The 55,676-nt window shown below is 70.1% G+C and carries 53 protein-coding genes and 4 pseudogenes; 22 read left to right on the top strand and 35 right to left on the bottom strand.

The annotated features are described in order from the left end of the window. Positions 1-66: 66 nt before the first annotated feature. The 3 genes and pseudogenes from StrepF001_RS38930 to StrepF001_RS38915 all read right to left on the bottom strand — a co-directional run. Positions 67-469 (bottom strand): annotated as a pseudogene (locus tag StrepF001_RS38930) (hopanoid C-3 methylase HpnR); the annotation flags it as partial. Between the two features lie 152 nt (positions 470-621). Beyond that, positions 622-987 (bottom strand): histone-like nucleoid-structuring protein Lsr2, encoded by a 366-nt coding sequence (locus StrepF001_RS38920; RefSeq protein WP_240797869.1) that lies wholly within the window; start codon positions 985-987, stop codon positions 622-624. A gap of 669 nt (positions 988-1,656) precedes the next feature. After that, positions 1,657-2,898 carry a cation:proton antiporter gene (locus tag StrepF001_RS38915; protein WP_129802873.1) on the bottom strand — a complete coding sequence of 414 codons (1,242 nt, stop codon included), beginning with the start codon at positions 2,896-2,898 and terminating at the stop codon, positions 1,657-1,659. Positions 2,899-3,209: 311 nt separating this feature from the next. On the opposite strand from StrepF001_RS38915, the gene StrepF001_RS38910 reads away from it, so the two are divergent. Further along, a complete protein-coding gene (locus StrepF001_RS38910) occupies positions 3,210-3,638 on the top strand; it encodes an STAS domain-containing protein (protein ID WP_129802872.1) in 429 nt (142 codons plus the stop codon). 33 nt (positions 3,639-3,671) lie between these two features. Here StrepF001_RS38910 and StrepF001_RS38905 read toward each other — a convergent pair whose 3' ends face one another. The 4 genes from StrepF001_RS38905 to StrepF001_RS38890 form a co-directional block, all read right to left on the bottom strand. Next, the gene (locus tag StrepF001_RS38905; protein ID WP_240797868.1) at positions 3,672-3,932 is read right to left on the bottom strand and encodes a hypothetical protein; all 261 of its coding nucleotides are present in this window, start codon (positions 3,930-3,932) and stop codon (positions 3,672-3,674) included. A 19-nt stretch (positions 3,933-3,951) separates the two neighbouring features. Then, the gene (nhaA, locus tag StrepF001_RS38900; RefSeq protein ID WP_129802888.1) at positions 3,952-5,250 is read right to left on the bottom strand and encodes a Na+/H+ antiporter NhaA; all 1,299 of its coding nucleotides are present in this window, start codon (positions 5,248-5,250) and stop codon (positions 3,952-3,954) included. 256 nt (positions 5,251-5,506) lie between these two features. Next, positions 5,507-7,024, bottom strand: coding sequence for an alanine/glycine:cation symporter family protein (locus tag StrepF001_RS38895; protein WP_129802870.1), 1,518 nt, complete (start codon positions 7,022-7,024; stop codon positions 5,507-5,509). 474 nt (positions 7,025-7,498) lie between these two features. Beyond that, positions 7,499-8,557, bottom strand: a complete 1,059-nt coding sequence (locus StrepF001_RS38890) for a helix-turn-helix domain-containing protein (protein ID WP_129802869.1) — start codon at positions 8,555-8,557, stop codon at positions 7,499-7,501. A gap of 236 nt (positions 8,558-8,793) precedes the next feature. On the opposite strand from StrepF001_RS38890, the gene StrepF001_RS38880 reads away from it, so the two are divergent. Then, positions 8,794-9,318 (top strand): hypothetical protein, encoded by a 525-nt coding sequence (locus StrepF001_RS38880; protein ID WP_165396503.1) that lies wholly within the window; start codon positions 8,794-8,796, stop codon positions 9,316-9,318. 214 nt (positions 9,319-9,532) lie between these two features. Here StrepF001_RS38880 and StrepF001_RS38875 read toward each other — a convergent pair whose 3' ends face one another. From StrepF001_RS38875 to StrepF001_RS38845, 7 genes are all read right to left on the bottom strand, one after another. Next, entirely contained in the window at positions 9,533-9,874 is a 342-nt protein-coding gene (locus StrepF001_RS38875; protein ID WP_240797867.1) for an STAS domain-containing protein, read from the bottom strand. A 171-nt stretch (positions 9,875-10,045) separates the two neighbouring features. Further along, positions 10,046-11,176, bottom strand: coding sequence for a site-2 protease family protein (locus tag StrepF001_RS38870; protein ID WP_129802866.1), 1,131 nt, complete (start codon positions 11,174-11,176; stop codon positions 10,046-10,048). 109 nt (positions 11,177-11,285) lie between these two features. Beyond that, positions 11,286-12,674, bottom strand: a complete 1,389-nt coding sequence (nhaA, locus tag StrepF001_RS38865) for a Na+/H+ antiporter NhaA (protein ID WP_129802865.1) — start codon at positions 12,672-12,674, stop codon at positions 11,286-11,288. A gap of 32 nt (positions 12,675-12,706) precedes the next feature. Further along, positions 12,707-13,168: a CBS domain-containing protein gene (locus StrepF001_RS38860; RefSeq protein WP_129802864.1), complete on the bottom strand. Its 462-nt coding sequence runs from the start codon at positions 13,166-13,168 to the stop codon at positions 12,707-12,709. Next, entirely contained in the window at positions 13,155-13,571 is a 417-nt protein-coding gene (locus tag StrepF001_RS38855) for a DUF3040 domain-containing protein (RefSeq protein ID WP_129802863.1), read from the bottom strand. Before StrepF001_RS38855 ends, StrepF001_RS38860 begins: the two co-directional genes overlap by 14 nt. A gap of 60 nt (positions 13,572-13,631) precedes the next feature. Next, positions 13,632-14,447 carry a slipin family protein gene (locus StrepF001_RS38850; protein WP_240797866.1) on the bottom strand — a complete coding sequence of 272 codons (816 nt, stop codon included), beginning with the start codon at positions 14,445-14,447 and terminating at the stop codon, positions 13,632-13,634. Next, a complete protein-coding gene (locus StrepF001_RS38845; RefSeq protein ID WP_240797865.1) occupies positions 14,444-15,796 on the bottom strand; it encodes a nodulation protein NfeD in 1,353 nt (450 codons plus the stop codon). Before StrepF001_RS38845 ends, StrepF001_RS38850 begins: the two co-directional genes overlap by 4 nt. Before the next feature lie 181 nt (positions 15,797-15,977). On the opposite strand from StrepF001_RS38845, the gene StrepF001_RS38840 reads away from it, so the two are divergent. Continuing rightward, a complete protein-coding gene (locus StrepF001_RS38840) occupies positions 15,978-17,090 on the top strand; it encodes a helix-turn-helix domain-containing protein (protein WP_129802862.1) in 1,113 nt (370 codons plus the stop codon). Between the two features lie 72 nt (positions 17,091-17,162). On the opposite strand, the gene StrepF001_RS45945 is transcribed toward StrepF001_RS38840, so the two are convergent. After that, positions 17,163-17,303, bottom strand: coding sequence for a hypothetical protein (locus StrepF001_RS45945; RefSeq protein WP_165396502.1), 141 nt, complete (start codon positions 17,301-17,303; stop codon positions 17,163-17,165). A 334-nt stretch (positions 17,304-17,637) separates the two neighbouring features. Between StrepF001_RS45945 and StrepF001_RS38835 the strand changes: the two genes are divergently transcribed. Further along, positions 17,638-18,561, top strand: a complete 924-nt coding sequence (locus tag StrepF001_RS38835; protein WP_240797864.1) for a universal stress protein — start codon at positions 17,638-17,640, stop codon at positions 18,559-18,561. An 822-nt stretch (positions 18,562-19,383) separates the two neighbouring features. On the opposite strand, the gene StrepF001_RS38830 is transcribed toward StrepF001_RS38835, so the two are convergent. From StrepF001_RS38830 to StrepF001_RS38815, 4 genes are all read right to left on the bottom strand, one after another. After that, on the bottom strand, positions 19,384-19,590 hold the full coding sequence (locus StrepF001_RS38830) for a DUF2180 family protein (protein WP_129802861.1): 207 nt from the start codon (positions 19,588-19,590) through the stop codon (positions 19,384-19,386). 458 nt (positions 19,591-20,048) lie between these two features. Further along, positions 20,049-20,759, bottom strand: a complete 711-nt coding sequence (locus tag StrepF001_RS38825; RefSeq protein ID WP_129802860.1) for a hypothetical protein — start codon at positions 20,757-20,759, stop codon at positions 20,049-20,051. Positions 20,760-20,872: 113 nt separating this feature from the next. Next, positions 20,873-21,409 carry a MarR family transcriptional regulator gene (locus tag StrepF001_RS38820; RefSeq protein ID WP_240797863.1) on the bottom strand — a complete coding sequence of 179 codons (537 nt, stop codon included), beginning with the start codon at positions 21,407-21,409 and terminating at the stop codon, positions 20,873-20,875. A 34-nt stretch (positions 21,410-21,443) separates the two neighbouring features. Next, positions 21,444-22,544, bottom strand: a complete 1,101-nt coding sequence (locus StrepF001_RS38815; protein WP_129802859.1) for a PP2C family protein-serine/threonine phosphatase — start codon at positions 22,542-22,544, stop codon at positions 21,444-21,446. A gap of 167 nt (positions 22,545-22,711) precedes the next feature. Between StrepF001_RS38815 and StrepF001_RS38810 the strand changes: the two genes are divergently transcribed. The 5 genes and pseudogenes from StrepF001_RS38810 (at position 22,712) to StrepF001_RS38790 (ending at position 26,041) form a co-directional block, all read left to right on the top strand. Continuing rightward, positions 22,712-23,212, top strand: coding sequence for a nitroreductase family deazaflavin-dependent oxidoreductase (locus tag StrepF001_RS38810; RefSeq protein WP_129802858.1), 501 nt, complete (start codon positions 22,712-22,714; stop codon positions 23,210-23,212). A 24-nt stretch (positions 23,213-23,236) separates the two neighbouring features. Continuing rightward, positions 23,237-23,395, top strand: a pseudogene (locus StrepF001_RS50235) (Chromate resistance protein ChrB); the annotation flags it as partial. A gap of 873 nt (positions 23,396-24,268) precedes the next feature. Beyond that, positions 24,269-24,757, top strand: coding sequence for a GNAT family N-acetyltransferase (locus StrepF001_RS38800; protein WP_165396506.1), 489 nt, complete (start codon positions 24,269-24,271; stop codon positions 24,755-24,757). Between the two features lie 285 nt (positions 24,758-25,042). Continuing rightward, a complete protein-coding gene (locus tag StrepF001_RS38795) occupies positions 25,043-25,648 on the top strand; it encodes a dihydrofolate reductase family protein (RefSeq protein ID WP_165396501.1) in 606 nt (201 codons plus the stop codon). Positions 25,649-25,759: 111 nt separating this feature from the next. Beyond that, on the top strand, positions 25,760-26,041 hold the full coding sequence (locus StrepF001_RS38790; protein WP_165396500.1) for a hypothetical protein: 282 nt from the start codon (positions 25,760-25,762) through the stop codon (positions 26,039-26,041). Positions 26,042-26,200: 159 nt separating this feature from the next. On the opposite strand, the gene StrepF001_RS38785 is transcribed toward StrepF001_RS38790, so the two are convergent. After that, positions 26,201-26,419 carry a hypothetical protein gene (locus tag StrepF001_RS38785; protein WP_206307076.1) on the bottom strand — a complete coding sequence of 73 codons (219 nt, stop codon included), beginning with the start codon at positions 26,417-26,419 and terminating at the stop codon, positions 26,201-26,203. 511 nt (positions 26,420-26,930) lie between these two features. On the opposite strand from StrepF001_RS38785, the gene StrepF001_RS38780 reads away from it, so the two are divergent. After that, complete coding sequence (locus StrepF001_RS38780; RefSeq protein WP_129802855.1) at positions 26,931-27,377, top strand: cupin domain-containing protein; 447 nt, start codon at positions 26,931-26,933, stop codon at positions 27,375-27,377. A gap of 153 nt (positions 27,378-27,530) precedes the next feature. Here StrepF001_RS38780 and StrepF001_RS38775 read toward each other — a convergent pair whose 3' ends face one another. Together StrepF001_RS38775 and StrepF001_RS46620 are read right to left on the bottom strand one after the other, a co-directional pair. Continuing rightward, complete coding sequence (locus tag StrepF001_RS38775; RefSeq protein WP_129802854.1) at positions 27,531-28,055, bottom strand: DUF4396 domain-containing protein; 525 nt, start codon at positions 28,053-28,055, stop codon at positions 27,531-27,533. Between the two features lie 211 nt (positions 28,056-28,266). Further along, positions 28,267-28,455, bottom strand: coding sequence for a hypothetical protein (locus tag StrepF001_RS46620; RefSeq protein WP_206307075.1), 189 nt, complete (start codon positions 28,453-28,455; stop codon positions 28,267-28,269). Positions 28,456-28,509: 54 nt separating this feature from the next. Here StrepF001_RS46620 and StrepF001_RS38765 point away from each other — a divergent pair, with 54 nt between their 5' ends. Continuing rightward, on the top strand, positions 28,510-29,067 hold the full coding sequence (locus tag StrepF001_RS38765; RefSeq protein WP_240797862.1) for a TetR/AcrR family transcriptional regulator C-terminal domain-containing protein: 558 nt from the start codon (positions 28,510-28,512) through the stop codon (positions 29,065-29,067). Positions 29,068-29,095: 28 nt separating this feature from the next. Here the strand turns inward: StrepF001_RS38765 and StrepF001_RS38760 are convergent. Together StrepF001_RS38760 and StrepF001_RS38755 are read right to left on the bottom strand one after the other, a co-directional pair. Continuing rightward, positions 29,096-29,668: pseudogene (locus StrepF001_RS38760) on the bottom strand (multicopper oxidase domain-containing protein); the annotation flags it as partial. A 185-nt stretch (positions 29,669-29,853) separates the two neighbouring features. Continuing rightward, positions 29,854-30,285 (bottom strand): DUF6153 family protein, encoded by a 432-nt coding sequence (locus StrepF001_RS38755; RefSeq protein ID WP_240797876.1) that lies wholly within the window; start codon positions 30,283-30,285, stop codon positions 29,854-29,856. A gap of 203 nt (positions 30,286-30,488) precedes the next feature. On the opposite strand from StrepF001_RS38755, the gene StrepF001_RS38750 reads away from it, so the two are divergent. Together StrepF001_RS38750 and StrepF001_RS38745 are read left to right on the top strand one after the other, a co-directional pair. Next, entirely contained in the window at positions 30,489-30,914 is a 426-nt protein-coding gene (locus StrepF001_RS38750) for a DUF6153 family protein (RefSeq protein ID WP_129802852.1), read from the top strand. A 314-nt stretch (positions 30,915-31,228) separates the two neighbouring features. After that, positions 31,229-31,909 (top strand): hypothetical protein, encoded by a 681-nt coding sequence (locus tag StrepF001_RS38745; RefSeq protein WP_129802851.1) that lies wholly within the window; start codon positions 31,229-31,231, stop codon positions 31,907-31,909. A gap of 30 nt (positions 31,910-31,939) precedes the next feature. Here the strand turns inward: StrepF001_RS38745 and StrepF001_RS38740 are convergent, their stop codons facing one another. After that, complete coding sequence (locus StrepF001_RS38740) at positions 31,940-32,617, bottom strand: TetR/AcrR family transcriptional regulator (protein WP_129802850.1); 678 nt, start codon at positions 32,615-32,617, stop codon at positions 31,940-31,942. Between the two features lie 120 nt (positions 32,618-32,737). Here StrepF001_RS38740 and StrepF001_RS38735 point away from each other — a divergent pair, with 120 nt between their 5' ends. Both StrepF001_RS38735 and StrepF001_RS38730 read left to right on the top strand, forming a co-directional pair. Then, entirely contained in the window at positions 32,738-33,361 is a 624-nt protein-coding gene (locus StrepF001_RS38735) for a class I SAM-dependent methyltransferase (protein ID WP_129802849.1), read from the top strand. Between the two features lie 84 nt (positions 33,362-33,445). Next, positions 33,446-34,084: a DUF2218 domain-containing protein gene (locus StrepF001_RS38730; protein ID WP_129802848.1), complete on the top strand. Its 639-nt coding sequence runs from the start codon at positions 33,446-33,448 to the stop codon at positions 34,082-34,084. A gap of 39 nt (positions 34,085-34,123) precedes the next feature. Here StrepF001_RS38730 and StrepF001_RS38725 read toward each other — a convergent pair whose 3' ends face one another. From StrepF001_RS38725 to StrepF001_RS38705, 5 genes are all read right to left on the bottom strand, one after another. Continuing rightward, the gene (locus StrepF001_RS38725; protein ID WP_129802847.1) at positions 34,124-35,002 is read right to left on the bottom strand and encodes a F510_1955 family glycosylhydrolase; all 879 of its coding nucleotides are present in this window, start codon (positions 35,000-35,002) and stop codon (positions 34,124-34,126) included. Between the two features lie 154 nt (positions 35,003-35,156). Then, positions 35,157-35,807, bottom strand: a complete 651-nt coding sequence (locus StrepF001_RS38720) for a DUF305 domain-containing protein (RefSeq protein ID WP_129802846.1) — start codon at positions 35,805-35,807, stop codon at positions 35,157-35,159. Between the two features lie 93 nt (positions 35,808-35,900). After that, a complete protein-coding gene (locus tag StrepF001_RS38715; protein ID WP_129802845.1) occupies positions 35,901-36,362 on the bottom strand; it encodes a DUF6153 family protein in 462 nt (153 codons plus the stop codon). Positions 36,363-36,874: 512 nt separating this feature from the next. Beyond that, positions 36,875-39,259, bottom strand: a complete 2,385-nt coding sequence (locus tag StrepF001_RS38710) for a heavy metal translocating P-type ATPase (protein WP_129802844.1) — start codon at positions 39,257-39,259, stop codon at positions 36,875-36,877. A 109-nt stretch (positions 39,260-39,368) separates the two neighbouring features. Next, positions 39,369-39,668: a heavy-metal-associated domain-containing protein gene (locus StrepF001_RS38705; protein ID WP_129802843.1), complete on the bottom strand. Its 300-nt coding sequence runs from the start codon at positions 39,666-39,668 to the stop codon at positions 39,369-39,371. 456 nt (positions 39,669-40,124) lie between these two features. Here StrepF001_RS38705 and StrepF001_RS38700 point away from each other — a divergent pair. Then, positions 40,125-40,687: pseudogene (locus StrepF001_RS38700) on the top strand (cadmium resistance transporter). A 168-nt stretch (positions 40,688-40,855) separates the two neighbouring features. Here StrepF001_RS38700 and StrepF001_RS38695 read toward each other — a convergent pair. Further along, positions 40,856-41,116 (bottom strand): hypothetical protein, encoded by a 261-nt coding sequence (locus StrepF001_RS38695; RefSeq protein ID WP_206307074.1) that lies wholly within the window; start codon positions 41,114-41,116, stop codon positions 40,856-40,858. A gap of 969 nt (positions 41,117-42,085) precedes the next feature. On the opposite strand from StrepF001_RS38695, the gene pcaC reads away from it, so the two are divergent. Genes pcaC through StrepF001_RS38680 form a run of 3 tightly spaced genes read left to right on the top strand, consistent with a single transcriptional unit; the run spans position 42,086 to position 44,903 of the window. Then, a complete protein-coding gene (gene pcaC / locus StrepF001_RS38690) occupies positions 42,086-43,381 on the top strand; it encodes a 4-carboxymuconolactone decarboxylase (RefSeq protein WP_129802842.1) in 1,296 nt (431 codons plus the stop codon). 56 nt (positions 43,382-43,437) lie between these two features. Then, positions 43,438-44,073 carry an MBL fold metallo-hydrolase gene (locus StrepF001_RS38685; RefSeq protein ID WP_129802841.1) on the top strand — a complete coding sequence of 212 codons (636 nt, stop codon included), beginning with the start codon at positions 43,438-43,440 and terminating at the stop codon, positions 44,071-44,073. Positions 44,074-44,123: 50 nt separating this feature from the next. Further along, a complete protein-coding gene (locus StrepF001_RS38680; RefSeq protein WP_129802840.1) occupies positions 44,124-44,903 on the top strand; it encodes an exodeoxyribonuclease III in 780 nt (259 codons plus the stop codon). A 6-nt stretch (positions 44,904-44,909) separates the two neighbouring features. Here the strand turns inward: StrepF001_RS38680 and StrepF001_RS38675 are convergent, their stop codons facing one another. Then, positions 44,910-46,619: an SGNH/GDSL hydrolase family protein gene (locus StrepF001_RS38675; protein WP_240797860.1), complete on the bottom strand. Its 1,710-nt coding sequence runs from the start codon at positions 46,617-46,619 to the stop codon at positions 44,910-44,912. Between the two features lie 302 nt (positions 46,620-46,921). Between StrepF001_RS38675 and StrepF001_RS38670 the strand changes: the two genes are divergently transcribed. Then, positions 46,922-47,329: a DUF6278 family protein gene (locus StrepF001_RS38670; protein WP_129802838.1), complete on the top strand. Its 408-nt coding sequence runs from the start codon at positions 46,922-46,924 to the stop codon at positions 47,327-47,329. A 220-nt stretch (positions 47,330-47,549) separates the two neighbouring features. Here the strand turns inward: StrepF001_RS38670 and StrepF001_RS38665 are convergent, their stop codons facing one another. Beyond that, complete coding sequence (locus tag StrepF001_RS38665) at positions 47,550-49,118, bottom strand: alpha/beta fold hydrolase (protein ID WP_129802837.1); 1,569 nt, start codon at positions 49,116-49,118, stop codon at positions 47,550-47,552. A 301-nt stretch (positions 49,119-49,419) separates the two neighbouring features. Here StrepF001_RS38665 and StrepF001_RS38660 point away from each other — a divergent pair, with 301 nt between their 5' ends. Then, positions 49,420-50,295 (top strand): alpha/beta fold hydrolase, encoded by an 876-nt coding sequence (locus StrepF001_RS38660; protein WP_206307077.1) that lies wholly within the window; start codon positions 49,420-49,422, stop codon positions 50,293-50,295. On the opposite strand, the gene StrepF001_RS38655 is transcribed toward StrepF001_RS38660, so the two are convergent. Then, positions 50,278-51,045 (bottom strand): hypothetical protein, encoded by a 768-nt coding sequence (locus tag StrepF001_RS38655; RefSeq protein ID WP_129802836.1) that lies wholly within the window; start codon positions 51,043-51,045, stop codon positions 50,278-50,280. The two genes, StrepF001_RS38660 and StrepF001_RS38655, sit on opposite strands and share 18 nt — an antisense overlap. Positions 51,046-51,171: 126 nt before the next feature. Here StrepF001_RS38655 and ggt point away from each other — a divergent pair, with 126 nt between their 5' ends. Then, a complete protein-coding gene (ggt, locus tag StrepF001_RS38650; protein ID WP_129802835.1) occupies positions 51,172-52,971 on the top strand; it encodes a gamma-glutamyltransferase in 1,800 nt (599 codons plus the stop codon). A gap of 3 nt (positions 52,972-52,974) precedes the next feature. On the opposite strand, the gene StrepF001_RS38645 is transcribed toward ggt, so the two are convergent. Then, complete coding sequence (locus tag StrepF001_RS38645) at positions 52,975-55,533, bottom strand: ATP-dependent Clp protease ATP-binding subunit (RefSeq protein WP_129802834.1); 2,559 nt, start codon at positions 55,531-55,533, stop codon at positions 52,975-52,977. Positions 55,534-55,676 lie beyond the last annotated feature (143 nt).

Raw genomic sequence — 55,676 nt, 5'->3', positions numbered from 1 at the left:
GCGCCCGGCCCAGTAGTCGTGCGGTGGCCGTGGATGCCCGAGCGCGGCAGCGGCCTACACTGCTTGTCAGGCGTTGCGTCGCCCTGCCGAGCGAGCGTGGACGTACAGCGTGCGGCGGTCGCCGATGTTCAGGTGCTGGGCAGCGGGAGTACGTAGCGCACCGGGCGACGGTGGTCGGCCAACTGCCGTGCGGGGTTGTAGACACGGTTGAACTTCCACTGCATGCGGGCGAGTTGATCTGTCCGCGGGCGAGGTTGCGGCCCGGTACGCGCAGGGCGCCCATCGCGGTCCGCAGGCCCAGGTGCTTGTGGTTGATGACCGCCTGGGTCTTCACCAGTTCGCGGTAGAAGTCGTCCAGGGGCAGGGTGGTGGGCACCACGGCGTGCTGGATGTCGAAGAGCCGGTAGTCGCGGGTGATGAGCCTGCGGGATTCGGTGTGCCAGATCTCGGTTCCGGGGCAAGGCGTCAACCGCATGAAGCGAACCGGGCGGTGGCCTGCCGCTTCGACAAGCTCGCCGTCCGCTTCGAGGCAACCGTCCTCATCGCCGCGATCAACGAATGGCTGTGACCTGCCCTAAGGGTCAGCTGAGTGTCGTTGACCGGTACGGCCAGATCCGGCGATCACAGTGATGCTTCGTACGCCTCGCGAACGGGGGCAGGGATACGCCCTCTGTCATTGACGAGATAGCCGTTCGCGCGGGCCCAGAGACGTATCGCCTCGTCCTCCGGACTGTGATCGCGCATATGGCCCCCGGCGGTTTTGCTCGCGTTCCCCCCTTCCAGTTGGTCCGCTACATCCTGGAAGAAGGCGAACAACGAGGTGTGTTCGCCTTCTTTCGGGGAGGATCCCTCGGCCCAAGATCCGATGCTTCCGGTGCGCGTGTTCAGGAACTTCCCGTGAAAGCCGTCGCTTTCCGAGGAGATGGGCACCCACTCCCGGCGCCAGGACGGGTAGTCAGGGTCTTCGGACGGTTCCATCTCCTCCATGGCCATCTTGTGGAAGTAGACACGTTCGATGTCCGTGAGACCGAGAAGGAGTCCGCCGTTGGGGATGACTCCCTGGCACCCAGCGTCACCAGACACGATCGGGCATCAGGTTGTCTGCCGGTATCGATGTCGTTCGCCAAAAGCCATTTCCGCATCTCCCTCGGCAGTTTGAGGCCAAGGCGCATTTCGGCTTCACTGATGGCCATTGGGTTCCCCGGGCCGCCGAGGGCAGCGAAGACGCCAGGGGCGTGCTGCTCAAGCCACGCGGTCACCCGGCCCCACGCCTGTCGTACGTCTCCTGCCTCGTACATTGGAATTCCACTCACGCGCGATCTCCAGCTCGGTCGGGCGCAGACGAACACGGAGTACTCCCCCGGTGCTGGGCCCCCGGGGACCGCAACCCGGGCTTCCAGGTTGTGAAGTCGTCTATCGGAGGAATGGGTGGCCGCTGATCATCCATGGGCAGACCGTACGCGGGGCCACGGACACCGAATGATGTAGGGGCCCGTTCTGCTGCGGGCCGGCTACGGCGCTCAGCCACATCCACCCAGCACACCAACGACTTCTAAAACACGCCCCAGCAGGGCGGACATCTGTTCCCGTCCGACGATCCGGGCTGCGTCGAGTGCGTCGCCGCCCGTCGATGCGGTGGGGTAGGGCCTGGCCAGGTCATGGGCGCGCGTCGGCGTGGTTCTCCGGGGTGTGGATGCCCGTGTCCTTGTGTGGCTCCGGGATCCCGGCCAGTCCGTCGACGTCGAAGGCGCGGGCGATGGGCACGTCCGTCGAGCTGTGCGCGATGATCGAGAACGCGATGCACACGGCGATCAGCGTGAACGCCTCCTCGGCCTGCGGGATGCCGGACTGCAGAACCAGCAGACCGTAGACGACCGATGCGAAGCCCTTGGGGCCGAACCAGGCGGCCACCAGCTTCTCCTTGCGGGAGAGGCTCGTGCCGAACAGCGACAGCAACAGCGAGGCAGGGCGGATCAGCACGATCGCGAGGATCACCGCCATGTAGCCGCCGAAGGAGAGGTCGCCGAACAACTGCGGGGTCAGCAGCGCGCCGAACACCAGCAGCGCCGCGAACTTCGCCAGTTCCGCCAGTGCTTCGCCGAGCGGCTCGAAGGACTTCTTGGCCTCCTGCGACACGTGCGCGAGGGCCGCGCCCGCCGAGAACGCCGCCAGATATGGGTTGGCGTGGGTCAAGTGGCAGACGGCATACAGGATGATGCCCGTGGCCAGCGGCAGCAGCGGCTGCAGCTTCGGCTCGGGGCCCAGCAGGCGGAAGCGTACGAGGCCGTTGACGAGCAGGGGCAGTGCGATACCGAAGACCAGACCGAGCAGCAACTCGACGGCGATCTTCATCGGTGAAGCCTCCGCGCTGTCCGTGGTCGGGCCGGCGGCGGCAATCAGTACGAGGACCACGGGGAGGGCGAGGCCGTCGTTGATGCCGCTCTCCACATTCAGCAACTGCCGTAGCTTGGCCGGGACTTCACGGCGGCTCACGATCGCCGAGGCGAACACCGGGTCGGTCGGCGCGAGCACCGCGCCGACCAGGAACGACGTCGTCCAGTCCAGACCTACCAGGAAGTGCGTGATCAGAGCCATGAAGACGAACGCGAGCGGCATGCCCAGGCCGAGGGCGCGAGCCGGGTTCTTCCAGTTGGCCCGCAGCTTGGGCAGCGAGACGTGCATGCCGTCGGTGAACAGCACCGCGAACAGGGCGAGGTCGGCCGTCGCGGCCACCATCTCGCTGTCCGGCGTGATGTGAATCAGTCCGAGGAACCCGTCGCTGACCAGTGCGCCGCCTACCAAGAAGAGGAAGGAGGTGGACAGCACGGTCCGCGCCGCCAGGCCCGACAGCAGCACCGCCACCAGAAGCGCGACGCCGAACACCACCACGAGCACCATGGAGTACGCCCCGATCGGAAGAGAGATCTGTCCCCTTGCTTGCCGACCAGGCTTCCCGGCACACCAGGCGGAACTTTACACATCCTTGATGCGTCTTTGACAGATCACCAACAGGCACCGCAGAGGTCTGCAGCCTGCCGCATTCCGGCAACGTCATGGGCGCGGCATGCCGTTTCGCTGCCCAGGACAGAGATCGCGAATCGGACACGGATCGTTCGAGGCGGCGGCGGAGCGGGTAGGGCGCTAGGCTGATCGTCAGGTGCGCCGGGAAGTCTGGTCGGCAGTCAGTCGCCGTCCGCCCTGGAGCCCCGATGCCAGAGCCGTCTCACGCCGGGAAGCCCTACGGCCGCGGTTTGCCGTGGAAGCCGGGAGGCCGACTTTTCCATTGGTTCCTGCGCCGGCGAAGCAGCTCCACCTCCGCCCCCGATCATGTCGTGGTACGACTCTCTGGGGAGGTCACAGCCGAGAACGCCGTGCGCATCGGAAGGCGTCTGCAAAAAGTGCTCCGCAGGCATCCAGCGGTCCTGGAGATCGACCTTGAGGGCGTGACGTACGTCAGCAGTGACGGTGGCGCAGCGTTCTTCATGGCGTTGCGTACGGCGCGGGCCTGCGGTGCGCGGGTGATGGTGACCCATGTGCGCCGTCAGCCTCATGGCGCTCTCGACCAGCTGGGGCTGGGAAAGATCCTCGACGTGCAGAAAGAGAATGGGCCGCTCGGGTCACGCGGCGGCGATCAGTAGCCGGTTCGGCACTTCGCCGTGAAGGCCGGTCAGTCAGCTCCTGGAGCGTCGTCCCATCACTTGGGCAACCAGGAGACCGGCCAGCAGCGCCCATGCCACTGCGCCCATTCCTCCATACGGCCAGCCGAGGGCGCTCACAGCGAGGGCTGTCACCGAACCGCCGGCCAACGCCACGCCGTCCCTGACAAAAGCCCATTCCCGGCGTGCCGTGCCGGGGTCTCGGAACTCCAGCACCGCGGTCTTGATGACCAAGGCCGCAATCACGATGGCGACTGTCATCACCGAGGGGTCCACACGCCCGCCTCCTTCCATCTCAGCGTTCAGTGGCGGCGCTTCGCTGGTAGATGTCGGGGATGCCGTCGTGGTCCTCGTCGCGGGTCTCCTCCTCGTACAGGCGGCGGTAGATTCCGTTACGGCGCTTGATGAGCATCGCGGCCAGCCCTGCCGCGGCCAGCGAGCCGATGAGGACAGCGGCCTTGACCGGTTCGGCAGCGGCCGGATCGGGGAAGGCGAGTTCACCGATCAGCAGTGCGACGGTGAAGCCGATGCCGGCCAGCGCGGAAAGCGCGAAGACGTCGGCCCAGGCCAGTTCGGGATTGAGTTGAGCACGGGTGAAGCGTGCGGCCAGGTACGTTCCCACGAAGATGCCGACAGTCTTGCCTGCGATGAGTCCCAGGACCACACCGAGCGGTTCCGGCCGGGTGAACACCTCGCCCAGGGAGGCCGCCGAGACGCCGACACCGGCCGCGAAGAGCGCGAAGAGGGGTACGGCGACACCTGCCGAGACGGGGTGCAGGAGGTGGGAGGTGCGTTCGCCGGGGGAGAGGTCCTCGCCCTTGTCGCGGGTGGTGCGCAGGATGAGACCCATCGCCACGCCGGCGACGGTGGCGTGGACGCCGCCGTTGTACATCAGCGCCCAGATCGAAATCCCGAGCGGGGCATACCACCACCAGCCGCGGACACGGAGGCGCTGGAGCAGGTAGAAGACGACGAGGCCCGCGAACGCTCCGCCCAGGGCTGCGAAGTTCAGGCCGCTGGTGAAGAAGATGGCGATGACCAGGATGCCGCCGAGGTCGTCGACGACGGCGAGGGTGAGCAGGAAGGCGCGGAGCGCGGCGGGCAGGTGGGTGCTCAGTACCGCGAGCACGGCCAGGGCGAAGGCGATGTCGGTGGCCATCGGCACGGCCCAGCCGTTCAGACTCCCGCCTCCTACCGAGGCGGTGATGGCGTAGAAGGCGGCGGGGACGATCATGCCCGAGATGGCGGCGATGACCGGCAGGGCGGCGGTGGCGGGGGTGCGCAGTTCGCCGACGACCAGTTCACGCTTGAGCTCGATGCCGGCGATCAGGAAGAACAGGGTGAGCAGGCCGTCGGCGGTCCAGTGCCCGATGGAGAGGTCCAGGCCGAGTGCCGGTATGCCGAAGTGGAAGTCGCGTATGCGCTCGTACGTGTCGGCCCAGGGGCTGTTCGCCCACACCAGCGCGACCACGGCTGCCGCCAGCAGAACCAGCCCGCCGACCGTTTCCGTTCTCAACGCTTGGGCGACGGCTGTGCGTTCGGGCAGCGGCAGGAGACCGAGGAAGGGGGAACGCTCGCGCGGCGCGGCAGCCATCAGGAAGACCTCCGGGATCGGCATGAGGGCATACGAGCCCCTGACGCCGACCAGACTTCCCGGCACACCGCGCGGCCCTCACAGCCCTTTCAAGGGCTGGTCATGACGCGTTCTTAACACCCTAACTGGCGCCTTCGTATGCCGCCAGATGCCCTTTCACCTGCTGAAATGCGCGAGACGGCATGACGAGCGGGCCCGTCCACACCAAGGCGCGAGGTGTGCACGAGCCCGCTCAGGAGCCGGGCCGCGGGGGCGGTCAGACGGTGGTCTTCACCGACTCCTGGTCTTCGTCCTCGTCGCCCTGACCGGCCTTGCGGGCACGGACGAACTCGAGGAAGGAGTTCAGCTCGCGCTTGACGACCGGGGCGAGGAGGTAGAGGCCGATGATGTTGATGACGGCGAGCATGAAGAGCACGGCGTCGGCCAGGTCGATCAGTGTCTGCAGCGTCAGCAGGGAGCCGGCGACGGCGAAGACGGTGTAGACGACCTTGTACGTCAGCTCGCTGGTCCTGCTGCGGCCGAAGAGGTACGTCCACGCCTTGAGGCCGTAGTAACCCCAGGTCAGCACCGTGGAGATGGCGAACAGCAGCACCGCGACGGTGAGGATGTACGGGAACCAGGGCAGGACCGTCTCGAAGGCGTCCGAGGTGATCGTGACACCGCCGATGTCCTTGCCCAAGCTGGCCGGGTTGGCGACGACGATGGTCAGCGCGGTCATCGTGCAGATGACGACCGTGTCGATGAACGGCTCCAGCAGCGCGACCAGGCCCTCGCTGGCGGGGTGCTTGGTCTTGACGGCGGAGTGGGCGATCGGGGCGGAGCCGAGACCGGCCTCGTTGGAGAACGCGGCCCGCTTGAAGCCGATGATCAGCGCGCCGAGGACACCGCCCGCGACACCCTCGGGGTTGAAGGCGCCCTCGACGATCGCGGCCACGGCGTCCGGGACGGCGGTGACGTTGACCAGGATGACGGTGAGGCAGGCGACGATGTAGATCCCGGCCATGGCCGGGACCAGCCGGCTGGTGACGTTGGCGATGGAGCGGATGCCGCCCAGCAGCACGATGCCGACGAGGGCGGCGATGAGGATGCCGAAGAACAGGGCGCCGGCGGAGGAGCCCAGCGCGCCGTCCTCGCCGCCGGTGACGGAGACGAGCTGCGCGTAGGACTGGTTGACCTGGAACAGGTTGCCGCCGAAGAGACCGAAGAAGAGGATCATGAAGGAGGCGAGCACCGCGAGGACCTTGCCGAGGGTCTTGCCGTTCTTGCCGAAGCGCTCGGTCAGCCCCTTGGGCAGGTAGTGCATCGGACCGCCGGAGACGGTGCCGTCGGCGTGCACCTCGCGGTACTTCACACCAAGAGTGACCTCGACGAACTTGGTGGCCATGCCGAGCAGGCCGCACAGGATCATCCAGAAGGTGGCCCCGGGGCCACCGATGGAGACGGCGACGGCGACACCGGCGATGTTGCCGAGGCCGACCGTGCCGGAGACGGCGGCGGTCAGGGCCTGGAAGTGGTTGACCTCGCCGGCCGACCCCTTCTCGTCGTACTTCCCGCGCACCACGTCGAGGGCCAGCCGGAATTTGCGGAGCTGTACGAACCCGAACCAGCCGGTGAAGACGAGACCCGCGACCACGAGCCAGGCCACGATGAGGGGAAGGTCCGTACCTCCGACACGGACGGAGTAGAAGACGACTTCCCCGAGCCAGGTGGCTATGGGCTCGAAGAATCCGCTGACTGCTTCGTCGACGGACGTGGTGATGGAGTCGAGTGACACTGTGGCTACCTCAATGGCGCAGGATCGGCGCATGGCTGCGCCGGCAACATGTGCGGTCTTTGAGCGAACGCCGTTGTCCGATCGGCGACCCGGGGTGACGTGTCCGCGGACTCGGAGCGTGATCACCCTGGTTGTGCAGCCGGCTTGTGCGCCGACGCTCCACGTGGCAGCAGGGGGTGGCGCCACCTGCGGAGTTGCGCTGTTCTACCACGACCTTTACGAGTTCTTTAGTGACGTAACTCACGCGACCGTCAGTAATCACCGAAAGTGCCAGCGAGCGAGACTAGACCGTTATGTGGAGATGCATGTCCGTTCATCGGACACGTATCTCTGCGTGGTGAGACGGCCAAGAACGGTTGATTGCGATCCCTGCCCAGGATGAGGCTCTCCACGCGCGTGTCATCGCACGGCGGCGCTGCACCGCCACGAACATGTGCCCTGATGCCGTGCGCATCTCCGGCGTGGCCCCCGCCGTCAGAGCGCCTGCTCGGGCCAGTCCAGCAGACGGGCGCCGATGACCGCGGTCTGGAGCATGTACCGGTGCGCCGGGTCGGCAGGGTTGGCGCCGGTCAGTTTGCGGATGCGTTCGAGACGGTAGGTCAGCGCGCGGACACTCAGGTTCAGGCGGCGGGCTGCCTCGGCGGCCACGCAGCCGGAGTCGAAGTACGCGGTGAGGGTGTCCAGCAGGACCTCCGCGCCGCCGCGGGCGGTGGTGAGCGGTCCGAGGGCGCCCTGGACGAGGTCGGCCATGGCCTGGCGGTCGCGGGTGAGGACGGGATAGACGAGCAGGTCGGCGGCGCGCAGGACGGGATCGTCGAGGGCGAGGCGCTCGGCGAGTTCCAGGGCGTTGAGGGCCTCCTCGTAGGAGTGGACGACACCGCCGGGGCCGGGCCGGGGGCGGCCGACGGCGACCCGGCCGCCGTCGGTGGCGACATGCGCCTGCTTGGCGAAGGAGGAGAGCACCTGGTCCTGGTCGCCGGGCGCGATGCACACCAGGCGGCCGTCCTTGGTGGTGAGCAGGATGTCGCGGTCGCCGAAGCGGGCGATGAGGGCCTGTTCCACCTGGCGGGTGACCGGATCGCCCTCGTCGTACGGTGCCGGCCCCTGAGCGACGGCGACGGCGTGGGCGTGGGACAGACGCAGGCCGAAACGTTCGGCACGTTCGGCGAGGCGGCCGAGGTCGCTGCGGCCGTACAGGAGGTCGTCGATGAACTCCCGGCGGGCGGCCTCCTCCTGGCGTACGGCGAGGCGTTGCGCGCGTTCGTAGCCCTCGGCGAAGGCGTCGACGGCCTGCTGCACGGCGGCGAGCGTGCTGTCGGCGGAGCCGGGGCTGCTCGGCCAGGCGGCGCGGGTCGCTGCCAGGTGCGCGCCGACCAGGGCACGCAGTCCGAATCCGGCGTCGGCGGCCCGTTCGCCCAGGGCGCGGCGGGACTCGATCTCGTCGCGGGTCAGACGGCGGCCAGTGGCCGAGACGTCGGCCAGCAGCTGGGCATAGCCGTCGAGGTAGTCCTCGGGTATCGCGGATTCCGCCATCTGCCCCCGCTTTCCTGATGCCCCGTTGACGCCTTCTTGACGGCGTCCGGCATGCAGACCCTAGTGAACATTGCCGGGAACCGGCAATGCGCCGATGCGCCGTGCCCTTGCACCATGGATGTCGGGGAGCACCGCGGATTGCTCCGGTGCCGGACATCTGCCGGTGTCCGGCACCGGAGCCCGAAGGGAGCCGTGCACCTGCGGCAGGCATGGCGTGCGGGAAGGGGGACTCGGCCATGGGGACGTTTCTCGTCGCCGTCACGGGACTGCCGACGATCTTGTTCACCGTGGCCTTCGTCGTGGTCGTGTGCTTCTGGCTGCTGGTCGCCGTGGGCGCTGCCGCGGCCGACACCTTCGACCCGGACGCCGACCTCGATGCGCTGGGCATGGGCGGGGTGCCGGTGGCGGTCGCTGTCTCGCTGCTGACGGCGTTCGCCTGGGTGCTCGGCACCGGCGCGGCGATCCTGCTGGTCGCGCACGGACCCGCCGGGATGACCGGCGGTCTGCTGCGCCTGTCCGCGTCGGGTGCGGCCCTGTTCCTGTCCTGGGGGCTGACCTGTCTCGTCGTACCGCCGCTGCGACGCATCTTCGTTCGGCTGCCGCATGGCCTCCGCTTTGAAGAACCCGGGACGTTTGTCGCCGCCGCGGAGATCGGCGTCGGCGACGGTCCGGGTGCGCGCCGCCAAGGCATCGGAGTCGTCCGGCGTGTGTCGTCCCCCGCTCCGGAGGGACCGCCCGAGACACGTGACCGCGCTGCTTGACCTACGCCTCGGCCAGGATCTGGGGCATCGCGCTTCCGCTGTTCGTCAACGGACGAGTGCGCTTGTGGTCGCTGGGCGCGGAGGTTGACCGGCGAAGCCGGGGAGGCACGTCCGGACGAGCCGCGCCTCTCAACCGGCGCTGACACGAATACCGGACCGTGAGCGAGCTCGCGGCGCTCTATCGTCGTGGCACGGACCATCAGGGTCTCGCCGGTCACTCCTCGATGGCCACAACGGCGTCGAAGCCGATGTCGCGCAGGGTGCGTTGCACGGTGCGGCGGGCTCCGCGGACGTGGAGCTCGACGGGCTCCGGCAATGTGGTGGCCACACGGAGCAGGGCGTAGGCGCAGGTCAGGTCCAGCCGGGTGAGGCCGCTCATCTCCAGGTTCCATACGTGGGCATGGCCCAGTCGGGTGTCGGCGAGCTGTTCCTCCAGCTTGCGCACCATGTGTGCGTCCAGGGTGCCGTTGAAGACGAGGGTGGCGTGGTGTCCGTCGGTCGTCAGAGTCACGGGTAGGGGCGGCTGCTCGGTGGTGGGTCTGGAATCAGCTGCCACGGCGACCTCCTTGTCGGTCTGCCACGGGCCGGCGAGGGCCAATTGTCGTGTCGGAAAGCGTTGCTACGGCTGCGTCCGAGATGCCCTGCCGGGCTCAAGACGGGTGCGTGGCACGGCCACCGGTCCGAAGGCGCCACCCGCGTGTCCGGCCCGGCGCGAGCCGTGCGGTGGTCATCCGGCTCCGTCCTTGCGCAGCCGGCGGCGCTGGACGAGGCGGATGATGTCCCGTGCGGTGATGATGCCCGTGAGGCGCCGGCCGTCCAGGACGAGGATCGGCAAGCCGTCGCGCGGGCGGAGCTTTTTGAGTACGTCCTCCAGGAGCTCGTCCGGCGCGCAGGTGGTGCACTGCGCCACGGGAGTTGCCACGTCACGCAGGCGAGATGTCTCCCGTCGCGGCGTGGGCAGTTGCGACAGCAGCGGCATACGGAGCACGCCGCTGGGCCGCCCCTCGAAGTCGAGCAGGGGCAGCGTCGAGTGGCGGGCGTCGATCGCCGGTCCGTCGATGAAACGCTGCACGGTGAACCAGTCGGGAGCGGTCTCGACGGGGCTGGACATGGCGTCAGCGGCTCGTAGGCCGCCCAGAGTTGCGGCCAGGTAGGCCTGCTGCCGCTCGGCCCTGGCGACGATCATGACGAAGAAGCCGATGAGGGCAAGCCACAGTCCGCCCCACGCGCCGCGCAGGAACAGGATCCAACCGAGGACGATCAGCAGGACGCCGAGCACCTGTCCGCTGCGGCCGGCTGCCTGTTCGGCCCGTTCCCGGTCTCCGGTGCGCCACCACATCACGGCCTGCACCAACCGTCCGCCGTCGAGCGGTGCGGCGGGCAGGAGATTGAATACGCCCACGAGAAGGTTCGCCCATCCAAGCCACACCAGGACAGCCGCGGGCAGCTTCCAGCCCAGTCCCGCGTCCAGCCCTGCCCCCGCACCGAGTGCTGTTCCGCCGACGACCAGACTGGTGAGCGGCCCGCTCACGGCCACCAGGAAGGCGGCCCCCGGTGCGGGCGGCTTGTCCATCTCGGTCATGCCCCCGAGGGCCCAGAGGGTGACGTTGTGGACGGGGATGCCCTTGCGCCGGGCGGCGACAGCGTGTGCTGACTCGTGCGCCAGCAGGCTCAGCAGGAGCAACAGAGCGCCGATCAGTCCGGCGACGGTGTAGGCGGTCGCCGACTGTCCCGGGATCCAGGCAGGAAGCGTCCCGCTGCCCAGGCTGTAGCCGAAGAGGAACACCAGCAGGGGGACCGTCCAGTGGACGCGCAGGGGTACCCCGAGAACGTGTCCGATCCGTAGCGAGCTGTTCATCACTGTCTCCTGCCGACCCGATCCGGGAGGCCGTCCGGGTGAGCCGGTGCGGCGCGCTGGGCTCCTTGTGATCGGCCGTCTGACGAGGTGGCTTTGGCGAGCATGGTGGTCATCCGGCGGCTTGGGGCGGATGGTCGGGGCCGCGCTTGCGGTGAGAGCGGTCTGCCTTCGGGGTGTCGGGAGCGAGGTCGCCGCCGTGTCGTGTGGTGACGTCGTCGGTCTGGTAGATGTCAGGTATGCCGTCGGCGTCCGTATCGGCGGTCTCCGCCTCGTACAGTCGCCGGTACTTGTTGTTCCGCAGCCTCAGCAGGAGGCATGCCACGAGCGCGGCGGTCAGTGATCCGAGCAGGACCGCGGCCTTGATCTGTTCCTGTTCCGCCGGGTCCGGGTAGGCCAGTTCGCCGATCAGCAGCGAGACGGTGAAGCCGATGCCGGCGAGCATGGCCAGGGCGACTACGTCCGCCAGGGCGAGGTCTGGACCGAGCTGGGCACGGGTGAAACGGATGGCGAGGTAGGTTCCGCCGAAGACGCCCAGGACCTTCCCCGCCGACAGCCCCAGCGCCACGCCCAGTGGCTCCGGGCTCGTGATCACGGCTTCGAGTGTGCTGCCGGACACGCTCACGCCGGCCGCGAACAGAGCGAAGAGCGGTACGGCCACTCCCGCGGAGATCGGCCGGACCAAGTGGGCGATGTGTTCGGCCGGGCGGTGTCCCACCTCTCCGTCCTTGGCGACGCGCAGCAGCAGTCCCATCGCGACTCCGGCCACCGTGGCGTGGACGCCGCTGGCGTGGGTCAGGCCCCAGATGACCAGAGCCAGGGGGATGTACCAGTACCAGCCGTGTACGTGTTTTCGCGTGTGCAGGTAGAAGAACAGGCCGAGCCCGAGGGCGGCGCCGAGGAGGGCCGGGAGGTTGATGGATGACGTGTAGAAGAGGGCGATGACGATGATGGCGCCCAGGTCGTCGACGATCGCGAGGCTCAGCAGGAAGGCGCGCAGCGCGGAGGGCAGGTGGGTGTCGATCACGGCGAGCACGCCGAGGGCGAAGGCGATGTCCGTGGCCATGGGGACGGCCCATCCGTTCCAGGTTCCTCCTCTGGCCGTGGCGACGATGCCGTAGAGGAGGGCGGGTACGGCCATGCCGCTGAGTGCCGCGACCACCGGCACGGTCGCCGTCTTGGGGGCGCGCAGTTCCCCCACGACCAGTTCGCGTTTGAGTTCGGCGCCGGCGACGAAGAAGAAGATCGCCAGGAGCCCGTCCGCCGTCCAGTGGGCCACGGAGAGGTCCAGGCCCAGCGCCCCGATGCCGAAGTGGAAGTCCCGGACCGCCTCGTAGGAGTTCCTCAGCGGCGTGTTCGCCCAGACCAGCGCCGCCGCTGCCGCGGTGAGCAGGACGATACCGCCGACGGTCTCCGTGCGGAGAGCGTCGGCCACGAAGGTGCGCTCCGGCAGGGGGAGACGGCCGAGGAACGTGCGGGGCCTGCCGTTGCGGTGGGGCATGCGGTCGGATGCCTTTCGGGCGGTGCGTGCGGTCAGACGGTCTGGAGTAGGCGTTCCAGGAGGCGGGTGGCCGTGACCACGCCGAGGAGGCGAACGGGCTCCCCGGTCGGCCGCTCGACCACCGCGATGAGGGGGCTTCGGCTGCGGGCCATCACCTCCGCGAGTTCGACGGCCGTCCAGTCGGGGCCGGCGGTCGACAGGAACGGCCGGCCCACGGGGAGGCAGTCGGCGACCGTACGCCCTCGCAGGGCGTGGCAGAGCCGGTCGGCGTGCGGCTCGTCGATCACGCCGGCCAGGCCGCGGTCCTCCTGCACGTAGCCGGGGACCAGGGTCCGGACCACATCGCAGGCGGGCAGGGCCGCGTACGGCTGCCCCGCGGAGTCCGTCACCAGCAGCCCCGGCAGGCGCCGCTCCACGAGCAGGCGTACCGCCTCGATGGCATCGGCCTCCGTGCTGACCGAGACGTATGGCTCTGCGAGATCACGTGCGCGCACAGGTCCCCCCTGGGTATGCCGCCGGTAGGTCGGTGGGCAGTCGTCCGCCGCCCGGGTCCGGGCCGCGCGGGCGTGGCGCTGTCCTCGGTGAGGAGCGGCGCTGGGTGTGTACGGAGCCCGGCACCAGGCCCTTCTGGGGTGGCGGGTCCTTGTCGACCGGGTGCGGATTGCTGCTGAGCACCGCGGTGAGGACGAGCCCCAGGAAAGCGATGATGGCGCAGACCGTGACGGCGGTTCGCCGCCAATTGCGCTTCTTCTCTTCGCTGTCAGCGGGCTGTGCTTCGGGTTCGTCGGGGAACTGCTCGTTGAGCGCGTCCATGGTCGCGGCCAGGGCGGGATCGTCCTGGGCGAGGCGTCGTTCGAGCTGTGCGAGGACGCGTTGCTCATCCATCTCGGGGTTCATGCCAACCTCCTCGAAGCCTTGAGGGAGCGGGCCGAAACCGGCCGACGGGGTTCGAGGGCGCTAGGACTTGTCCATGGCGAGCCTCTCCGCGCCCGTCTTCTCGGCGCCGACGGGGGTCGGGGGCTGGCGGAGCATGTCGACGAGGCGGAAGATCTCCATCGGCAGCGGGAAGATGAGGGTGGAGTTCCGCTCGGCGGAGATCTCGGCCATGGTGGACAGGATCCGCAGGTGGAGGGCGGCGGGGTGGCCTTCGAGACGGTCCGCGGCATCCGCCAGGGTTTCGGCGGCCTCGTACTCGCCCTTGGCGTGGATGACCTTGGCGCGCCGGTCACGCTCGGCCTCGGCCTGACGGGCCATGGCGCGCCGCATGGCCTCGGGCAGTTCGACGTCCTTGACCTCGACGAGGGTGACCTTGACGCCCCAGGGGTTGGTGACCTCGTCGATGATGCGCTGGAGCCGCTGGTTGATCTCGTCGCGCTTGACCAGCAGTTCGTCGAGATCGACCTGTCCGAGGATGCTGCGCAGCGTGGTCTGGGCGATCTGTGAGGTGCCTTTGATGTGGTCCTCGATGGCCACGACGGAGCGGTTGGGGTCGACGACGTTGAAGTACGTCACGGCGTTGACCCGCACGGTGACGTTGTCCTTGGTGATGACGTCCTGCGGCGGGATGTCCATGGTCACGGTCCGCAGGGAGACGCGGATCATGCGGTCGACGACGGGGATGATGACGAACAGCCCCGGTCCCTTGGCGCCGATGATCCGGCCGAGGCGGAAGATCACTCCGCGCTCGTACTCGGGCACGATCTTCACTGCGGCCATCAGGAGCATGAGCAGGACGACTGCTCCGATGATGATGCCGATGAGTCCTGAGTTCATGATCCGTCCTCCGGTGCGGTGTGCGGTCCGTCGTGGGCGGCCTCGGCGCTCTCGACGATCAGGTCGAGGCCGTCGAGGTCCACGACGCGGACGTGCTGTCCTTCGGTGACGGGTGCCGTGCGCCCGCGGGCGGCCCACCACGCGCCGTCGAGCAGGATCTGGCCCCTCTCGCCGTCCACCCGTTGCACGACGGCCTCACGGCCCAGCAGCCCTTCGTGCCCCGTGGTCGGCGGAGCCTTCCGGGCCCGCCAGGCAAGACGCCCGGCGAGCACCGAGCCGCCGCCCACCACCACGGCGGTCGGCCACAGCACGGCCGGATCAACGCCCAGCTCACCGCGGAAGAGCAGGATTCCGGCAAACGCCAGGGACACCGCACCGCCGGCTGCGAACACGCCGACTCCGGGTGTGAGTACTTCCGCGGCGAACAGGGCGCCGGCCAGGATCAGCAGGAGCAGGCCGCCGACGTGGAAGGGCAGCACGCTCAGCGCGACGAACCCGAGCACGAGCAGGACCGCCCCGATGACGCCGCCGACCCCCATGCCCGGAGTCGCCAGTTCGTAGATCACGGCAAGGGTTCCGATGGAGAGGAACAGGAACGCCAGCTCGGGGCTGGCCAGTAGCTGCCGGACCTCTCCGAAGAAGCCGAGATCGTGCTCCACGACCCGGGCGCCCGCGGTGTGCAGGACGACCTCGTGCCGCTCGCCCTGCGGGCCGACCACGACGCGGCGGCCGTCCAGCTCGTTGAGCAGGGCTTCGCGTGACGGCGCCACGAGGTCGACCACGTCGGTGCGCACGGCCTCCCGGTCGGACACCGACGTGCCCTCGCGCACCATGTCCCGGGCGAAGTCCGTGCTGCGGCCCCGCTGCTCGGCGATGGACACGGCGAACGCGACCGAGTCGTTGACCACCTTGTCGCTCGCCTCTTCGCCCTGACCGGTCACGGGCGTGCCGGCCCCGATGTGCGTGCCGGGTGCCATGGCGGCGACGTGCGCGGACATCGCGATGTAGGCGCCGGCCGACGCCGCACGGGCGCCGGGAGGAGTGACGTACACGACGACGGGCACGTCGGAGGCGAGGAACTCCTGCACGATCTCCCGGGTCGACTGCAGGAGCCCTCCGGGGGTGTCCATCTCGATCACGTAGGCGGCGTGGCGTTCGCGCTCGGCGAGGCGCAGTCCGTCCTCGAGGTGGTCGGCGACGACGGGGGTGATGGTGCCGTCGACCCGCGTGAGGAGCACGCTCGGCGTCTGGGCCGCGCTGATCGCCGGGGCGGCGAGCAGGCAGCCAAGCGCTGTCAGGAGGACTGCGGCGAGCCTCCGGACGAGACCGGTGGGGAGGATTCGGGGCACGGGTGCGGTACCCCCTGGTTCCTGACGCTGGGACCCTACCTTGCGGATTACCCGACTGACCTGCGCGGATACGGACCGCAGTGAGACACCGGCGGACATCTGGGGGTGCGGCACCTTGCCGGGGGTCGGCAAAGTGAAGGTAAACTCAAAGCTTGCCGAGCGGACAAATGGGGTGGCCCGGATGACTGCCAGCAGCAGTCCCTCCGCGGGGACATGGGGCGGACCGCCCCACGAGGAGCTGCTGGCCAGGGTCCTGTTGCGGAACGGCGGTCTGGACGCCGAGGATCGCGCCCGACTGAGTGAAGCGGCGGCTCACGCCGCCGACAACGGCACCCCGCTGCGCGAACTCATCGACACCTACCTGGGCGCTCTGTGCCGTACCTGCTCACCGTCCGCGGCCGGGGCTCAGGAACGCCCCGCCTCAACGCCGATCCCGGCGGACGCGCTACGGCCCATCCGGGACGTCGCGGTCACGCTCACCGAGGGATACGAGGCCGCGCACCGGGCGGCCATCCGGCGGGAAGAGGAGATCAGGCAGGCATTCCTCGACGAGCTGTTGCACGGCGCCGGCGACCTCGGCCGGATGGCGGAGCAGGCCCACCGCATCGGCTTCCGGTTCGCCGGGCCTCACCGCGTCGTCGTGGCACGGGCCGAGGCGCCCTTCAGCGCGGCAGACCCGGCCACCCGATACGTCGAAGAGGCCATGGCCTCGGGGCACGACGCCTGGGAGAGCCTGGTCGCCGCCAAGGACGGAAGACTGATCTGCATCTGCGCCGGAAGCGGCACGACTGCCCCCGACCACTTCGCCGAGCACGTTCAGCGTTCGGTCGCCCGGCATCCCCAGATCGCCGTCAGCCGCTCCCGCCCGGGGGCGAACGGCGTCGTCCGCTCCTACCGCGAAGCCCGCGAAACCCTCGACCTCGCCCACCGCCTTGCCGTCTCCCGTCCCGTTATCCACGCGTCCGACCTGCTGGTGTTCCAGGTGCTCGGCCGGGACAGAGCGGCCATCACCGACCTGGTAGCCACGGTGCTCGGGGGACTCGGGCAGGCCCGCGGCGGGCCGGGCCCGCTCCTGCACACCTTGACCACCTACTTCGACAGCGGCTGCACCAACACCGTCACCGCACGACGCCTCGGCCTCAGCGTCCGGACCGTGGCCTACCGAATCGCCCGCGTCCGCACCCTGACGGGCTACGACCCCACCATCCCCGACCAGCGCTACACCCTGCAGACCGCCACCCTCGGAGCACGCCTGCTCAATTGGCCCGCAGTCCCCTTGCAGCCCTCCGACTGAGGTGAGACATCGAGCGGACCCTCACCCGCCTATGGCCGGGGTCACCGTCGAGGAGTCGGCCTTGGGAGACGGTCACACGGTGGTCTTCACCGGCTCCGGGTGTTCGTCGGCCTCGTCGGTTTCACCGGCCTTGCGGGCGCGGACGAACTCCAGGATGCCGGAGCTGACGGTTCCCCACGGCCAGACCAGCGAGCAGACACGCATACAGTTCACACGATCAACGACTCCTGTCAGGGCCAGTAGGACCGTGCCCTACGCAGTGAGAACGGACGAGGGGCTTGTAGCAGCAGCGCGAGGCGACGAGGCGGAGGAAGGCCAAGCGTTGGCAGGGAATGCGCTCGTAGAAGGGACTGAGCTGGGGATAGCCGACATACGTCACGGGGCGCATCCCCTGGAAGGCTCTTCCGGTCTATACGGGGGCGGGTGTGGTCCGCACTGAACAAACCGCAACGCGGGCTTCTCGAACCGGCGTACGCACCAGTCGGGGACCCTCCCGGGTACCGCCGGCCGGACGGTATCCGGGCCGCGCCGGTCGGGCGGAGGGAGAATGAGAGGGGATCCCGGCGCGCTGAAGGCGGTGAGAACCATGGTGCTGCCCTTGGTCGTGGGTGTCGACGGCTCGGAGCCCAGCCTCCACGCCGTCGATTGGGCCGTGGCCGAAGCGGTCCGCCACGGTCTCCCGCTGCGAATCGTCCACGCCTCGCTGTGGGAGCGGTACGAGGACGCGGCCCTGGCGGACACCCCCGGGGCCGTCTCGGACGTGGTGACCGAGCACGACCTCGCCGAGAGCGTCGTGGCGGGAGCGGCCCATCGTGCCCGGAAGCGCGCGCCAACGCTCGAGATCAGCACAGGCGTGGTGCCGGAGGATCCCGTGTCGGCGCTGTTGCGCGAAGCGCGCCTCGCCGGAGCCGTCGTGACCGGGGTACGAGGCAGGGGCCCGATCAGGGAGCTCCTGCTCGGCTCGGTCAGTCTCTCCCTGGCGGCTCGGGCCCCCTGTCCGGTGGTCGTCGTACGCGGCCGGGCGGAGAACAGAGAAGCCGCCAACGGCCGCATCGTCGTGGGCGTCGGCGGTGCCACAGCCCCGGCAGCGCTCCGGTATGGCTTTCGGGAGGGTGAGGTGCGCGGGTGCGAGGTCGAGGCCGTACGAGCCTGGCGTCGCCCGGCGCACAGGACTGCACCGCACTCACTGTTGACCGGGGAGCCCGCCCATGCCGAGGAGGACCGCGCTTTGGCTCTGCTCGACGAGGCATTGGACGGTGTTGCCAAGGAGTACCCCGGTGTGCTCGTGCACCGCGCGCTTGTCGAGGGCTCCGCACGCCATGCGCTGATGGCCCGGTCGTCAGCGGCCGACCTCCTGGTCATCGGGGCCCGTCAGCGTGGCGGCCACTTCGGACCGCAGCTCGGCCTGGTGGGACATGCAGTGTTGCACCACTCCGAGTGTCCGGTGGCGGTGGTTCCGCAGCAGGAATGACGTCGGCCGGCTGAGCGGTCACCAAATGAGCCTGAGCCCCGCTCCTGTGGCGGTTCGGACCGCTGAACTCCACTTGCTCGGAGTTGCTGCTCACCTACCTGTTGTTGCACCGCGACGTGCGGCAGCCGCGTAAGCACCTGGCGTTCCTGCTGTGGCCCGGCTCGACCGAGCGGAGGGCACGAACCTGCGCAGGGCGCCGCACCCCCGCCCCGAGACCGACCGGCTGATCGAGATCGCCTCTACGGCGGCCGGCGCGGAGGGGGAGTCGTCCACTGCCACGACCGGCCCGGACATCGGGCTGCGCTCTCCTCGCCATGGCGTCGACGCGGGCAACGGCCCGGTGTCCTGCCCTCCCAGCCTCTCGTGGCCCCCATACGGGCGCCCACCACCTGAACTGCACGCGCTTCCGTCTCCCCGGGGGCTGGGGCAGGGGGAACAGGTCGGAGGCGTATACGGCCGCGGCGACGAGGACGAATTGAACTCCTCACCGCAGCGCGCCCAGGCCACCCTTGGGAAGGCGTACGGTTCACGACGTCGTGGGGATCGCGCACCCCGCTGGACAACCGGAGTCCAGGCGGGGAGCGTCTGGCTGCCCAGGCTGTACCCGAAGAGAACGACGAGCAGGGGCACCGTCCAGTGATGGCAGCGGCACCCCCAGAACTCGTCACATCTGTACCGAGCCGTTCATCGCCATCTCCTGCGGACTGAAGGGCAGGCGGTCCTCCGTCCGAGCCGATACAGCGGGACGGGGCACCGACCAGGCCCCGTCCCGACCATGCTGTGCACGCGTTGCGCTGGTCGACGCGTCTGCCACCGCGCCCATCAGTCCTCGTGCACGGCATGAGAGCAGACCCCGCACAAGATTTCTCGTGCCGCAGGCTCATGTGTGGCCTTTCCCATGCCCACGAGTTGTGTGATCATTTTCGTTTCATCCCGTACATGCTCCGAGCAGAGAGCGGCACCGCAGGAGCGGCAGATGGCCACCGCGGTGGAAACGCGCTCCAGGGCAAGGCAGTCGAAGCAGTTCATGACGCCTTCCCTTCCATCAATCTCTCCCACCGGTCTTGCCGATCGGCCGGCCAAGTCCGCCACGGGCGGCGTGACCGTGCATGGCCCGTGCCGAGGCAGTCCGGATGCCGAGGCAGTCCGGAGCCTGAACGACGCGAGGACCCCGACAACAGCGATCTCCGCTCAGTCGTACCGCCGCGCCTGCGGCACGCGCGGGATTCGGCGAAGAGCGCGTCGAGCCGCTCGGTGTGCTGGGCTGGGGATTGCCGCGGATCAGATGCCGCTCGATGTCGGCGCAAGCCCGCTCGGCTCCGGTCGGTTTTTCCTTAAGCCGTGCATCTCGTCCACCTCCAGCCAGCGGAGGAACCCCCATCGGCATCGGGAAGCTGAGGAGGAGTTTCACGAGTACCCCTAGACGCTTGCTCTATGCAAAGCTTCGGGCTTCGCCCACCCCGAGGGCGGGAGCCCAATTGCCCTGATCAGCCGGTTTTGCGCTGGGACGTCGACGTTCGGACCGGCCCGAGCCGGAAGGAGCGTACGACCGCGATCACACTCCCGGCGGCCAGCGCCAGCGCCAGTGTGCCGGCGCCGATCAGGGCCGCGCGCTCGGTCCCCGGGGCGGCAAGACCACGCGGCGGCACGTGCCCTTCAGGGTCGAACACCACCGTCAGCGCGTCACCGGGCCGGGTCGACTGGCGACAGCCCCGCCAGATGCGCGTCCGGAGCGGAGCCCCGTCGCTGTCGGCCACGGAACACAGGTAGCGGCCGTGGCCCCGGCCTGACCCCGGGCCGGCCTCGACCGAGGTCACCACGACCGACTGCACCTGACCGCGGTGTGCCAGCACCGCTCCAGCCGCTACCTGCGGTACCAGCAGAGCAAGGCAGACACCCAGTACGGCAACGACGCCCACGAGCGCGCGTCCGGCGCCGGTGATCAGCAGGTACAGGGCGAGAGCGGCGGCGAGGACCAGCCCGGCCTCGCCACTGGCAAGGGTCGGCGTCCCGGTCCACACCCCCATGGCGCCGGCCCCGACGATCAGGCCCGCGCCCAGGACACCGGCCAGCAGCCCCTCTCCGACCAGCCACCAAGGAGGCGGCCCGATGAACTCGGCCGGTCCCCACAAGGTCGCTCTCAGGTGAGCGGCCAGCCGGACTTCCGCCACGGGTGGTCGCCGACACGGCCGGCGCATGAGCTCCCTCCCTGGCATGGTCCATGGGTCCAGGTCGGCAGCCCCGACCTCCGCATCCCTTGCATTATGCAAAATTCACCGGGGGCAGGAAGCCCGCACCGGGCGTGGGGTCCTCACTCCCTGTGTCGCACGGCCGGGGTGTCCTCCCAGCCCAGGGGATGCGGACCCGGATCCCCTGGGGCAGGTGCAAGGGGCTCACCACCCGCCTCGTTGAAGGCCGTGAGCGCCTCGACGAGCGCCGCGCGCTGGTGCGGGTCCAGGCGTTCGACGATCGCGGCGATCTCGCTCCGCCGTCGCGCGGTGACGTCAGCGACGGTGCGCCGTCCTTCCTCGGTGAGCTTCAGGAGGGTCTCGCGTCGGTTGTCCGGGTTGGTCTGCCGGTCGGCCAGCCCGGCCGCGATCAGCCGGTCGACCATCCGCATCGCCGTCGAGGGCGCCACCTGGAGCAGGTCGGCGAGCGCCACCAGCTTGGTGGCTCCGCGCGTGGACAGCACCACCAGCATGCGGAACTGCGGGAGGGTGACCCGTTCCTCGACCTGGGCGAGCGAGCGGGCGGAGACCGCGACCAGCAGCCGTGACGCGGTCAGTACCGCCTGGGTGACCGCATCCACGTCGTCCACGCCCCTCGCGGGGTCCTCGCGTTCCGCCATGGTCTCTTTCTATCGCGCCCAGGGGTCTTGGCACTCAGCCGACCGGCCCAGTTTTTTCCTGTCCATGACCATCTCCGTGACCGTGATAGCGCAGCAGGAGCATCGCCGCGTCGTCGTGCGGCGGTCCGGCGGCATGCCGCACGACGTCCTCGCGGAGCGTCGCCAGGGCGGCGTGCGCGTCCGGGTCCTTGAGCAGGTGCGCCCGCTCGGCGAGCGGATAGAAGCCGCCGCGCCGGTCGCGGGCCTCCGTGACACCGTCGGTGTACAGCAGCAACTGCTCCCCCGGCGCGAACGAGACCCGATGGGGTTTCGGCCCCTCACCCCCATGGGCACCCAGGCCCAGCGGCAGCGCGTAGGCGGGCGGCTGGGCGAACACGGGGACGCCGTCACACCGTACGACCATCGGGGCCGGATGACCGTAGTTCAACAAGACGACCTCCTGCTCCGCACCGACCTCGGCGAGGATCGCGGTCACGAACTTCTCCCCCTCCAGCTCCCGGGCCACACTGCGTTCCAGCCGCTCGCCCAGCCCCACCAGGTCCGGCTCGTCGTGCGCCGCCTCCCGGAACGCACCGAGCACGACGGCCGCCGTCTCCACGGCCGCCAGCCCCTTGCCCTGCACGTCCCCGACGATGACCCGGACTCCGTGCGGCGAGGCGACCACCTCGTACAGATCACCTCCGATGCGTGCCTCCGCGACCGCCGAGGTGTACGACACCGCCGCCTGCAGCGGTCCCGCGGTCAGCGGCACCGGGCGCAGCAGCACCCGCTGCGCGACCTCCGCGATCGACCGCACACTGGCCAGTTCCGCCTCCCGGCCCGAGCGCATCACCGCGGCCGCGATGCCCACACCGGTCACACCGGCGACCGACGCCATGGCGGTGTACCCCCGGCGGGACTCGAAGAGCCCGTCGTACAGACCGAGCCCGACGCACAGCAGCAGCGCCGCCCCGCCGATCACCGCCGTGCGACGCCAGCCCCCGACCAGGCCCGCGAACGCCGGCCCCAGCGACACCAGCGGCAGCAGCCCCACGCCCGGTCCGGCGACGATGTCCGCGACCGCCACCACGCTCATCACCACAACCGGCATCCAGGACAGCAACGCGAGACCGGCCCGCGGCCTTTTTCCGGTCATGGCGCACTCCCCCACGCTTTAAGGGCACCGGAATCGCCTTCCTGGATGCCGACACCCTTCCCTCACATTTAGACTATGCAAAGATCGCCTCGGCGTAAGCAGCCCCCGTCCGGCCCTTTACCCAATCGAGGCCGGGCCCGACATACCCCGACGTCCGGAGTACGGCCATGACGCAGCGGGACACGACCCACGGATACCGCCGGACACCGACGGGCCGGCGGCGTCTCGCGGCACGGCTGCCCATCGTTCTTTTCCGCGCCGGACTGGGGCCACTCTTCGCTGGGCGGCTGCTCCTGCTGCACCACACCGGCCGCGTCACGGGACTCGACCGGCAGGTCGTGCTGGAAGTCGTGGCATACGAACCGGCCGACGGCAGCTGGACCGTGGCCTCCGGGTTCGGCTCGGGGGCCGACTGGTACCGCAACCTGCGACACCAGCCGAAGACCGTGATTCAGTTCGGCAATCGCCACCATGCCGTGACCGCGCACTTCCTCCCGCCGGACGAGGGGGCCGAGCTCATGGCGCGCTACGCCCTGCGCCATCCGCGCACTGCCCGCCGCCTGTGTGCCTTCATGGGCTTTCCCGTGGACGGAAGCACGGCGTCCTTCCGCGAGGTGGGACAAGCCATTCCCTTCGTCCGCCTCGACAGCGCGGAGCGTGGAGACTGACGCCCGTACGACGGCCGAGACGACCTGAACACTGCGCGCACGACCTTCGCCGAGGTGGAGGAGTCCGAGGCCGACCTGGCTCGCTTCGAGGCGTGGGTCTCCAAGATCGCGGCCCGGGACTATTTTGCCGCGCCGATCGGTACCGAGGTCCGCGCCGAGCTGGAGCGCGCCCGCATCGCTATGAAGGCGTTCGAGGCCGCCGCCCTCGCTGAAGACACGAACCCCGACACCAACAGCAGCACGGGGCGCGGCCCGGTCCGCTGCCCGCCCTCGAAGGAGAAGGACGCCGCCCGTGAACATTTGGTGGTCCATAGCCCTCGCCGTGGTCGGCGGGCCGCTGCTCTGGCTGCAAGGGGGCTCCTGGCCGCGACGATCGTCGGCACCGCGCTCGTGGGTGCCTGGACCGGGATTACCACGCTCGGCAGTGGCGAGGCGGGGCTGGTGTGCGTCGCCGTGCTCGCCCTCTATCTGTTCGCCGTACGCGCCGGGTGGGCGCTGATCGGCACGGTCGCTGTCCTCGGTGTGTTCCTCGCGCTACAGGCACCCCAGGCCGCTGTGGGTGTGGTCCTTGCGGAGCGGGGGCGGGTGCAGTCCGTGGTGGTGACGTCGGTCGAGGGTGCGCAGGAGACGGTCACTGGGCGTGGCCGCTACTTCTGTTCAGTGGCTGACCACGACGGCATCCCCCTCCAGGTCCGTATCTGGCGGGGCTGTGGCCGGACCACCCGGCCGGGAGACGCGATCGCCGTTGTGTACGACCCGAAGGGGCAACTGCCGCAAACGCTACGCGGCCCGGGAGATCTTCCACCTGGTCAGACCTGTGCAGTCGCAACCCCCGTCATAGGGGCAGTGACACGGCGAGGCCCGTCGGAAGCCGTTCCGACGGGGACCTCCGCGCGGAGCCGTGAGACGCCGAAGCCGCACCGGAGCGCTCCGGCGCGGCTTCGGCGTGAGATCGGTTGCGCTCGCACGAGCGGTTCCCGGGAGCGGTGCAGGAGCGCCTGCCCGAGCAGCCGACCCGCCGCACGACGGCACGCCGCGGTGCGAAATACTCTCCCGATGAGTTCACGCACTTCCCCGATCAGCCAGCCGATCACGATACGGAGGGCCGTCGCGCGGGATGCCAAACGGCTCACGCGGCTCGTGCGTGGCTCAGGCGCCTACAAGGGTAAGTACGCAGCCGCAGTCGCGGGCTACCGGGTCGGTCCTGACTACATCGAGGCCCACCGCGCCTTTGTGGCCGTCGGCGCCGACGAGCATGGAGGCCGGGTCCTGGGGTTCTACTCGCTCGTCCTCGCTCCACCGGAGCTCGACCTGCTGTTCGTTGCCGACGAAGCGCAAGGGCGGGGTATTGGACGGCTGCTCGTCGCGCACATGCAGTCCGAGGCCCGTGCCGCCGGGCTGGACCGTGTCAAGGTCGTGTCGCATCTTCCCACCGAGGACTTCTACCACCGCGTCGGTGCAGTGCGGATCGGGACCGCGCTCGCGAACCCGCCCGCCGTGCCGTGGGACCGTCCCGAATTCGAGTTTCGCATTCCTTCGGAATGACGCGGTGCGCCGGTTCGCAGGGCACCGGCTTCGCCTGCGTGGTGGCCGGCACGCAGGAGCCGCTGGACACCGCGCGCTCCGTGTGCGCCGTCGTCTTTGCCCTGGCAGGGGGATCGCCTGCGCCAGCGGCCTCTCCTGGCGACTCCCTCACCCCCGGCACTCCCAGGGCCATCGAAATCGCGCACACCTCAGCTCGCTCCACACACGATCGAGGTCGGCCGCGGAAGTTCCGCCGATGAGTTTGCGGCGGTTGTGCGGTCTACCCGTCGACGAAGGGAGCGCACCATGCGCGAGATCATCGTTTGCACGTTCCTGACGCTGGACGGCGTCATGCAGGCGCCGGGTGGTCCGGACGAGGACGCTGAGAGCGGCTTCGAGCACGGCGGCTGGCAGAAACCGGTGGCCGACGACGAGGTCGGCACGGCCATCTCCGGTTGGTACGAGCCCTCCGACGCGATGCTGCTCGGCCGCAAGACGTACGAGATCTTCGCGTCGTACTGGCCGACCGCCGATCCCGGCAACCCGTTCACCAATCGGATGAACAGCATGCACAAGTACGTGGCGTCTCGGACCCTGACGTCCGTCGAGTGGCAGAACTCCACGCTCCTGGAGGGCGACTTCGTCGATGCCGTACGCAAGCTGAAGGCGTCCGACGGCGGGAACATCAACGTCGTCGGCAGCGGCGACCTCGCCCAGACCCTCATGCAGCACGGCCTCGTCGACGAGTACCGGTTGACCATCCATCCGGTGATCATCGGCACCGGCAAGCGGCTGTTCGCCGACGGAGCGATCCCCACTGCGCTGGAGCCGGTCAGCGTCTCGACGACGAAGGGCGGCACCATCGTCGGCGTCTACCGGCCGAACGGTAAGCCCAGCTACGACAGCTACTAGGTGTACTTCCTGCACCAGGACCAGGTTCAGTCTCTCCTTGGCGAGCAGCGGACGGAGTCCGCGCGGGCGCGGGCTGCCCGCAGGAGCGAGCCCGAGGCAGCGTTGCCCTACGTGCTCGCCACAGAACTGGCCGAGGCGCTCTCCTCGCTGGGAGTCGGCGAGTTGGCGAGGTGCGTCCTGGAGCAGGACTTGCGCACGGGGCAGGTCATCGGCGCTGAGCTGGATTTTGCGTTCCATCGGGACCGGGACCACGACGCCCCAGGCTTCAAGCCGTTCAGCTTTACGGCGGTGCTCGACGCGGGCGAGCCGGTGCGCGTCACCGGCACATTCAACTCGGCAAGAACCGCCATGAGCTTCCCCCGCTGTGCGGGAGGTGGCCGTCAGGGTCGCTGATCCAGATCTCGCCTGGCAGGTAGCCGAAGTCGAGGGCCAGCGCAGCGAAGGGGGCACCAGCAGCGCGGTCAGTGACGGTGTGCCCTGCGCCGGTCAGGGCGTCGCGCAACTGGGGTGTTCGTGGTCCCATCGGCCGGTGCGGGCTCAGGGCGGGGGCACTCAAGCGGCGTGCACCCGGCCGAGAAAATCGCGGAACAGGGCGACGACCTTGTCCAGATGCGTCTCCAGGAGCCAGTGTCCGCCGCGGTCAAGCAGCTGCAGCTCGGCGCCGGGCAAGTCCCGGAGACAGGCGCGGGCGGCGACCTCGGGCACATAGCCGTCGTCACCAAGGCCACACACGACCAGTTGGCGCTCGCCCGCCGCTGTCTCACCGCACACATCGCAAACCTGGGAACCGGGATCACGATGCTCCGGTACCGGCCGCCCCTTCCTCTCGGGCAGAAGGGCAGGGAAGAGGACCCTGTTGGTGCACTCCCCGGACTCCTGCCGGTCGAAGACCAGCTCCGCCGGCACCCCCGGTCACCGATGCCGCCTCCGTCCCGCTGCATTGGCGGCTGTCCTTATCCGTAGAGGAGGCAACCTGGTGAAACGCCGCCGTCGCTGCCAGGTGCCCGCCGATGACATGGTGCGATGCGTTCTCGATGCCGCCGGCTCCCGGATGGTGGCTGCCGCCGACGGGAGGCAGAGTGGTCTCGGGACTATCTGAGCGAGGCAGAAGGCGCACGGTGTGTCACGGATGCGGGCTGTGGTCCTCATGATGGAGCAAGTTGCGTGAGCCCGGAACCGACGAACTCGGTCACCGCCGAACGAGTGGATCGGTTCACTGGTCGAGAAAGCCGTGGCCGACGCAAGATCGTCCATTTCAGGCAAGGTCACGGAGGTGTGGTGCATGTCAGAGAAGAACCCAGCGCACGGGACCGCCGACGAGAGGCCCGAAATCTCGTTGCCGCCCGAAGTCCAGTTGCTGCAAGACGTCACTCCGCCCTTCTTCCCCGAAGGTGGTTCGGGAATGACCATCCTTGTCGAGTGGCCTCCCGGTCACCCCGGGCTCCCTCCGCACCGCCACTCGGGCCCGTCGTTCGGCTACGTGATGGACGGCGCGCTCCGGTTCGAGATCGAGGGTGAGCCGGAGCGTGTGGTCGAGGCCGGTGGGACGTTCTGGGAGCCAGGCGGTGACGTGATCCACTACCAGGACGGCAACGCCCTGTCGGACGCACCGACCAAGTTCGTCGTGACCATGCTGTGCGCGCCGGGTCAGCCGATGCTCACGTTGGTCGACGAGGAGGAGCTGAAGGAGCGGGCGCACCGGCGGGCCCCACGTCCCTCCAAAGGCTGACCCGAAACGCCCTAGGGTCCCGGGCTCCGCCTGCAAGTCCCGTCCGGCCCGCGGGCGGACGACGTTACTTTCGCAACACGCCGTCTAGCCGCGATGGCGTGCCGCAAACGCGCCTGGGGCGCCCCAGGCGCGTTGTGCCGGTCCGTCTGCTGGTCAGTGGTAGCCGTGGGCGACCGCGTGGCCCTTGCCGCGGCCGATCATCCACTTGTTGACCGGGGTGGTGATCAGGAAGGCGACCGCGAAGCCGCCGAGCAGGGCGGACCAGAAGAGGCCGTCGGACAGGTGGGCGTCCATCGCTCCGGGGGTGAGGGCGATGATGGCGTTGTCGACCAGCTCCATTACGGCGATGGAGACGGTGTCGGCGGCGAGCGCGACCTTGATCGCGGTCTTGAAGTCCAGGCCGGCCCGGCGTACGGCGAACAGCGTGAAGGAGTAGCCGAAGAGGAACGCGAGCGCGATCGCCAGGACCATGGTGGGCACGTTGCCCCACAGCAGGGCGGTGCCGATGACCATGCCGAGGATCTCACCGATGGCGCAGCCGGTCAGGCAGTGCAGCGTCGCCTTCGCGGCAGTTCCCCAGGATGCCCCGGCGTGCCCGCCGGGTTCAGCGTGGCCGTGGTGGCCCTCGTGGGCGGCGTGGTCGTGTGCGGTGCCGGTGTGGTGAGCGGTGTGGTCCATGACCTCTTCCTCATTCCCGTCCAGTGTGGCCCGTCCGAGCCCCACACCTACGAACCGTATACCCCTGGGGGGTATTCCGCCAGGCGCGACTTCTTTGGCGGACGGCAGGGCGAACACGGCCCCGGTGCCTTGGGAGACCTTCGATCGCACTCGCGGACCCGGCTCACGGACCGCACACGGAGCCGACGCCCACCGGCTGGGGAGCGAAGAGTCAGTGCACGTGCGGGCCTCCGGTCAGCTGCGGCTTGCCGCGCGGTACGAGTCCCAGGGCCACCGCGGCGCTCGCTGCCGCCGCGAGGGCGCAGACGGTGAAGGCGTTCGTGAAGCCGCCGATGGAGCCGGACTCGATGCCCGAGGCGGCGACCGTGGAGACGACCGCCACGCCGGTCGAGCCGCCCACCTCGTGGAAGGTGTTGACGATGCCGGATGCGAGGCCGCCTTGTGGTGTTCGATCATGCCCAGTGCGGTGGTGGTGGCGGTGACGAAGACCGTGCCGAGGTCGAAGGAGGCGACGATGAAGCCGGGGAGCAGACCCGCGTACACGCTGCCCTCGGCGGACAGCCGGGTCAGCGGCACGGATCCGACGGCGGCAATCGTCATGCCGCCCGCGGCGACGGCGCGGCTGCCGATCCGGCCGACGAGCGCGGCGCTCCTCGACGCCGCCCGCGCCTGGGTGCACGCCGTCAGGACGAACAAGGACGTGATCGCCTTGCGCAACCTGGTCGCCGCCGAACAGCACCGCTTCCCCGAACTCGGACGGGCCTGGCACGGGCATGGCCCGGAGGGCCACCACCCCGCGGTCGCCGGCGCCCTGCGCGCGCTCGCCGATCAGGGGCGGCTGGTCATCCCGGACCTGGAGGCCGCGATCATCCAGCTCTATGCGCTGCTGGTCTTCCCCCACATGGTCTTCAGCACGTACGGCACCCACATCGAGGACGACCTGACGGGTCGCCTCATCGTCAGCGGGGTGGACATGTTCCTCCGGCACTACGGTCCGGGGCAGGAGTGCTGAGTCCCGCCCCGGACCAGGAACCGGAGGCTCAGGCCCGATAGGCCACGAGCGCCATCATTCCGGCCTCGCCGTGGTAGGCGTTGTGGCAGTGCAGCATCCACTGGCCGGGGTTGTCCGCGTCGAAGATGACGGACGTCGTCTTCTTGGGCAGCACGATGGTGGTGTCCTTGCGCGGGCCGGTGCTGCCGAGCTGGTAGGTGTGGCCGTGCAGGTGCATTGGGTGCCACATGTCCGTGGTGTTGACGAAGTCGAGCCGGACACGCCGGCCTTCCTCGACGAGCAGCGGGTTCGTGGTCGGATCGGTCATGTCGTACGCCTTGCCGTTGATGGCCCGGTCGTACTTGTCCATGCCGCCGGTCAGTTCGACGCGGTGGACCAGGTCGGCCTTCTTCGCGTCGAGTCGTACGTCGTCGGCCGCGCGCAGCTGCGTAGCGGTCATGATCATGCCGTCGAGTTCGGCCGGTCGTACGGTCGCCTTCGGCGCGCTTCCCGAACCGGTGCGCATCAGGGCCATGCCGCCGGCGTCCTTGCCCTCGGCGAGCGCGACGAGCGGGAAGATGCCGTCGCCGAGGGTGACCAGCACGTCGTACCGCTCGCCCATGCTGGAGGTGCCGCTGCTGCAGGCGGCGAGGAGGCCGCTGCCTGCAGCACCCAGCCCGGCGAGCAGGACGGAGCGACGGTTGATGCTGTTCACGGAAAGGTCCTCTTCTCGATGCGCGTGAGGCGTTCGGGGGTCCGGACACGGCTCGCCGCCGCCACGGGGACGGGGGAGCCGTGGGACGCGGCCTATATGCGCAACTGGGAGAGGAAGGAGAGGTCGGGTGGCGCGCGAGTCGCGGATCGCGCGACCCCCACTCTCGCGAGCGCTGCGATCTGAGCGGGGAAGCCCGGGGCCGGCGACTCGGGCGGTGCCGCGAGTTGTACGGTGCTGACGCCGGGGGCGGCGCAGAGCTGCATGGCCATGGAAGGGCAGGCCGCGCCGTGGGAGCCGTGTGCCGCGGTGCCGGCTGCTGGTGAGCCGGTGTGGTGGTGGGCGGCAGGAACAGGAGCAGGTCCCGTCATGGCGTGCGGTGCAGCCGCCGACATCGTGGTGAGCGGCGAGCCGGGCAGCTCGTGGTGCAGCAGTACGGCCAGCACGGCACACAGCGTGACGAGCAAGCCACGCAGCCAGCGGGCGGCGCCGCCGGTCTGGGGGCACTGCACCTCTCGTACCGTCATCACGAGCGTCCGCACTTCCTTGCGAGCGAAGGCGGCAGCCCACTATACCCCGCCCGGGTATACGTGTCGTCTCAGGGAACGGTGGCCGCCCCGTCATTACGGGATCCGGCCCTCCGGCATGCGGCGCCATGGGTAGGGTGAGGCGACCAAGGAAAGCCATCAGCGCCTGCACAGGCGTCGGACCAAGCGGCAGGGGCGGGCCTGTGGGCGGTATGAAGGCGAGCGGCGTCGCCGTGCGTCTCGTGCTGCTGGCTCTGCTGCTCGGCCTCGGCGTGCTGCACACACTGAGCCACGCCGGGGCGCACGGCGGCGTTTCGGCACCCACCACGGTCTCGCACTCGCACGAGGCGCATGGCGCGGCGACCGCTGTCGAGGAAACCGGCGCATCACACGCCCCCTCCGCTGCCCACGCGAGCGTGGAGCAGCAGGATCCGCAGCACCGTGCGCACGCCGAAGGGGCGACCGCGGCCGACTGCTTCGCGTTGATCCCGGGCGGGTCATGGCTCGCCCCGCCGCCCTGCACGGCCGTGTCGAGCGGTGCGACGGGCTTCGGTGTGTTTGCTGCCGGTGCGGTCCAGGACCCGGGCGGGGGCCCGGCACTTGCACAGCTGTCGGTGCTGCGGATCTAGGTCGACGGTGATCTGACGCGCGCACCCCAGGGTGTGGCGCGCATCGGTGGGCCGAGCCTTCTTGGCCCTGCACGCCGATCTTCCCTTCACCGTCCACGCTCCCACGGGCCGGTCCATGCCACCCGCAGGCCGGCCTGCGCTGAAAGGCGTCCTCCTGTATGTCCCAGCATCACCTCGCCAACCGCACCGCCGTACCCGCTCCGAGGCGGGCACCGCACCCACATGAGCCGCACGGCGGCGCCCACCAGCAGCAGCTCGTTCCCACGCGAACCTCCGGCCCACAGGCAGAGCCGAGTTCCTCGCCGGGTGGTCGCGTGGAGCGGCGACGGGGCCGGCGGCGTGCGCCGAAGCGCACGCCGCTCCTCGGCAGCTACATCGGTTACGCCGCCACGTTCGTGGGGGCTGGGCTCATCAGCGGCGCGATCGTGCACCATCCGTTGGATCCCTCCCGCTACACCCTCATCGCCGTCGTCGGCGCAGCGGTCTTCCTCTTTGCCACCGTCCTCAACGAGTTCGTTCTCACCAAGCGGCGCCCTGGTGTGACCAGGGTGCTGGGCATCGTGACCGCTTCTCTCGCCTTGTCGTTCGGCATCGGCATGCTCAGCGGCGGACTGCAGCACTTCGAGGACTTTCCCGAACGCGCCGCGATGCTGATTCCCTTCGGGCTGGCCCTGTCGTTCGTGGCCTACGTGCTACGGCACGAGCCCGCCCGCTGGCGCAGCATCGCCGGACCGGCGGGGGCGCTGGTCCTGATCACCGCGGCCCTCGCGTTTGTCGGCCTCCGCGGTATCGCCGACGGGATGGCCGCCGAGTCGGGCGGCGGACACAGTCACGGCGAGGAGACCGCTGAGGAGACAGAGGCGCCGGACGAGGCGGATCCCGGTCACCACCAAGGCACGAACACGGGGACGCCGGCTGCCGGGAAGCCTGAGCGGACCGCGACGCCCGCCGAGACCGTGGACACCGGGCACACCGACGACGGACACAGCCATTGACGCCACGGGGGGCTTTGGCGATGGCGATGCTTATGAACGGGCCTCGTGCGTTCCATGGGCGGAGTGATGCCCGTGGTGGTGCGGCGGATGCACGGCGCCGTCGGTGCGCTGGGGACCCTCCGATGCGTCGAGGGCGCCGGGGCGCACCCCGGCCAGGGTGAGGGCGACGAGCCGGTGGACCGCGGCCTCGGACGGCAGGTCGTCGGCCGCGGTGAGGGCGTGCAGGCAGTAGCTGGCGAGTTCGCCGGGCGCGATGTCGTCGCGGACGGCGCCGGCCTGCGCGCCGTCGGCCAACAGCTCCTCCACCATGCCGTGGAGTCTCTGCTGTGCCTCGATGACCTGGCGGTCGCGGTGCAGGAACGCCGAGAGGTCGCCGTCGTGGTGCTGCCGGGACGCCCGGGAGACGAGGGCGAACGCCCGCAGCACCGCTTCCAGCCGTTCACCGGCACCTTCTGCCCGGTCCCGGACCTCGGCCAAGTGGTCGAGGTGGTGGCCGATCTGCCGCTCGTGCCAGGCGAGGAGGATTGCGTCGACGTCCGGAAAGTACTTGTACAGCGTCGCTCGGCCGATCCCGGAGTCCTTGGCGATCTGCGACATCGTCACCGACGTCAGCCCGTTCTCGGCGACCAGTGCCGCGGTGGTTTCCAGGACCGCATCCCGTACGGCGGCGCGGTGCGCGTCGATCGTCTCGTTCCAGAGCTTGGGCACGGACCCAGCATACGATCCGGCGATGCCGTGACACTATGGATTGACATAGACAGAGTGTCTCGATAAAGCTGTGGCTGTCACGGGGACTCGGGACGATCAGGACAGACGGGAGGACGTGACATGGCCGGCTCGACGCACGATCCCCATGCCGGGACCACCGACCCGCGCAGGCCGGAAGATCTGTACGTCACCAGGCCGCCCTGGGACATCGGCCGGCCTCAGCCGGCGTTCCGGGCCCTCGCCGAAGTCGGCGTCCTGCGCGGCAGGGTCCTGGACGTCGGTTGCGGGACCGGTGAGCACGCGATCATGGCCGCAGGACTCGGCCTGGACGCGACCGGTGTGGACCTTGCCGCGAACGCGCTGCGCACGGCCGAGGACAAGGCCCGGGCAAGAGGCCGTACGGTGCGGTTCCTGCGGCATGACGCCCGGCGGCTCGGTGAACTCGGCGAGTCCTTCGACACCGTTCTCGACTGCGGACTGTTCCACCTCTTCGACGGAAGCGACCGCGCCGCCTACGTCTCCGCCCTGCGGTCCGCCATGCCGCCGGGCGGCCGCTACTTCATGCTCGGGTTCAGCGACCGCCAGGACGGCTCGTGGGGTGCGGTGCACAAGCTGACGCGGGCGGAGATCGAAGCCGCGTTCACCGGCGGATGGAGCGTCGACTCCATCGAACCGTCCACGATCGAGATCACCACCGACCCGGACGGCATCCGGGCGTGGCTTGTGGCTCTCACCCGTACCTGACCAACCCGTCCGGTGCGCCGCCGTACGCACCGAATCAACGCACCAGGCGACGCTCGCCCTCGGGGCCGACAGAAAGAAAATGACATGCCAACCGCCGAAGCCCGCATCGAGACCGAACGGCCCAGCCGGTATCTCGTCCAGCTCTGCAAGCATTTCTCCAACAAGGGCCGCCACCTCGGCCGGCGGCTCCACGGCCATTCGGGCGGTGATGGGCAGGCGCTCCGTGACATGCGCGCCGTGGCGGAGCAGGCGCAGGTCGAGTGGTCCGACACCGAGGGGCAAGTCACCCTTCCCTGGGGTCGGATCACGCTGCGGGCTGCCCCTGGAGTGCTGATGCTGCGCGCTGAGGCTGCCGAAGACGACGACCTGAGGCGGCTGCAGGACCTTGCCGCCGGGCACGTCGAGAGGTTCGGCCGACGCGACGGCCTCCTGGTGAACTGGCAACCAACCGATATGCCTGCGGCTCCTCCCGAAGCCGCCGCCGGCCCTGCGCAGGTGCTGGCAGGGAACGTCGTGCCACGCCGCAGTCACCTCAAGGTGACGGCACTGGTGGCCGTCGTCGTACTCGTCCTGGCCGTACACCTGGGGCTGGGCGGCGTCCTCCTGTCGAACTGGCGGTGGACGGGCTGGGCTGCCGGCGGCATCCTGGCTGTCGTCCTGCTGAAGGTCGCGCTGCTGGGAGGGTTCGCCATTCGCCGCGGCCGGGCCTCCAGGAGCCGCTGAACACACTGCGGCACCTGGGTCCGGTGGACACGCATCAGCTCAGTGGCCGCCGCTCGACTCGACATCAAGGCGCTTGGCGAAGGATCGGCCGCCGTCCTTCGACTCGTACACCCCGGTCTGTGTGGCGGCGAGGACGTGTTCGGCACCGACGGCCGTGAGCGCCTGCGGCTGACCGCCCGGCACGGTGGTGAGCCTCTTCCACGTTGTCCCGCCGTCGGCGCTGCGGTGCAGCCAGGCCGCGGTGTCGATGCCGTACAGCGCCTCCTCCGCAGGCCACGAGAGGAAGGCCATCACCGGGTCCCCGCCCGCTGCGAAGGTCCTGCCACCGTCGGTGCTGCGGGCCACTCCATCCGCTGTCGTGGCGAGGACGAGGCCGGGATCCCGGGGGCTGACCGCGATATCGAGCGCCTCGAGCGCTGCTGCGTCCTTCCAGGTGATGCCGTCCTTGCTCGTGCGCAGCCGGCCGCTGGTGGAGTCGTACCCGTAGACGGTGTCGTGGACGTAGTCCAGGGCGTGGAAGTCGGACTCTCCAGAGAGGGACAGCGACTTCCAGCTCCGGCCGGCGTCCGTACTCTTGATCAACCCTTTGTTGCCGGGGCCGTCACTCCCTGCGCTGGGATGTCCACTGGCGAAGAAGGTCTTGCTCCCCGCCACGGTGAAGCCCATGAAGTCGTCCCTGTTGCCGCCCACCAGCGTGGGTCGGCCCTGGGCGTCAGGCGTGTAGACACCCTCATGTGTGGCGACGTACAGGCGTTGGTCGGACGGATCCAGGCCGAGGCCGTGGATGTGGCTCACGGTGACAGCGGACCCGGCACCGGCTGCGGAGGCATCCGTGGCGTCGTCGCTGTTCGAGCAGGCGGTCAGGGCGAGGCTGAGAGCGGCCGCTGTCGCTGCAGCGGCGGCAAGGCGCGTGTTCATGGCTCCTCGGAAGGATCGGCACTTGGACGCACCGGGGGAGAGGATCCGGGTGCGATGAGGGGAACCGGGGCCGTCCGGGCTGCGCAACACAAACGCTGCGCAGCCCGGACGGTGTGGCGGTGCCGGCTGAAGGTCAGGCCGGCACCGGCGGTGCTCAGAGCCGGTCGAGGATGCTCTTCAGCTGCATGACCTCGGAGGACTGGCCCTTGACGATGTCGCCCGCCATCTTCACGGCGTCGGCGTTCTTGCCGTTCTTCTGCTCGTCCTTGGCCATGCTGATCGCACCGTTGTGGTGCTCGATCATCATCTCGGCGAACATCTTGTCGAACTCGGTGCCCTTCATGCCCTTGAAGTGCTCCATGTCCGCGTCGGACATCATGCCGTCGCCGCTGCCGTGATTCATGCCGGGCATGGACTCCATCGCGGTCGGCTTGTTCCAGGACTCCAGCCAGCCCGTCATCGTCTTGATCTCGGGATCCTGGGCCTTCTCGATCTTCGCGGCGATGTCCTTGATCTCCGCGTCCGAGGCGCGGCCGTCGGCCAGCTGGGCCATCTCCAGGGCCTGCTCGTGGTGCGGGATCATCATCTGCGCGAAGGTGACGTCCGCGTCGTTGAAGTCGCCGGCCTTGGCCCCGGCCTCGGCGGTCGCCGACGCGGAGCTGTTGCCGCTGCCGTGGTCCATGCCGCTCATGTCGTCGCCGTCGCCACCGCAGGCGGCGAGGAGCACGGCGCCGGCGGCGACCGCGCCCACGGCGGCAACGCGGCGGGCAGGCTTGCGGCGCAGGGCACGCGTGAAAGAAGTCATGGTCGATTCACCTCGTGTGTCGGTTCTGGGCTGTTTTGGCTTACGCGAAGCCGCGGGGTCGCGCGTGGTGCGCGCCCGCGAGAACGGTTCGGCCTACAGCCGCAGAACTGACAAACGGGTGAGATCTGGTCCGCGTGGCGGCGGGTTGGGCCGCAGTACGGCGGCGACCTGCGCGAGCAGCTCCGCCAGCCATTCCGTGTGCCGGGCGAACGCCGACCTGAGGAGGGCGGCGAGCAGCCACGCGCCGAACAGGACTGCCAGGCACAGCGAGAGCATGTCCATGGCCATGGCGGGCTGGTGCGCGGCTGACGGGTCCGCGGGGTCTGTCGCGTGACTGCCCACGCCCGCCTCGGTGTCGGCTGGAACGCTCATGGGCGTGTGGGCCGCGGCGGCTGCGTCCGTTGTCGTGGCGTGGGACGCGGTGGTCATGGCGGAGTCGTGCGAGGTGTCGGGGTGTCCCAGGGTGTGCATCGTGAAGACGCCCAGCGCGAGCACCACGACGAGCAGCAGGTGCCCGAGGGCGCCTCCTGTGCGTACGTGCCGACTCGCCTTCACTCCGGTTCCCGTCCTTCGCTGTTCTGGATCTGCTTTCCGACAGTACCCAAAGGACACGGGCCGCGCCGCAAGGGGATGCGTCTGACGGCCGGCCCAGGGCGGATCAACGCTGCGCGTGGTCGTCCCGCGGAGCCCTCGCGTCTGTGCACGCGCCCGGACATGACGCGCCCGCGCCGCCCTTCTGGCTGAGATGGGTGGCCAGCGCCTGGAGCAGCGCGGCGGCCGTCATCCTCGCCAGCGGGTGGTCGACTGCACGTCGAAGAGTGCTGTTCCGCGATGGAGTGTGCACCGTCGACGTCCTCTCCTGTCGGTGTGCTTGCGCCGCTGGCGTGGTCGAATGCCGCCTGGTTCTAAGTACCCCCGGAGGGTATCTGATTTAGGGGAGCGACTTACGCCTGGGGGTATGAAAGAGGGTGGCGAGACGAGGGTCTGGGCACGGGAAGACGACGCCGCCTGGCCACCGTCCCGAAGGACAGCCGCCAGGCGGCAGGCAGCCCGGTTCTTGGGAGGGCCTACTTGAAGGACCGAAGACGCAGGCTGTTGGTGACGACGAAGACCGACGAGAAAGCCATAGCGGCACCGGCGATCATGGGGTTCAGCATGCCGGCGGCGGCCAGCGGCAGGGCTGCGACGTTGTAGCCGAAGGCCCAGAAGAGGTTGCCCTTGATGGTGGCCAGGGTCCTGCGGGAGAGGCGGATGGCGTCCGCCGCGACGCGCAGGTCGCCGCGGACGAGGGTCAGGTCGCCCGCCTCGATGGCCGCGTCGGTGCCGGTGCCCATGGCCAGGCCCAGGTCGGCGGTGGCGAGGGCGGCCGCGTCGTTGACGCCGTCGCCGACCATGGCGACCGTACGGCCCTCGGCCTGGAGCCGCTTGACCACGTCGACCTTGTCCTGCGGCAGCACTTCGGCGATGACCTCGTCAATGCCGACAGCCTTGGCGACCGACTCGGCGACGAGCTGGTTGTCGCCGGTCAGCAGGACGGGCTTGAGGCCCAGTCGGCGCAGCTCCGCCACGGCCTCGGCGCTGGTCCCCTTGATCGCGTCGGCGACGGTGAGGACACCGCGCGCCTTTCCGTCCCAGGCGACGGCGACCGCCGTGCGTCCCTCGGCCTCCGCGGCGGCCTTGGCCTCGGCCAGTTCGCGGGGCAGCTCGATGACCCAATCCGTAAGGAGCTTCTCGCGGCCGACGAGGACGGCGTGCCCGTCGACGACGCCCTGGACGCCGAGGCCCGCGACGTTCTCGAAGTTCTCCGGCACCGGCAGGCTTCCGGTCCTCCCCCACTCTCGGCTTCGCTCGAGCGGGGGGACCCCCACGACCGCTCCGGTCGCGATGGCCTGGGCGATCGGGTGCTCGGAGGCGTGCTCCAACGCGCCCGCCAGTCGCAGCAGTTCGCCCTCGTCCTCGCCTGGTGCGGTGAACACGTCCTGCAGCTGCATGCGGCCCGTGGTCACCGTGCCGGTCTTGTCCAGGACGACCGTGTCGACCCGGCGGGTGGACTCCAGGACCTCCGGGCCCTTGATGAGGATACCGAGCTGGGCGCCGCGGCCGGTGCCGACCATCAGGGCGGTCGGGGTGGCGAGCCCGAGGGCGCACGGGCAGGCGATGATCAGGACCGCAACGGCGGCGGTGAAGGCGGCGGTCGCATCGCCCGTGACGCCGAGCCAGGCGCCGAGGGTGGCGGCGGCGATCAGCAGGACCGCGGGGACGAAGACGCCGGAGATCCGGTCGGCGAGGCGTTGCACCTCGGCCTTGCCGTTCTGCGCGTCCTCGACCAGCTTCGTCATGCGGGCGAGTTGCGTGTCGGAGCCGACCCGGGTCGCCTTGACCACCAGCCGCCCGCCGGCGTTCATGGTCGCCCCGGTCACCGCGTCGCCGACGGTCACGTCCACCGGCACCGACTCGCCGGTCAGCATGGAGGCATCCACCGCCGAAGCGCCCTCCACGACGGTCCCGTCGGTCGCGATCTTCTCCCCGGGGCGTACGACGAACCGGTCGCCGACCGCCAACTGCGCGACGGGGATGCGCACTTCCGTGCCGCCCACCCGTCTCCCACCACCGCCCTCAACCGAGAGCGCTTCGCGCTCGCCCCCCTCGTATCGCAGCACCGAGACGTCCTTCGCGCCCAGTTCCACCAGCGCCCTGAGCGCGGCACCCGACTTGCGCTTGGACTTCGCCTCCAGGTAGCGCCCGGCGAGGATGAACGTGGTCACCCCGGCTGCGGCCTCCAGGTAGATGGAGGACGACCCGTCCGAGCGGGAGATGGTGAACTCGAAGCCGTGCCGCATGCCCGGCATGCCGGCGTGGCCGAAGAACAGCGCCCACAGCGACCAGCCGAGCGCAGCGAGTGTGCCGATCGACACCAGGGTGTCCATGGTCGCGGCACCGTGCCGGGCATTGGTCCAGGCCGCCTTGTGGAAGGGGAACGCGCCCCAGACGACCACGGGAGCGGCGAGTGTCAGCGACAGCCATTGCCAGTTGTCGAACTGCAGGGCCGGGACCATCGCCATCAGGACGACCGGCACCGAGAGCGCGAGCGACACGAACAGCCGCTGCCGCAGGGAGAGCAGCTCCCCGTCCGCAGCCGGCGGAGCCGCCAGGGCCTCGTCCTCCTCGTCGGCCGGGGGAGTGGGCGGAGACGGCTGGGCGGCCGTGTAGCCGGTCTTCTCGACGGTGGCGAGAAGGTCGGCGACCTCGACCGTGCCCGGGTAGAAGATCTTCGCCTTCTCGGTGGCGAAGTTGACGGTCGCCGTGACGCCGTCCATGCGGTTGAGCTTCTTCTCTATGCGGGCCGCGCACGAGGCGCAAGTCATGCCGCCGATGGAGAGCTCGATCTCGGCGACGGGCGCGGGCGCGGGTGCCTGGCCGGGAAGCGTTCTCTCGGAAGCCGTGCTGGACATGGAGATTCTCCTGGGGAAGGCCGGGACGTACGGCGTCCGTATCAGCGGAGCGATACGTCCCCGCGGGGAGGACAGCGCAGGGCCCGGGGCCGTCCGGCCCCGGACGGGCTCATGCCGTGCCGACGAGCTCGTAGCCTGCCTCGTCGACGGCGGCGCGGACGGCCTCCGCGTCGAGCGGCGCGGCGGAGGTGACGGTCACCTCGCCGGACTGGGCGACGGCCTTGACCGCGGTGACGCCGTCCAGCGCGGATATCTCCTGCGAGACCGCGCCCTCGCAGTGGCCGCAGGTCATGCCGGACACCTTGTAGACGGTGGTGATCCCGCCGCCCTCGGAGCCGGCCGCCGCGGTGCCGGAGTGGCACGAACCGTCGGTAGAGCAGCAGGAGCCGGAGTTCTTCTGGTCGGTCATGGCTTCGTCCTCAGGTATCGACGCAGGGGTGCTTCGCGAGGGGCTCGATCGCTCCCCTGAGCCCTCGACGCGGTCAACGATATACCCCCCTGGGGTATTCCTGGAGTGTGATGCGGCCCACGAAGTCCCAGTCCCCCCTGACGGGGCGCCTGTCGGGGCGCTGAGCACCGCGGGCGCCTCCTCGTCCACTCGCTGCAGGAGCGGATCGGCACGGCCGGCATTCCTGAGTCCGCGCGAGTTGGCCGGTGCCGGGAGCGGTCTGCCGGGATGGAGAGCGGCCCGGTGATGAGAACCTCCGAAGAAATCCCCGGTGACGCTCTTGATCCCAGCTCCGTTACGCCTTCAACGGCCGGGGAGCCTGGTGTCGGTGGACCGGCGCGTGCCGGGTACTGTCGCCGGGCAGCCGAGCAAAGGGGTCCATCTGTGAACCTGGGCATCGTTGGACAGGCGGCCTAGCTGTTCGCCGTCACCAACATCGACGACATCCTGATCCTGTCGCTGTTCTTCGCCCAGGGCGCGGGTCGCCGCGGCTCCGTCCGTCGGATCGTTCTCGGCCAGTACCTTGGTTTCGCCGCCATCCTGGCCGTCGCGGTCGCCGCGGCGTTCGGGGCGACCTTCCTGCCGGAGTCGGCCACCCCTTACCTCGGCCTGCTACCGCTCGCTCTCGGCCTGAAGGCGGCCTGGCAGGCGTGGCAGCACCGCAACGACGCGGACGACGAGCAGGACGCGGCCGAGGGGCGACCGAAAGTGCTGGAGGTCGCCGCCGTCACCTTCGCCAACGGCGGCGACAACATCGGCGTCTACGTCCCCGTGTTCGCTACCGCCGGCGTGGGCGGGATGAGCGTGTACGCGGTCGTCTTCCTGGTCCTGGTGGCCCTCTGGTACTTCGCGGGTCGGTTCTTCGCCACCCCCCGATCATCGCCAAGGCGCTCAGCCGGTGGGGTCACGTTCTTCTCCCCTTGGTCCTGATCGTCCTCGGGCTGCTCATCCTCATCGAAGGCGGCGCCTTCGGCCTGTAATGCCGGGTAGGGAGCCTCGAGGAGCAGGTCTGTCCCCATTCCGAGCAAGGGGTGGGGAAATTCAAATGCAAAGAGCCTCAACACCGGAGCAGGCGTGCGAGTTCCTCAGCCCGTGCTGGCCTTGCCCCCCTGGGTCGGGAGCCCGGCCCGCCGAAGGGAGCGTGCCCGCTAAACGGCCGTCATCAGCAGCATGGCGGACATGGTCCCGCCCATGCCGACGTGAGCGGCCAGGGCCGCCTCCGGCGCGGCGCCGATCCTTCGGCGCCGTCCGCCGTGGCGCCCTCGTTCTGTCGCGCGGGCCCTGTCCCACACAGCGAGCGTCAGCGACGCCAGGAACACCATCACCGTGTCCGGCATGGTCAGCAGCCAACGCCCCCAGCCGTGGCGCCGACCGCTGTCGCGACCGCCGGCGCGGCTGTTCCGCTCCACGCCGCCCCGGACGTGCGGGGCAACGTGCTGGGCGCCCTGACCGTCGCCACCAATCCTGATCTGCTGTGGGAGCGCACTACCGGCAAGATCGACGCGGCCATGCTGCCGGAGTTCGTCTGCTCCCAGCTGGCTGGCCTGCCCGGCGGGGCCGCCGCCCTGCCCCTAGCGGCGGACGGTGTCGGGGCTCTGCCCGTCTGGCGGCGGTCCCGGCCGTGCACGGTGGTGCTGGACAACGCCTCCGCACGTGGCCAAGGCGTTCAAGGGCCGCCGCGACCAGCTGGCGAAGATCGGGGTGGAGCTGTTCTACCTACCGCCCCGCAGCCCCGAGCTCAACGACATCGAACTCATCTGACGCTCGGCCAAGTACGAGGACTGTCCCCACCGCTCCCACACCTGCATCGAAGCCATCGGCACAGCCGTGGACCAGGCACTGACCCACCAGCAGACCCGCGTCCAAGGATCAGCAGCGAACTTCACCAAAGCCGCTAGCACAGGAGGCCCCATGGGGAGCGGGACTTTCGGAAGTACGCCGTCGTTGGGGCGGCTGTGTGGGGAGGATCGACGAGTGCTGTCCCGTGCCGGGGTCTGACTCGTGTGAGAGCTGGCCGGGTGCCTTGTTACGGATGTGTCGATCTTTGGGTGTGGGGTGGTGCGTGTCGGCACCGGGCCGGTGGGGCGTGTCCCGATAGGGGCCTGCCGATCATTGTGGCGGCCTCACGATTCTGACCGCCTGACGCGGCCCGGCACCGGCAACGCGACGCGCAGTGGGACCGGAAGGGGAACAGGCAGGTTCGGCCATGAGCACATCGATCGAGTTCCCGGCCACTACGCCGGGATACCGCGATCTGGTGCAGTGGGCGACGAAGTCGGCAGCCCTAGGGGCGGCCCGGGAGGTCTTCCACCTGGTCAGATAGCTACACCAGGCCCCCGCTCATAGGGGCTGTCGTGACAGATGAGAGGCTCAGGCGGGTGAGCGAGACACCACCGAACACCCTGCAATACCGCTTTGACGGGCCAGAAGACGCACCTGTCCTGATCTTGGGTCCCTCACTGGGTACCACATGGCACATGTGGGACCGGCAGGTCCCGGAGCTGACCAAGCAGTGGCGGGTCTTCCGGTTCGACCTGCCCGGACACGGCGGCGCCCCCGCCTACCCCGCGGGCTCCGTCGCCGACCTCACCGACCGGCTGCTCGCCACGCTCGAGGCTCTGGGCGTGCAGCGTTTCGGCTACGCGGGCTGCGCTCTCGGCGCCGCGGTCGGCGTCGAACTGGCCCTGCGCCACCCCGAGCGCCTCGCCTCACTCGCGGTGATCGCCGCCTCGCCGCGCTTCGGCACGGCCGACGAGTTCCGCCAGCGCGGCGTGATCGTGCGGACGAACGGGCTCGACCCGATCGCCCGTACCGCACCCGACCGCTGGTTCACCGCCGGGTTCGCCGCCGCCCAGCCGGCGATCACCGAGTGGGCGGTGCAGATGGTGCGCACCACCGACCCCGGCTGCTACATCGCCGCCTGCGAGGCACTCGCCACGTTCGACGTACGGCCGGAACTCGGCCGCGTGGGTGTGCCGACGCTGGTCCTGGTCGGCTCGGAGGACCAGGTCACCGGCCCCGCCGAGGCCCGTACGCTGGTCGCCGGCATACCGGACGCGCGTCTCGCCGTCGTACCCGGCGCCTCCCACCTGGTTCCCGTGGAACAGCCCGCGGCGGTCACGGACCTGCTGGTCACCCACTTCTCCACCGCCTGGCAGCCCGGCTTCGACGCCACCGGCCAGATGGCCATCGCGGCGGCCCCCGTCAAGCCGGTCCTCGCCGCGGTGCCGGCGCAGTCCGCGCCGATCGCCGAGATCGCCCCGGCTGCTGCGGAACCGCTGGGCGCGGGACGGCCGGACCCGTACGACGCCGGGATCAAGGTGCGCCGGGAGGTGCTCGGCGACGCGCACGTCGACCGCGCGCTGGCGCAGGCCGACGAGTTCTCGGGGGACTTCCAGGAGTTCATCACCCGCTACGCCTGGGGCGAGATCTGGGGCCGGCCCGGCCTGGACCGCCGTACCCGCAGCTGCATCACCCTCACCGCCCTGGTCGCGGGCGGTCACCTGGACGAGCTCGCCTTCCACGTCCGCGCCGCCCTGCGCAACGGCCTCACCCCGGCCGAGATCAAGGAGGTGCTGCTCCAGGCGGCCGTCTACTGCGGCGTACCGGCGGCGAACAGCGCGTTCAAGGTGGCCCAGCAGGTCATCAGGGAGGAGACCACGCCCCAGGAGTGAGCCCGGCTCGGTCGGCGGCCGAGGCCCGCAGCGCCGGACCGGGGCAGGATGGACCCATGAAGCTCACGAAGAAGTCGCACGCGTGCGTCCGGCTCGAGAAGGACGGGCAGACGCTCGTTCTCGACCCCGGTGGATTCAGTGAGGCGGACGCCGCAGTCGGCGCGGACGCGATCCTCGTCACACACGAGCACCCCGACCACTTCGACGAGGAGCGGCTGCGAGCCGCCATGGAGGCCGACCCGGCCGCCGAGATCTGGACGCTCAGGTCCGTCGCGGAGAAGATCTCGGCGGCGTTCCCGGGCCGCGTCCACACCGTCGGCCACGGCGACACGTTCACCGCGGCGGGCTTCGACGTCCAGGTGCACGGTGAACTCCACGCGGTGATCCACCCGGACATCCCGCGCATCACCAACGTCGGCTATCTGATCGACGGCGGCCGGGTCTTCCACCCCGGCGACGCCCTCACGGTCCCCGACCGGCCGGTGGAGACGCTGATGCTGCCGGTCATGGCCCCGTGGAACAAGATCTCCGAGGTCATCGACTACGTACGTGAGGTCAAGCCGCAGCGCGCCTACGACATCCACGACGCCCTCCTCACCGACCTCGCCCGCCCGATCTACGACAACCAGATCGGCGCCCTGGGCGGCGCGGAGCACCTGCGGCTGGCGCCCGGAGCCTCGGCGGAGCTGTGACGACGACAGGGCGGGCCGCGTTGTCGGACCCACCCGGTACGTTGTGAGGCATGCGCATCGCGACCTGGAACGTCAACTCGATCACCGCCCGCCTTCCGAGGCTGCTGGCCTGGCTGGAGAGCAGCGGCACCGATGTGCTCTGCCTGCAGGAGGCCAAGGTCGCCGAGGAGCAGTTCCCCTTCGAGCAGCTGCGCGAGCTGGGCTACGAGTCCGCGGTCCACGCCACCGGCCGGTGGAACGGCGTGGCGGTGCTCTCCCGCGTCGGCCTCGAGGACGTCGTCAAGGGCCTGCCCGGCGACCCCGGCTTCGACGGCGTGGTGGAGCCCCGCGCCATCTCCGCGACCTGCGGCCCGGTCCGCCTCTGGTCGGTGTACGTGCCGAACGGCCGTGAGGTGGAGCATCCTCACTACGCCTACAAGCTCCAGTGGTTCGAGGCCCTGAAGGCAGCCGTCGCGGGCGACGCGGGCGGCAGCCGCCCGTTCGCCGTGCTGGGCGACTACAACGTGGCTCCGACGGACGACGACGTCTACGACGTGGCCGTGTTCGAGAACAGCACCCACGTCACCCCCGCCGAGCGTGCCGCCCTGGCCTCCCTGCGCGAGACGGGCCTGTCCGACGTGGTCCCGCGCCCCCTGAAGTACGAGCACCCGTTCACGTACTGGGACTATCGCCAGCTCTGCTTCCCCAAGAACCGCGGTATGCGGATCGACCTGGTGTACGGCAACGAGCCGTTCGCGACGGCGGTCAAGGACGCGTACGTGGACCGGGAGGAGCGCAAGGGCAAGGGCGCCTCGGACCATGCGCCGGTCGTAGTGGACCTGAACGTGTAGCGGCCCTCACAGCAGCGTCAGGTCCACCGAGTGCGCGAGCGCCGCGAGCCCCGCGTCGTTCGGGTGCAGGTGGTCCCCGCTGTCGTAGACCGGAGCCAGCCGCGTCGGCTGCTGCGGGTCCCGTAGCACCGCGTCGAGGTCCAGCACCCCGTCGAAGACGTCGGTGTCCCGGAGCCACGCGTTGACGGCGGTCCGCTCGGCTTCCACGGCCGCCGTGCACCCGGCCTGGCCGCCGCACGGCAGGAGTGTGCCCGCCAGCACGCGAAGTCCCCGTGCGTGCGCGCGGTCCGCGATCTCCTGGAGCCCGGCCGTCACCTCATCCGCGGTCGAGCCCGACAGCAGGTCGTTGACGCCCTCGAAGGCGATCAGCGTACGCACCGACGTCTGGGCGTGTACGTCCCGGTCGAGCCGGTTGAGCGCGCTCACCCCGCCCGTATCCCTGGAGACCCCGTCTCCCGGGTAGCGGTCGGTGACCACACGGTTGCCGCCGATGCCCTGGTTGAGCACCCCGTAGTGCGGGACCAGGTCCTGTGAATGCAGTCGGGCGGCCAGCACATCGGGCCAGCGCCGGTTGGCGTCCACCGTGGACCTGTCGCCGTCGGTGATCGAGTCGCCGAGCATCACCACCGACCCGGGCCCGCCGCCGACGTCCACCCCGGTCAGCAGCGGCCAGTTCGTCAGGACCGTGGCGTACGCCGACGCCGAGCCGTCCGCGGCGTGGTCGCCCGGTCCGCTCAGATACGACCGCTGCTGCGCGAGCCGGTGCACGGGCGCCGCTGGAACCGTCCCCGGCAGATGAAAGCTGACCAGCAGGTTGGTGTCGGCGGGCACGTCGAAGGCGAGCGGGTCGCTGTACACCTGCGCCCCGGCCGGGACCTCGACGCCCGCCGCCCTCCCGAAGGTCACCGGCACCGGCGTGCCCCGCGCCGTCGCGCCCGCCCGCTGCACGGCCACCGTCGCGCTCCCGATCTGTACCGGAGCCGCTGCGAAGGTGTTGTCGAAGCGCAGCCGCACCATCGGCCCGCCCGCCGAGGTGTGCACCACCAGCCGCAGTGTCCGGTCGGTCCACGGCCCCACGGCCTGGTAACCGGACGTCGCCGTCGCCCAGCTGCCTGTCCAGCCGGGCGCGGCCGTCCGCACCGACAGGGCGAACACATGCAGGTCGGTCGCGCGGGGCAGCTGCACGGAGGCGAGCGCGCGCCCCGGCACGATCGGCACGGTCACGACGTACAGCCGTGCCTTCTCGGCGAGTTGGCCGCCGGGCGTGTTGACGTGGGGGAGGGCCACCGCCTTGGTGGCGAGCGGGCCCCGGCGCCAGTCGGGCGCGCCGAGCACGTACGTCGACCGGCTCCCGTCGGCGTACGAGACCGTGCCCGAGCCGGTGACCTCGTCGCCGGCGGTGCTCGCGACCAGGAAGGCGAGCGCGTCGCCGGTGCCGTACAGCCACACGCTCTGGCCGTCGGCCCGGACGTTGTCGGGCTCGCCCGCCGCCCGGTCCGGCCAGGTCAGCGTGGCGCCCTGCACGGTCAGCGCGCGGCCCGGCGTCCAGCCCGCGGCGTCGAGGTCCTGGGCGGAGAGGGAGGCACCCGAGCCGTCGAAGTCGGCTTCGGCGGGGCTGGTGTCCTCGCTGACGGCCGTGTTGTCGAAGAGCTGCTCCAGCGGCAGTGGCGCGGATGTCTCCTCGACGGTGGCCTGTGCGGAGGTCGTGAGCAGCACGGATCCGAAGAGGATGAGGACGGCTGCGAGCCCCCGGACACCTCGGCGTACCAACCGACCCTCCCTGTTCTCCGGTGATCCGGGCTGACCGGACCGACCGCACTGACCGGACTTCTCCGGCCTGCTCCGGCCTGCTCCGGCCTGCTCCGGACCGAGACGAACGACGCACGGGAAGCTAGAAAGGAGGCGGCGGCCCGGTCAACGAACCATGAGCGAACACTGCATGAAACCGCCCGGACGACCGGACACGATCACCCGCGCGCCTGTGGTGCGCACGCGGGTGCGAATGACAGGCTGGACGTATGAACATCCCTTTCCTCGGCCACCGCCGCCAGCGGCCCCCGATCCCCGACCCCACGGGCATCGCCGAGCTCCTGGCCGAGTGCGAGCTGCTCCGCTCCCAGGCGGGCCGGGCGGGTGTCCGACTCGACGACACATCAGCCTCGTTGGAGGCGCTCGACCAGCTGCTGCCGCGCTGGCGGGACGACGAGGAGATCCTGCCCTGGCTGGGCAACGACGCCGGTCTGTATCTGGGCACCGTCATCGTGCGCACGGTGCCGGGCGCGGCCTGGGAGATCTGGCCCGACGGCCAGCCGGTGGTGCGGCTGGAGTCCGGCCGCGAGTTCGACGTGGTGGCCTCCGGTCACGAGTGGGCCGCGCATGGTGTACCGGAGCTGTCCCAGCTGTACGCGGAGGTCGCCGAGTCCTGACCCGCCCGCACCGAGCGGGGGACCGGCCCTCGCCCCCATCTGCTGTTCGACACCGGCTCGTTGACCCAGTCCGAACCTGTGTTCCCCGACCGGCCGGAGGCCGGGTCCCTGCTCTGCCCCATCGGTCGGGCCGTCGCTGCGCACCTCGACTACTATGTGCCGTTCATCCCGTAGGGGGCAGCAGTACCCCGAGCCAAGCCCGCCCGGCAGCGGCCGCAGATCACTGCTCGCGCAGCGGAATCGACACGTACGACGGGTCGTTCGGCGGCGAGGAGAAGGTCAGCCGCCCGCCGGACGGGTTGTGCTCGATATAGAGCGGGTCGACCGTGTCGACGACCAGGGCGAGACGGTGCCCTGCCGGGACGTCGTAGGCCGTGGAGAACAGCTCCAGGTCGACGCCGAACGGCTTGCCGGGCGTTCGCCCGTGGAAGGTGAACGGCGCGTTGCTGATCAGCTTGCCGAGGCCGAGCGGGCCCACGTCGTAGAGGTATGCGACGAGGGTTCCGCTCTCCTTGGTTGGCGTGATGGTCGTGTGCAGCTTCGCCGTACCGCGCACGTGCTGGGCGGTGGCGTACTTCTCCGACTGCCAGACGGCGGCCCAGCGGCGCGGGAGCAGGGGGATCGAGGCCATCGGGGGGACCTGGGCGACCTGGTCGAGGATGCTCGACAGGAAGATGATCCCGCCGTCCGCCCCGGAGTTGACGTTCGTGTGGATCGTGGTGGTGTCCGCGAGGGCGATCTTCCGGCTCGTCGCGGTGACCGACTTCCAGTCCGGGTAGTCCTCGTAGCCGCCCCCGGAACGGGACTTGAGGCGGACCGGCTGTTCACGGTCGATGCCGTTGTCCGCGCCCTTGAGGTGGTGGTCGAACCAGCGCCCGGTGTCGGTCCACACGTCGTTGGGCAGCCCGAACAGTCCCGTCACCTCGGCGGTGGCGTGGTCGCCGGGGCGCAGCTGAAGCCTCTTGGGGACGGTCAGCTTCTCGTAGAAGTCCGCGTACTGGTTGGGCGGGAAGATCGTGTCGCCCCAGGCGTTGGCGAGCATGACCGCGGTGCCGTTGGCGTTGAAACGGTCGACGTAGGTCGCGGGGGAACGTTTCTTCCCCCAGGCGATCAGCTCGTCCTCCCGGTCCAGATCGGAGGCGAAGAAATCCTTGAAGATCTGCTGGAGTTCGGGGCTGGGGCGACCGGTGAGCGTGCCTGCGCCGTTCAGCAGGGCGGCGGCCTGGGAGTGCTGGGTGCGGCCGGAGTAGATCGAGTCGATCAGGTCGGCCCAGCCGCTGAGTGCGGCGACCGCCCTGACCCGCTTGTCGTGCGCGGCGGCGAGCAGGCTGATGCCGGCCCCGTACGAGACGCCCGCCATGCCGATGCGCCCGGCGTCGGCCGGGGTGTTGGCGAGCGCCCAGTCGATGACCCTGGAGGCGTCGGCGATGTCGGGCGGTCCGGCGACCTCGATGTGTCCGCCGGACTGCCAGAAGCCGCGCACGTTGTAACTGACCACGACATACCCGGCGTCGGCGAGCTTCTGGGCCTGGGCGAGGTACTCGACCTGGGGCAGGCCCCAGCTGGTGGGCAGGACGAGCAGGGGGTAGCGGTCACCGGCGCCGGCGCCCGCGGGCGTGACGACGTTCGCCTTGAGGACGGTGCCGCCGTCGCCGGTGACGTCGACGAAGCGGACGCTGTTCGGGGCCGCCTGGGCGGCGGGGGCGAGCCCGAGGGCGCTACCGGCGACCAGGGTCGCGGAGACGGCGCCCACGGCGGTCGTGCGCAGGGCCTTGCGAGGCAGTCCCACGGGCCACTCCTCACTCGTGTCAGTGAAAGTGACCCGACGGTAACCGGCACCACTTACCGTAGGTAACCCGTCGGTAAGTTACGTGGCAGTAACGATTGAGCGTTGAAGATCTCCGACGTGCCTCCGACCTCGGCCATACACAGTGCTGCGGGAGCCTGCAAACCGGACGCAGGCCTGAACTCGGCCCGCCTTGCGGGGTCATGGAGCGGCCCCCAGGCTGGACGCGTCCAGCACATGAGGCGATGAGAAAGGAGGCGTTGTGACGGAAGTCCTGCCGGCCTCGGAACAGCCGACGGCAGCGATGTCCGCCGAGGTGCGGCCGATCACGCTCGACGCAGCGGGCGTCTCCCTGTCCGGGCTGCTGGCCGAGCCGGAGCGGAGTGCGCCCCGGGCGACCGTGGTTGCCCTGCACGGCGGCGGTATGAGCGCGGGCTACTTCGACGGGCAGGCGCATCCCGACCTGTCCCTGCTCGCGTTGGGGGCGCGGCTCGGTTTCACCGTGCTCGCCCTGGACCGCCCCGGCTACGGCCACTCGGCCGCCCGGCTCCCGGACGGGCAGACGCTCGCCGAGCAGGCGGTGACGGTGAGCTCGGCGATCATGGAGTTCGGCGAGCGGTGTCCGACCGGTGCCGGTGTGCTGCTCGTGGGTCACTCGTACGGTGGAAAACTGGCCCTGCACCTGGCCGCCGACGGGTCCCTCGAGAGCCTCCTCGCCGTGGACGTGGCCGGGATCGGCCACCGGTTCGCCGTCGACCCGGGCAGCCTCGCCCAACTGCACGGCGTACGGCAACGGCGCTTGAACTGGGGCCCGTTGACGCTGTATCCGCCGGGCACCTTCCTGGCGAGCGGGCGGGTGGTGGCGCCGATGCCGCGCCGCGAGGCCGAGGGGGTCAGGGACTGGCCCCGGCTCTCCGACACCTTGCTGCCTCGGGTGGGGGTGCCGGTACGGCTGACCTTCGCCGAGCACGAGGCCTGGTGGCGCACCACCGACGACGACCTGGCCGACCTCGCCGGACGGTTCACGGCCGCGCCCCGCGTCCTGGTGGAGCGGCTGTCGGGCGCCGGGCACAACATCAGCCTGGGGTGGGCGGCACGGGCGTACCACCTGCGGGTGCTCGCCCACCTGGAGGAGACGCTGACGCCGCCGAGGCGGCTGCATTCAGGGGGCGCGGTGTGAGTTCCCTGGAGGAGCGGCGGCCTCCGTGGACGGCAGGGGAGCCTGTGCGGTCCGGGTCACGTCGGCGACCAGCTCGACAACGTCCGGGCCGTAGGCCTGTGAGTTGACGACCTTGAGCAGCAGGACGAAGGGCTTGGCGCCGTGCTTGCGGGCCAGCCGCTCATGGTTGCGGGCGAGATAGCGGGTAGCGGCCTGGTTGGTGATCGCGCGCTGCCCGCAGAAGAGGAACACCGGGCGTGCCTCGCGCCGCTCGCCCGCGGTCAGCCGGGCCAGCAGCACGTACTCCGTGACACCGGCCTCCATGCGGTAGCGCTCGCTGCCGATCTGGAAGGCGCCCCGGTCCGGGCCCGGTTCCGGGTCGATGTTGACGCGCACGCCGGGCAGCATGGCCGCCATATGGGCCAGCATGCGCCGGTTGGAACCGGGGCCGCCGATGCAGAACTCGGTGCGTTCGCCGAAGCCCTGCTGGACGTTGTCCTGGGTCACCATCTGCACGTTCGCTCCGCAGTCCTTGATCAATGCGGCGAGTTCCAGCAGGGCGAACACGTCGAACCGGTGGACCGCGGGCTCGGAGGCGGCCGGATCGCGGTTGACGACGAGCAGTGACTCGGAGTTCTTCGGCAGCCCGAGGAACTCCTGCTTGCGGCGGAGCTTCCGCTTCCACAGGTAGGTACGGGCGATCCAGCCCAGCCCGGCGCTGATGGCTGCCGCGATCACGCCCAGGACGATGTTGCGCACGTCGTCATTCATGGGCGCGCATGGTAGCGGGCGAAGAGAAACCGTGTTCGAGGTGATGTCTGCGCCCAGGTGTGTGATCCTGACGGGGGCATGGCAATGGATTAGGCTGCGCGAACCGGTTCCTGACTGGAGGTGCGGATGCGTCGCCCTGTCGTGCGGAAACTGACGGTCCTGGCGGTGTCCGCCGCCGTGGTGTCGGTGGGGGCCGCGGCGCCCCCGGCCCCCACGACGGCACCGGCCGAGAAAGTCCCGGTCGCCGTCGGCTACGGCGGTGCGGTCGCGAGCGTCGACGCGGACGCCTCCGCCGCCGGAATCGAGGTGCTGAGGAAGGGCGGCAACGCCGTCGACGCGGCCGTCGCCACCGCCGCCGCCCTGGGCGTCACCGAGCCCTACTCCGCCGGCATCGGCGGAGGCGGCTACTTCGTCTACTACGACGCCAGGTCCCGCAGCGTGCAGACCATCGACGGCCGCGAGACCGCGCCGCTGACCGCCGACTCGGACCTCTTCCTGGAGAACGGCAAGCCGCTCGCCCTCGCCGACGCCGTCAGCAGCGGCCTCGGCGTCGGCACCCCGGGCACGCCCGCCACCTGGCGGACGGCGCTCGACAAGTGGGGCAGCAAGCGGCTCGCCGCCCTGCTCGCGCCCGCCGAGCGGCTGGCCCGCGACGGCTTCACCGTCGACGCCACCTTCCGCGCGCAGACCGCCGCCAACGAGACCCGGTTCCGCTACTTCCCCGATACCGCCGAGCTGTTCCTGCCGAACGGTGAACTCCCCGTCGTCGGCTCCACCTTCAAGAACCCCGACCTCGCCCGCACCTACGCGGAGCTGGGCAGGAAGGGCGTCGGCGCGATCTACCGCGGCGACATCGGCGACGACATCGTCGACACCGTCAACAAGCCGCCGGTGGATCCGGCTTCGGGCTGGAACGCCCGACCCGGCGAACTGGCCGAGAAGGACCTGGCGGCCTACGACGCCAAGCTCCAGGCGCCCACGAAGACCACGTACCGCGGCCTCGGCGTCTACTCCATCGCCCCCTCCTCCTCCGGCGGCACCACCGTCGGCGAAGCCCTCAACATCCTGGAGAGCACCGACCTTTCGAAGGCGAGCGACATCCAGTACCTGCACCGCCACATCGAGGCGAGCCGGATCGCGTTCGCCGACCGCGGGCGCTGGCTCGGCGACCCCGCCTTCGAGGACGTACCGACGCAGGAACTGCTCTCCCAGCGCTATGCCGACTCCCGCGCGTGCCTGATCAAGGACGATGCCGTGCTCACCAGCCCGCTCGCGCCCGGCGACCCGCGCGACCCGGTGGCCTGTGCCACCGGTGGAAAGGCGGCGCCGACGACGTACGAGGGCGAGAACACCACCCATCTGACGGTGGCCGACAAGTGGGGCAACGTCGTCGCCTACACCCTCACCATCGAGCAGACCGGCGGCAGCGGCATCACGGTCCCCGGCCGCGGGTTCATCCTCAACAACGAGCTGACCGACTTCTCCTTCGCCCCGGCCGACCCGGCCGTGCATGACCCGAACCTGCCCGGTCCGGGCAAGCGGCCGCGGTCGTCGATCTCGCCGACGATCGTGCTCGACCGGCACAACAGGCCGGTGGTGGCGCTGGGTTCGCCCGGCGGCGCGACCATCATCACCACCGTGCTGCAGACCCTGACCGGCTTCCTCGACCGCGGGCTGCCGCTCGTCGACGCGATCGCCGCGCCGCGCGCAAGCCAGCGCAACCAGACCACCACCGAACTCGAACCGGGCCTGTACGACAGCCCGTTGAAGGCGCGGCTGGAGTCCATCGGGCACGGCTTCCGGCTCAACCCCGAGATCGGCGCGACCACGGCTGTGCAGCGGCTGCCGGACGGCAAGTGGCTGGCCGCCGCCGAGAAGGTACGGCGGGGCGGCGGCTCGGCGATGGTGGTGCGGCCGGCGTCGTAGCGTTCACAGCTCGGGAGCGGGCGGCAAGTCCTCCGTACGGAAGGCGAGCCGCCCGTCCTCCATGTCCACGGTCACCCGGCCGCCCTCGCTGACACGGCCGTCCAGAAGCATCCGTGAGAGCTGGTTGTCAACCTCCCTCTGGATCGTGCGGCGCAGCGGGCGGGCGCCGTACTCGGGCTGGTAGCCGCGCTCGGAGAGCCAGTCGACGGCCGCGTCGGTGAAGTCGACCGAGACGCCCTGGGCCCGCAGCAGGCGGCGGGTCTTGTCCAGCAGCAGGTTGGTGATCCGTTCCAACTGCTCGTGGGTCAGCTGGCGGAAGACGACGATCTCGTCGATGCGGTTGAGGAACTCGGGCCGGAAGTGCTGGCGCAGCGGCCGCAGGATCTGCTCCTGTCGCGCCTCCTCGTCGGCCTCGGCGTCGCCCTTTCCGAAGCCGATGCCGGCCCCGCCCCGGGAGATCGCCTCGGAGCCGAGGTTGCTGGTCATCACGATGACCGTGTTGGTGAAGTCGACGGTGCGGCCCTGGGCGTCGGTCAGCCGGCCGTCGTCGAGGACCTGCAGGAGGATGTTGAAGACGTCCGGGTGCGCCTTCTCCACCTCGTCCAGGAGAAGCAGCGAGTACGGGTGCCGGCGGACGACCTCGGTGAGCTGACCGGCCTCCTCGTGCCCGACGTAGCCGGGCGGGGCGCCGATCAGACGGCTGACGGTGTGCCTTTCCTGGTACTCGCTCATGTCCAGGCGGACCATGCGCTCCTCGCTGCCGAACAACGCTTCGGCCAGCGCCCGGGCCAGTTCGGTCTTGCCGACGCCGGTCGGGCCGAGGAAGAGGAAGCTGCCGATCGGCCGGTCGGGGCTGGAGAGTCCGGCCCGGGAGCGCAGCACGGCGTCGGAGACGACGCGCACCGCCTCGTCCTGGCCGACGACCCGCTCGTGCAGGTGCTCCTCCAGGCCGAGCAGCCGGTCCTTCTCCTCCTCGGTGAGGCTGCTCACCGGGATGCCGGTCTGCCGTGAGACGACCTCCGCGATCGCTTCCGCGGTGACCTCCAGATGCTGGCCCTCGTCGACCTCCTCCTCGCCGCTGGCCTCCGCGATGCGCTGCTTCAACTCGACGATACGGTCGCGCAGTTGCGTCGCCTGCTCGTACTGTTCGTCGGCGACCGCCTGGTCCTTGTCCCGGGTCAGCTGCTCGACCTCGCGCTCCATGGTCCGTACGTCCGTGCCCTTCGTCCGGGCGCGCAGCCGTACCCGGGCACCGGCCTGGTCGATCAGGTCGATCGCCTTGTCCGGCAGCCGGCGGTCGGTGAGATAGCGGTCGGACAGCTCCACGGCGGCGACGAGCGCCTCGTCGCTGTAGCGGACCTGGTGGTGGGCCTCGTAACGATCGCGCAGACCGCGCAGGATCTCGATCGCGTCCGCGGTGGTCGGCTCGGGCACCATGATCGGCTGGAAGCGGCGGGCCAGCGCCGCGTCCTTCTCGATCCGGCGGAACTCCTCCAGCGTGGTCGCGCCGACGATGTGCAGTTCGCCGCGGGCCAGGGCCGGCTTGAGGATGTTGCCGGCGTCCATGGACCCGCCTTCGCCGCCGCCTCCGGCGCCCACGACGGTGTGCAACTCGTCGATGAAGACGATCAGTTGGTCCGAATGCGTGCGGATCTCGCCGACGATGTTGTTCAGCCGCTCCTCGAAGTCCCCCCGGTAGCGGGTGCCGGCGACCACACCGGCCAGGTCCAGCGCGAAGACCCGGCGGCCACTGAGCACGTCGGGCACGTCGCCGTCGGCGATCCGCTGGGCCAGGCCCTCCACGATCGCGGTCTTGCCGACGCCCGCGTCGCCGATCAGCACCGGGTTGTTCTTGCCGCGCCGGGAAAGCACCTCGACGGTCTGCTCGATCTCCTCCTCCCGCCCGATCACCGGGTCGATACGGCCCTGGCGGGCGAGGTCGGTGAGGTCGCGGCCGTACTTGTCGAGCGTGGGGGTGCCCGTGTCGACGCGCGGCCGTTGGTCGGTGCCGGGGCGTGGCTGGGTGGCGTCGGGGGTTTCGGGCGGCAGGCCGGAGGGGGCGAAACGGGCCGCATTGAGGATGTGCCCGGCGGCCGAGTCGGGGTTCGCGGCGAGGGCGCTGAGCACGTGCTCCGGGCCGATGTAACCGGTGCCGCGCGCCCGGGCCAGGTCGTGCGCGTCCAGCAGGGCCCGCTTGGCGGCCGGCGTGAGGGAGAACGACGTCGGCGGCGGAGCCTCGCCCTGCGGGTGCTGGACCGGGCCCGACCGCTCGTCGATCTCCGTCGCCAGCGAGTCGGGGTCCGCGCCGGCCCGGCTGAGCAGGCTGCGGGTCGGTTCGGTGGCGAGGGCGGCCCGCAGCAGGTGCTGGGTGTCCAGATCACGGCTGCCGTGCTCGGCGGCGTACTGGGCGGCGCCGCGTACGAGTTCCCTGGCCGGCTGGCTGAGCAGCTGGCCGATGTTGATCTGGCGGGGGCCGGGGCGCGGGCCGCCGAAGAAGCGGGCCAGGAACTCGCCGAAGGGGTCTGAGTCGAAGCCCTCGGGGCCGGGGAAGCCGCTGGTCATCTCAGTTCCGTTTCGCTGATCGACATGCCGGGGTGCACGAGTGCCCTTGCGCTGCGCGGCTATGCGTGGGGCGCTTCTAACACCCTGGCACGATCGGGGGTGGGCGCTGTCTCTTATACACATCTGACGCTGCCGACGATCTA

Source organism: Streptomyces sp. F001 (assembly GCF_004187715.1).
In the GTDB taxonomy this organism is placed as follows: domain Bacteria; phylum Actinomycetota; class Actinomycetes; order Streptomycetales; family Streptomycetaceae; genus Streptomyces; species Streptomyces flavusporus.
The sequence above is the reverse complement of the archived record's forward strand: the minus strand, read 5'-3'. Positions and strand labels throughout refer to the sequence as shown.

Coding starts and splice junctions, on each gene's coding strand:
- StrepF001_RS38920 (WP_240797869.1), bottom strand. CDS start 987: ATGGAGGAGATGGAACCGTCCGAAGACCCTGACTACCCGTCCTGGCGC.
- StrepF001_RS38915 (WP_129802873.1), bottom strand. CDS start 2,898: ATGGTGCTCGTGGTGGTGTTCGGCGTCGCGCTTCTGGTGGCGGTGCTG.
- StrepF001_RS38910 (WP_129802872.1), top strand. CDS start 3,210: ATGCCAGAGCCGTCTCACGCCGGGAAGCCCTACGGCCGCGGTTTGCCG.
- nhaA (WP_129802888.1), bottom strand. CDS start 5,250: ATGGCTGCCGCGCCGCGCGAGCGTTCCCCCTTCCTCGGTCTCCTGCCG.
- StrepF001_RS38890 (WP_129802869.1), bottom strand. CDS start 8,557: ATGGCGGAATCCGCGATACCCGAGGACTACCTCGACGGCTATGCCCAG.
- StrepF001_RS38880 (WP_165396503.1), top strand. CDS start 8,794: ATGGGGACGTTTCTCGTCGCCGTCACGGGACTGCCGACGATCTTGTTC.
- StrepF001_RS38870 (WP_129802866.1), bottom strand. CDS start 11,176: ATGAACAGCTCGCTACGGATCGGACACGTTCTCGGGGTACCCCTGCGC.
- nhaA (WP_129802865.1), bottom strand. CDS start 12,674: ATGCCCCACCGCAACGGCAGGCCCCGCACGTTCCTCGGCCGTCTCCCC.
- StrepF001_RS38855 (WP_129802863.1), bottom strand. CDS start 13,571: ATGAACCCCGAGATGGATGAGCAACGCGTCCTCGCACAGCTCGAACGA.
- StrepF001_RS38850 (WP_240797866.1), bottom strand. CDS start 14,447: ATGAACTCAGGACTCATCGGCATCATCATCGGAGCAGTCGTCCTGCTC.
- StrepF001_RS38840 (WP_129802862.1), top strand. CDS start 15,978: ATGACTGCCAGCAGCAGTCCCTCCGCGGGGACATGGGGCGGACCGCCC.
- StrepF001_RS38835 (WP_240797864.1), top strand. CDS start 17,638: ATGAGAGGGGATCCCGGCGCGCTGAAGGCGGTGAGAACCATGGTGCTG.
- StrepF001_RS38830 (WP_129802861.1), bottom strand. CDS start 19,590: ATGAACTGCTTCGACTGCCTTGCCCTGGAGCGCGTTTCCACCGCGGTG.
- StrepF001_RS38825 (WP_129802860.1), bottom strand. CDS start 20,759: ATGCGCCGGCCGTGTCGGCGACCACCCGTGGCGGAAGTCCGGCTGGCC.
- StrepF001_RS38820 (WP_240797863.1), bottom strand. CDS start 21,409: ATGGCGGAACGCGAGGACCCCGCGAGGGGCGTGGACGACGTGGATGCG.
- StrepF001_RS38815 (WP_129802859.1), bottom strand. CDS start 22,544: ATGACCGGAAAAAGGCCGCGGGCCGGTCTCGCGTTGCTGTCCTGGATG.
- StrepF001_RS38810 (WP_129802858.1), top strand. CDS start 22,712: ATGACGCAGCGGGACACGACCCACGGATACCGCCGGACACCGACGGGC.
- StrepF001_RS38800 (WP_165396506.1), top strand. CDS start 24,269: ATGAGTTCACGCACTTCCCCGATCAGCCAGCCGATCACGATACGGAGG.
- StrepF001_RS38795 (WP_165396501.1), top strand. CDS start 25,043: ATGCGCGAGATCATCGTTTGCACGTTCCTGACGCTGGACGGCGTCATG.
- StrepF001_RS38780 (WP_129802855.1), top strand. CDS start 26,931: ATGTCAGAGAAGAACCCAGCGCACGGGACCGCCGACGAGAGGCCCGAA.
- StrepF001_RS38775 (WP_129802854.1), bottom strand. CDS start 28,055: ATGGACCACACCGCTCACCACACCGGCACCGCACACGACCACGCCGCC.
- StrepF001_RS38765 (WP_240797862.1), top strand. CDS start 28,510: ATGCCCAGTGCGGTGGTGGTGGCGGTGACGAAGACCGTGCCGAGGTCG.
- StrepF001_RS38755 (WP_240797876.1), bottom strand. CDS start 30,285: ATGACGGTACGAGAGGTGCAGTGCCCCCAGACCGGCGGCGCCGCCCGC.
- StrepF001_RS38735 (WP_129802849.1), top strand. CDS start 32,738: ATGGCCGGCTCGACGCACGATCCCCATGCCGGGACCACCGACCCGCGC.
- StrepF001_RS38730 (WP_129802848.1), top strand. CDS start 33,446: ATGCCAACCGCCGAAGCCCGCATCGAGACCGAACGGCCCAGCCGGTAT.
- StrepF001_RS38725 (WP_129802847.1), bottom strand. CDS start 35,002: ATGAACACGCGCCTTGCCGCCGCTGCAGCGACAGCGGCCGCTCTCAGC.
- StrepF001_RS38720 (WP_129802846.1), bottom strand. CDS start 35,807: ATGACTTCTTTCACGCGTGCCCTGCGCCGCAAGCCTGCCCGCCGCGTT.
- StrepF001_RS38710 (WP_129802844.1), bottom strand. CDS start 39,259: ATGTCCAGCACGGCTTCCGAGAGAACGCTTCCCGGCCAGGCACCCGCG.
- StrepF001_RS38705 (WP_129802843.1), bottom strand. CDS start 39,668: ATGACCGACCAGAAGAACTCCGGCTCCTGCTGCTCTACCGACGGTTCG.
- StrepF001_RS38685 (WP_129802841.1), top strand. CDS start 43,438: ATGAAGCTCACGAAGAAGTCGCACGCGTGCGTCCGGCTCGAGAAGGAC.
- StrepF001_RS38680 (WP_129802840.1), top strand. CDS start 44,124: ATGCGCATCGCGACCTGGAACGTCAACTCGATCACCGCCCGCCTTCCG.
- StrepF001_RS38670 (WP_129802838.1), top strand. CDS start 46,922: ATGAACATCCCTTTCCTCGGCCACCGCCGCCAGCGGCCCCCGATCCCC.
- StrepF001_RS38660 (WP_206307077.1), top strand. CDS start 49,420: ATGTCCGCCGAGGTGCGGCCGATCACGCTCGACGCAGCGGGCGTCTCC.
- StrepF001_RS38655 (WP_129802836.1), bottom strand. CDS start 51,045: ATGAATGACGACGTGCGCAACATCGTCCTGGGCGTGATCGCGGCAGCC.
- ggt (WP_129802835.1), top strand. CDS start 51,172: ATGCGTCGCCCTGTCGTGCGGAAACTGACGGTCCTGGCGGTGTCCGCC.
- StrepF001_RS38645 (WP_129802834.1), bottom strand. CDS start 55,533: ATGACCAGCGGCTTCCCCGGCCCCGAGGGCTTCGACTCAGACCCCTTC.